36 protein-coding genes and 1 riboswitch are annotated in these 49,633 nt (G+C 28.8%); of the genes, 34 read left to right on the top strand and 2 right to left on the bottom strand.

Features of this window, described 5'->3' with window-relative positions; genetic code table 11:
• The 22 genes from rseP to RYK99_RS03040 all read left to right on the top strand — a co-directional run.
• On the top strand, nucleotides 1–1,200 hold a 1,200-nt coding region (rseP, locus tag RYK99_RS03145), incomplete at its 5' end, for an RIP metalloprotease RseP (RefSeq protein ID WP_314990046.1).
• Nucleotides 1,201–1,503: 303 nt separating this feature from the next.
• Nucleotides 1,504–2,643, top strand: coding sequence for an exonuclease SbcCD subunit D (locus RYK99_RS03140; protein ID WP_314990044.1), 1,140 nt, complete (start codon nucleotides 1,504–1,506; stop codon nucleotides 2,641–2,643).
• Nucleotides 2,630–5,656: an AAA family ATPase gene (locus RYK99_RS03135; protein ID WP_314990042.1), complete on the top strand. Its 3,027-nt coding sequence runs from the start codon at nucleotides 2,630–2,632 to the stop codon at nucleotides 5,654–5,656. Before RYK99_RS03140 ends, RYK99_RS03135 begins: the two co-directional genes overlap by 14 nt.
• Before the next feature lie 28 nt (nucleotides 5,657–5,684).
• The gene (locus RYK99_RS03130) at nucleotides 5,685–9,527 is read left to right on the top strand and encodes a PD-(D/E)XK nuclease family protein (protein WP_314990040.1); all 3,843 of its coding nucleotides are present in this window, start codon (nucleotides 5,685–5,687) and stop codon (nucleotides 9,525–9,527) included.
• Between the two features lie 261 nt (nucleotides 9,528–9,788).
• On the top strand, nucleotides 9,789–11,291 hold the full coding sequence (dltA, locus tag RYK99_RS03125) for a D-alanine--poly(phosphoribitol) ligase subunit DltA (RefSeq protein ID WP_314990038.1): 1,503 nt from the start codon (nucleotides 9,789–9,791) through the stop codon (nucleotides 11,289–11,291).
• A 1-nt stretch (nucleotide 11,292) separates the two neighbouring features.
• Nucleotides 11,293–12,450 (top strand): D-alanyl-lipoteichoic acid biosynthesis protein DltB, encoded by a 1,158-nt coding sequence (dltB, locus tag RYK99_RS03120; RefSeq protein ID WP_314990036.1) that lies wholly within the window; start codon nucleotides 11,293–11,295, stop codon nucleotides 12,448–12,450.
• Nucleotides 12,451–12,471: 21 nt separating this feature from the next.
• Nucleotides 12,472–12,705: a D-alanine--poly(phosphoribitol) ligase subunit DltC gene (gene dltC, locus RYK99_RS03115; protein ID WP_003145008.1), complete on the top strand. Its 234-nt coding sequence runs from the start codon at nucleotides 12,472–12,474 to the stop codon at nucleotides 12,703–12,705.
• Nucleotides 12,706–12,707: 2 nt separating this feature from the next.
• Nucleotides 12,708–13,874, top strand: a complete 1,167-nt coding sequence (gene dltD, locus RYK99_RS03110) for a D-alanyl-lipoteichoic acid biosynthesis protein DltD (protein ID WP_314990034.1) — start codon at nucleotides 12,708–12,710, stop codon at nucleotides 13,872–13,874.
• Nucleotides 13,875–14,222: 348 nt separating this feature from the next.
• A complete protein-coding gene (locus tag RYK99_RS03105; RefSeq protein ID WP_314990032.1) occupies nucleotides 14,223–15,053 on the top strand; it encodes an alpha/beta hydrolase-fold protein in 831 nt (276 codons plus the stop codon).
• 32 nt (nucleotides 15,054–15,085) lie between these two features.
• Entirely contained in the window at nucleotides 15,086–15,826 is a 741-nt protein-coding gene (locus RYK99_RS03100) for an alpha/beta hydrolase-fold protein (protein ID WP_314990031.1), read from the top strand.
• A gap of 25 nt (nucleotides 15,827–15,851) precedes the next feature.
• Nucleotides 15,852–17,015 carry a carbamoyl phosphate synthase large subunit gene (locus RYK99_RS03095; RefSeq protein ID WP_314990029.1) on the top strand — a complete coding sequence of 388 codons (1,164 nt, stop codon included), beginning with the start codon at nucleotides 15,852–15,854 and terminating at the stop codon, nucleotides 17,013–17,015.
• A 162-nt stretch (nucleotides 17,016–17,177) separates the two neighbouring features.
• Nucleotides 17,178–19,121 (top strand): fructose-1,6-bisphosphatase, encoded by a 1,944-nt coding sequence (locus tag RYK99_RS03090; RefSeq protein WP_314990027.1) that lies wholly within the window; start codon nucleotides 17,178–17,180, stop codon nucleotides 19,119–19,121.
• 414 nt (nucleotides 19,122–19,535) lie between these two features.
• Nucleotides 19,536–19,714: riboswitch (Lysine riboswitch) on the top strand.
• Nucleotides 19,715–19,800: 86 nt separating this feature from the next.
• Complete coding sequence (locus RYK99_RS03085; protein WP_314990025.1) at nucleotides 19,801–21,297, top strand: amino acid permease; 1,497 nt, start codon at nucleotides 19,801–19,803, stop codon at nucleotides 21,295–21,297.
• 244 nt (nucleotides 21,298–21,541) lie between these two features.
• A complete protein-coding gene (locus tag RYK99_RS03080; protein WP_314990023.1) occupies nucleotides 21,542–23,719 on the top strand; it encodes a bifunctional (p)ppGpp synthetase/guanosine-3',5'-bis(diphosphate) 3'-pyrophosphohydrolase in 2,178 nt (725 codons plus the stop codon).
• A gap of 8 nt (nucleotides 23,720–23,727) precedes the next feature.
• On the top strand, nucleotides 23,728–24,180 hold the full coding sequence (dtd, locus tag RYK99_RS03075; protein WP_314990021.1) for a D-aminoacyl-tRNA deacylase: 453 nt from the start codon (nucleotides 23,728–23,730) through the stop codon (nucleotides 24,178–24,180).
• Nucleotide 24,181: 1 nt separating this feature from the next.
• Nucleotides 24,182–25,627, top strand: a complete 1,446-nt coding sequence (locus tag RYK99_RS03070; RefSeq protein WP_314990019.1) for an N-acetylmuramoyl-L-alanine amidase — start codon at nucleotides 24,182–24,184, stop codon at nucleotides 25,625–25,627.
• A 159-nt stretch (nucleotides 25,628–25,786) separates the two neighbouring features.
• Nucleotides 25,787–26,251 (top strand): MarR family transcriptional regulator, encoded by a 465-nt coding sequence (locus tag RYK99_RS03065; protein WP_314990017.1) that lies wholly within the window; start codon nucleotides 25,787–25,789, stop codon nucleotides 26,249–26,251.
• Entirely contained in the window at nucleotides 26,238–28,391 is a 2,154-nt protein-coding gene (locus RYK99_RS03060; protein WP_314990015.1) for an ABC transporter ATP-binding protein, read from the top strand. The genes RYK99_RS03065 and RYK99_RS03060 overlap by 14 nt, the downstream gene beginning before the upstream one ends.
• Nucleotides 28,384–30,174 carry an ABC transporter ATP-binding protein gene (locus tag RYK99_RS03055; RefSeq protein ID WP_314990013.1) on the top strand — a complete coding sequence of 597 codons (1,791 nt, stop codon included), beginning with the start codon at nucleotides 28,384–28,386 and terminating at the stop codon, nucleotides 30,172–30,174. The genes RYK99_RS03060 and RYK99_RS03055 overlap by 8 nt, the downstream gene beginning before the upstream one ends.
• A gap of 141 nt (nucleotides 30,175–30,315) precedes the next feature.
• Nucleotides 30,316–30,723 (top strand): MarR family transcriptional regulator, encoded by a 408-nt coding sequence (locus RYK99_RS03050; protein WP_314990011.1) that lies wholly within the window; start codon nucleotides 30,316–30,318, stop codon nucleotides 30,721–30,723.
• A gap of 62 nt (nucleotides 30,724–30,785) precedes the next feature.
• Nucleotides 30,786–31,829 (top strand): LLM class flavin-dependent oxidoreductase, encoded by a 1,044-nt coding sequence (locus tag RYK99_RS03045; RefSeq protein ID WP_314990009.1) that lies wholly within the window; start codon nucleotides 30,786–30,788, stop codon nucleotides 31,827–31,829.
• Between the two features lie 99 nt (nucleotides 31,830–31,928).
• Entirely contained in the window at nucleotides 31,929–32,612 is a 684-nt protein-coding gene (locus RYK99_RS03040) for a YjjG family noncanonical pyrimidine nucleotidase (RefSeq protein WP_314990007.1), read from the top strand.
• 43 nt (nucleotides 32,613–32,655) lie between these two features.
• Here the strand turns inward: RYK99_RS03040 and RYK99_RS03035 are convergent, their stop codons facing one another.
• Nucleotides 32,656–33,561 (bottom strand): cation diffusion facilitator family transporter, encoded by a 906-nt coding sequence (locus RYK99_RS03035; protein WP_314990005.1) that lies wholly within the window; start codon nucleotides 33,559–33,561, stop codon nucleotides 32,656–32,658.
• Between the two features lie 170 nt (nucleotides 33,562–33,731).
• On the opposite strand from RYK99_RS03035, the gene RYK99_RS03030 reads away from it, so the two are divergent.
• The gene (locus RYK99_RS03030; RefSeq protein ID WP_314990003.1) at nucleotides 33,732–34,379 is read left to right on the top strand and encodes a GDSL-type esterase/lipase family protein; all 648 of its coding nucleotides are present in this window, start codon (nucleotides 33,732–33,734) and stop codon (nucleotides 34,377–34,379) included.
• A gap of 1,186 nt (nucleotides 34,380–35,565) precedes the next feature.
• Here RYK99_RS03030 and RYK99_RS03025 read toward each other — a convergent pair.
• Nucleotides 35,566–36,885, bottom strand: a complete 1,320-nt coding sequence (locus tag RYK99_RS03025; RefSeq protein WP_314990001.1) for an amino acid permease — start codon at nucleotides 36,883–36,885, stop codon at nucleotides 35,566–35,568.
• 356 nt (nucleotides 36,886–37,241) lie between these two features.
• Here RYK99_RS03025 and lysS point away from each other — a divergent pair, with 356 nt between their 5' ends.
• The 11 genes from lysS to RYK99_RS02970 all read left to right on the top strand — a co-directional run.
• Nucleotides 37,242–38,741 (top strand): lysine--tRNA ligase, encoded by a 1,500-nt coding sequence (gene lysS / locus RYK99_RS03020; RefSeq protein WP_314989999.1) that lies wholly within the window; start codon nucleotides 37,242–37,244, stop codon nucleotides 38,739–38,741.
• A gap of 307 nt (nucleotides 38,742–39,048) precedes the next feature.
• Nucleotides 39,049–40,113, top strand: coding sequence for a signal recognition particle-docking protein FtsY (ftsY, locus tag RYK99_RS03015; protein ID WP_003146442.1), 1,065 nt, complete (start codon nucleotides 39,049–39,051; stop codon nucleotides 40,111–40,113).
• A gap of 280 nt (nucleotides 40,114–40,393) precedes the next feature.
• Nucleotides 40,394–40,897: a PTS glucose transporter subunit IIA gene (locus RYK99_RS03010; protein WP_314989996.1), complete on the top strand. Its 504-nt coding sequence runs from the start codon at nucleotides 40,394–40,396 to the stop codon at nucleotides 40,895–40,897.
• 39 nt (nucleotides 40,898–40,936) lie between these two features.
• Nucleotides 40,937–42,373 carry a tetratricopeptide repeat protein gene (locus RYK99_RS03005; protein WP_314989994.1) on the top strand — a complete coding sequence of 479 codons (1,437 nt, stop codon included), beginning with the start codon at nucleotides 40,937–40,939 and terminating at the stop codon, nucleotides 42,371–42,373.
• A 10-nt stretch (nucleotides 42,374–42,383) separates the two neighbouring features.
• The gene (locus RYK99_RS03000) at nucleotides 42,384–42,584 is read left to right on the top strand and encodes a YqgQ family protein (protein WP_314989992.1); all 201 of its coding nucleotides are present in this window, start codon (nucleotides 42,384–42,386) and stop codon (nucleotides 42,582–42,584) included.
• Between the two features lie 10 nt (nucleotides 42,585–42,594).
• A complete protein-coding gene (locus tag RYK99_RS02995) occupies nucleotides 42,595–42,879 on the top strand; it encodes a DUF1507 family protein (protein ID WP_003146436.1) in 285 nt (94 codons plus the stop codon).
• Between the two features lies 1 nt (nucleotide 42,880).
• Nucleotides 42,881–44,095 (top strand): FtsW/RodA/SpoVE family cell cycle protein, encoded by a 1,215-nt coding sequence (locus tag RYK99_RS02990; protein WP_314989990.1) that lies wholly within the window; start codon nucleotides 42,881–42,883, stop codon nucleotides 44,093–44,095.
• 165 nt (nucleotides 44,096–44,260) lie between these two features.
• A complete protein-coding gene (queA, locus tag RYK99_RS02985) occupies nucleotides 44,261–45,289 on the top strand; it encodes a tRNA preQ1(34) S-adenosylmethionine ribosyltransferase-isomerase QueA (RefSeq protein ID WP_314989988.1) in 1,029 nt (342 codons plus the stop codon).
• A gap of 21 nt (nucleotides 45,290–45,310) precedes the next feature.
• Complete coding sequence (gene tgt, locus RYK99_RS02980) at nucleotides 45,311–46,465, top strand: tRNA guanosine(34) transglycosylase Tgt (protein WP_003146431.1); 1,155 nt, start codon at nucleotides 45,311–45,313, stop codon at nucleotides 46,463–46,465.
• Nucleotides 46,466–46,554: 89 nt separating this feature from the next.
• Nucleotides 46,555–46,818, top strand: a complete 264-nt coding sequence (gene yajC / locus RYK99_RS02975; RefSeq protein ID WP_003146429.1) for a preprotein translocase subunit YajC — start codon at nucleotides 46,555–46,557, stop codon at nucleotides 46,816–46,818.
• Between the two features lie 377 nt (nucleotides 46,819–47,195).
• A partial coding sequence (locus tag RYK99_RS02970; RefSeq protein WP_314989985.1) for a Rib/alpha-like domain-containing protein occupies nucleotides 47,196–49,633 on the top strand: 2,438 nt, incomplete at its 3' end.

Here is a 49,633-nt window from a genome sequence, read left to right as displayed (position 1 = left end):
TTATGTCAGGAATTCGCAATTGGAATGGGACCAAAAATCTTCCATAAAAAAATAGGAGAAACTAATTTTACTATTAGACTTCTACCTGTCGGTGGATATGTAAAAATGCCTGACAATGTTTTTGATTTCAACAATGATATGTCAGTATATGATCTTAAAAAAGGTATGAAAGTTAGTTTAAAACTAGATGAAAATGATAATGTTGAAAAAATAGTTCTAGATAAAAGTAATGATATGGATTTACTTCCATTAGAATTAAACGAATTTGATTTAACAGAAAAACTTTTTGTTGAAGGATTCGTTGGAGATAAGATAGAACGTTATGAAGTAAGAAAAGATGCATGTGTTGCATTTGGCGGTATGGAAGAACAAATTGCTCCAGTTGAAAGAATGTTTTCTTCACACTCATGGGGGCAAAAATTCTGGACATTATTTGCAGGACCGTTAATGAACTTTATATTAGCTTTAGCAATTTTCTTAGGAATTTCAATTTATAGTGGAGTACCATCTAATACAACGCGTTTAGGTGAACTAGCTTCTAACTATCCAGCTTCTTCAGCAGGATTAAAACAAGGTGATGTAGTTGAGCAGGTAAATGGTAAGAGTGTTACTACATGGAAAGAAATGACAAAAGAAATCGTAGGTTCTAATGGTTCTGAGCTTACATTAAAAGTGTCACGTGATGGTTCACAACAAGAAATTAAAGTTACACCAAAAGAAGAAGTTACCGTGGAAAAGGGTAAAGAAGTTAAAACATATAAACTAGGAATAAACCAAGCTTATGAGAAAGACTTAGCTGGTTCAATTAAGAGTGGGTTTGAACAAACTCTATTCTACGGAACAGCGATTTTCATGGGAATTATTAATCTGTTTGCTTCATTATTTACTGGTGGATTTAGTTTAAATCAACTTGGAGGACCTGTAGCGATTTATGAAATGTCTTCTGCAGCTGCACAGAGTGGTTTAATTACAACATTAAAATGGACAGGAATTTTAAGTGTTAACTTAGGTCTTATGAACCTAATTCCTATTCCAGTTCTTGATGGTGGAAGAATAATTTTTGTAATTTACGAAGCAATATTTAAGAAACCAATTAATAAAAAAGCTCAATATTACTTAACAGTAGCATTTGGTTTATTAATGGTAGCATTAATGTTAGCTGTAACATGGAATGATATCCAAAGATTATTTGGAAAATAGAAAATTATGAAGAGGAGATTAAAATATCTTCTCTTCATTTTTTATTATATTGATAAAAGAGATTTAGTATTAGGAAATCGCTTTTAATTTTAATAAATTTAATATATAATATCGATAGGTATTAAATACCTATTAAACTATTTTTTACAATTTTAAAATACTAAAGAGTCATGCAATAATGCAAGACTCTTTTTTTCATATTAGTTATAGAAGCGTATCTAACAATATTTTATCGTTCTCTGTTATTTTATTTCGTTTTAAGATATAATATAATAGAGATAATTTATAGAAAAAGGTGATTATATGGTTAAATTTTTACATACTGCAGATTGGCATATTGGAAGAAAATTACAAGGGAAAGATTTATTAGAAGATCAACAATATGTAATGAATAATTTGATCAGAAAAATTGATGAGACTAAACCTGACTTTTTAATAATTGCAGGTGATCTATATGATAGAAGTGTGCCTAGTAAAGAGGCTACAACACTTTTACAGGAACTCCTAGTGAAAATTAACATAGAATGTAATATACCAATTTTTGCAATTAGTGGTAATCATGATAGCAGGGAGAGATTAGCTATAGGAGAAGCTTGGTTTAGCAAGCATAAATTTTATCTTCATACAAGATTAAATCAAGCATTTGATAAGATTACCATTGAAGATACGGATATATATTTATTACCATATTTTGAACCTTTTGAAGCAAGAGAATATTTTGAGGATACTACACTTATAACTCATAATTCTGCGACAAAAAGAGTAATTAATGAAATTTATAAAAATATAGATATGAGTAAAACTAATATTTTAGTAGCTCATACTTTTGTATCTGGAGGGCTAGAAACTGATTCTGAAAGAGAAATTTCTGTAGGAACTGTTGAAAATGTAGCAGTTGAAATTTTTGAAAAATTTGATTACGTAGCTTTAGGTCATCTTCATAATCCAAATGCTATAAAAGAAGAACGTATAAAATACAGTGGTAGTCCAATGGCTTATTCATTCTCTGAAGCAACACAGACAAAAGGTATGAGGCTAGTAGAATTAACAAAAGAAATTTATACGGAAGAGTTTATTTCTTTGGAACAAAAACGTAAATTGCATAATATTAGCGCAAGATATGAAGAGGTATTTACCAAAGAATTTCAACAAAATTTTGATTGTAAAAAAGATTATTTCAGTATGGAATTAAGTGGTTTGGAAGGTGTAACAGATCCATTACCAAGAATTAAAGAATATTATCCTAATACTTTGATACTTAAACAAAAAAGTAATAATAATAGTGATAGTGAAATGAAACTCGATAAAGAGATGTTGACTAAAAGTCCACTAGAATTGATAGAAGGATTTTATAGTGAGCAAACAGGTAGTGAGTTAACAGTAGGGCAAAAACAAGTGCTAGTAAATATTATAGATAAGGTGAATCAAGATGAAACCAATTAGATTAGAATTAAAAGAATTTGGCCCATATAAAGATGAAATAATTGAATGGGATAGAATAATAAATGAACCTATATTTTTAATAACAGGAAAAACAGGTTCGGGGAAATCTACACTTTTTGATGCTATTACTTATGCATTATACAATAAAACAACAGGTGGTAAAGATATAGCTTCTTTAAGAACGAAAACAGCTAGTGATAAAGATAAAACACAGGTGAATTTTGACTTTGAATTGAATGGTAAAAGATATAAAATTGAGAGAACCTTGGCTTATTTGAAGACTGGTAATAAAAATTTAACATCTGGAAAAGTTGCTTTAATGCAATACAATAATGAAGAATTAGAAGTTATTGCAACAAAAGAGCAAGAGGTTAAAGAAAAAGTAGAAGAATTAATAGGCTTAGATGACAAACAATTTTGTCAAATTATTATATTACCTCAAGGTAAATTTAAAGAGTTTCTATTATCAAAATCAAGTGAGAAGAAAGAAACTTTAAGGTCGTTATTTAATACTTATTTTTATCAAAAATTTGTAGATCAATTACAAGAACAAGCAAAAAAATTAGATAGTAATAACAAACAAAAAGAAAAAGAATTAATTACAAGATTTGAACAGTTTGATATAGTTGGGGAACTAACAAAGTTTGAATTTTTAAAAGATGAGAATTTTGAGGAAATAAATGAAATAATTTTATCTCAAGAAAACGAGATAGAAACAGAAAAAAAAGAATTAGCTAAATTAGAAAAAAATCTTATTAAATCAAAAGAGAATTTTATAGAATTAAGTAAACTGAACGATAAATTTTTAAATCTTGAAGATAATAAGGTGAAAATTGATGAATTAAATAAAAAAGACAGTTACTTCAATAATCTAAAAATGGAAGTAGAGAAGTTAACGGAGTTACAACAAAGTAGCGATAAAATAACAGAATATGCAAGTTTATTAGATAAACAACTTCAATTAACAAAACAGGGAAAATCTTTGCTAGATGAAAAAGAGCGATATAAGAAAGATTTAGCTATGAATAATGAGCTGGAAACTAAACTTAATTCAATGAAAGAAAAAATTGAATCACTTAGAAAAGAAACAACAGATTTAAAATTCTTTTATAACAATATTGATGAACTGATAGTGGCTAAAAGTGATATAAACATATTTACTAATAAACTTGAAGAACTAAATCTAAAAAAAGAATCAATAAGAGAAATAGAATATAGTTTAAAAATTGAAAAAGAAAACTATTTTGAATCGAATGAAGAAAAGAATATTCTAGATGGTAGTATAGGAAAATTAAAATTAGAGATTTTGAAGAAAGAACAAGAAGTAGAAAAACTAAAAGAGTTTGAAAAAAAATCATCAGAATTAAATGATAAAAAGTTTAATTATGAAGCTTTAAAAAAACATTTAGAAGAGTTGCAGGTAACTAAAGAAGAAACTGAAAGAGACGTGTTATTACTAAAAAGTAATAAAGAACAAGAAGTATTAAATAGTTTTTTAGTGAAATTACATGAGGGTGATGATTGTCCACTTTGTAAACAGAGAATCGAGCATCTTCCAGAGGTAACTACACTTGTAGAAGTAGATGATAATATAGAAAAATCATTACAAGATGTTACTGAAAAAGTAATAAAAATAGAAACCCTTTTACAAAAAGACGAACAAGATATTCAAAATTTAACTACAGAAATAAAAGATTTAGAAGATTCTATTAATCTTAAAGCCGTAGAACAATTATCTCAATTAGAAGATGAATTAAAACATGAAACTACCAATTTAACAGAAGTGGTTGAAGGATTAAAAAAATCAGAAGTTAAAATAGAAAACTTAGAAAAAGAGATAGAAAATTTGTCAGTTTTACTAAAAGATGAGGATCAATTAAGACAAAAACAATTGCAGGCTAAAAACAAAATTGAGCAATTTAAAAATAATGTAAATATAGAGTTAGAAGAATTTAAATATTATTATGAAAATAATATAGTTCAAATTAATGAATTTGATAATAACTATAATAAATTCCAGGAAAATAATAATGAGTTACAAATTAGGAAAACAAAAATAGAAACTGAGCAGAAAAATAATGAAGAGAATTTATTAGAAGTTACAAAAGGGATTGAATTTATAATATCGAATTTTATGAATTCTAAACTTAGTAAATACTATAATTCTTTAGAACAAGCTAAAGAAAGCATTGAGGAATTAGAAAAATTAGAACAATATCAAACTCAAATTGATGAATTTGAAGATACTAAGAAGATAGTTCTAAATTCTCTGAAACAACTTGAAGAAGAATTAACAAATACAGTAAGACCTGATTTAGAAGAAGAACGTGAGAAATTGCAACATATAGAAAATGTGGTTTCTAATTTTATAGAAAAAATGGCAATTCTTACGACAAGATTATCAAATAATAAAAAATTATATGAAAAAATTTATAGTGAGTATCTTAAATTATTAGAAACATCTAAAGATGCACGAGAAATAATAGCTTTAAGTGATGTTGTTAGTGGAAAAACAGAAAATAGAAAGTCTCTAGAAACGTATGTACAAGGATATTATTTAGACTTGATACTTGTTGCAGGAACGAAAAGATTACTACAGATGACAAATGATCGTTACAGATTCATTAGACGTGAAGAAAAATCTAAAGGTGGAGGGCTGCAAGGTCTAGAAATAGAGATACATGATATTTATCTAAATAGTACGCGTATTATAAGTTCTTTATCTGGAGGAGAATTATTCTTAGCTTCGTTAGCGTTGACACTAGGTTTAGCAGAAGTAATACAAAATGAGAGTGGAGGAATTTCTCTAGAGACTATTTTTATAGATGAAGGATTCGGTTCATTGGATGCTGAAACTTTAGATATTGCATTAACAACATTAATAGATCTTCAGTCTTATGGAAGAAATATAGGTATAATATCTCATGTTAGTGAACTTAAAGAACGAATTAGACCGAAAATTGAGGTATATGCTAAAGATAATTATGCAAAAGTAAAAATGACTGGAATATAAATTAAATTAATAAAAGAAAGGAGAAACAATGAATTTAGAATTATTAGTAGGTCCAAGTGGTGTCGGTAAGACTAACTATATACTAGATGATATAGAGTTAAATAGAAAAGATAATAAGATAATAGTGTTGACTCCGGAACAAAACAGTTTTAATTTCGAAAAAATCTTATGTGATAAGTTCGGTGGAACGTTTAATATTGATGTTATGAATTTTTCAAGTTTAACTAGAAGGCTATCTAAACAACTTGGAATCGACAATCTTAAGAGGTTAGGTGACAATATTAAACCATTTTATTTCTATAAAGCTGCAAAAAAATTAGAAAATAGTGAGAATTTTTTAGTAAAACGAATTTTACAAGATGCGAGTTTTATAGAAGTTGTAGAAGAAATTATAAATGAGTTAAAGGAATATACTGTAAGTATAAATACTTTAGAAGAGTATTTAGAAAAAAATAGTAATCTAGAAAAAAGTCATCGTGAAAAACTAGAAGCAATTTTAGAAATATATGTAGAGTACACAAGATTATTAAAAGAACAGAGTACATTTGATAAAGTAGATTATATAACTGAATTGTTATTATATTTAGAATATATTGATTTAAGTGATTATGTATTTTATGTGGATGCTTATTATAATTTTACAGCTCAAGAGTATAATTTTATAGAGAAATTAGCTAAAAAATCTAAAAAATTAATAATAAGTGTAATTAGTGATGCGAATAGATATTTTAACTTCGACCTTTCGCAGTTGATTCAAGGTTATGAATTAGAAAAGATGAAATATAATAGTTTTTATCTTTCAGATTTATTTAGCAAAGAGAAATACAAACTAGATATATTCAGAAAATCTCATGAAATTATTGCCAGTATGAATGAAATTGTGAAAAATAATAAAGATGTTAATTTTTCATTAGTAGCTTTTATTAAAAATGAAGAAGTGCGTGTATTAAAATTTGATATAAAGGACAGTATAGTAGAGAATTACAGTATACTAGAAAACCAAAATGGACGATTCATAGGAATTTCAAATAGTATTCTTGCTGAGAAATATTATAAAAATTTTACTGCACAATATGAGACTGATGATAGCATTGAGATTATTTGTGCTAAGAATAAAGAATTAGAAGTTAAACAAGTAGCACGTGAAATAGTAAAATTAAAAGAGGAAAAAAACATTGATCATAAAGATATAGCTATTCTTTATCGTGATAATACATATGAGAACTATGTGAATATATTTAAAGATTATAATATAGAAGTACATTTAGATAAAAATATAGAGACAAGTAATCATCGTTTAGTTAAATTTATTCAGGAAGTATTAAATTTTAATGATGGAAATTTTAAAATTAGGTTATTAAACCTATTAAAGACTAGGTTAACAAACTTCGAGAATATTTATCGTCAAAAAGTTATTTCTTATATTCTATTAGATGATACAAGCGTTAATGAAAAACAATTAGGAAAGTTAATAGCAGAATTAGATGTGGATACGATTAAAGAAAGAATTTCTAAGAGCAACCTAATTGTATCATCAACTACTAAGTTTAGTTATAATGATTTGTTAGAAAAAGTTAGAGTAATTTCTGTAGATGATGTTGAAAATATATTAAATGAGAAATTAGTAAATTCTTCTAATGATATATTAAAAGATTATTTTGTTGAAAAAACAATTAAATATTCTACAGAACAACTACGAATTTGTAAAGAGGTACTATTAGAATTCTCTGCTAAGGTTTCTGAAGTATCTATGAAAGATAATCTACAAGTTAAACGTTATGTGAAAAAATTAGTTGATGTATTTGACTATTGTAAAATCAGAATGTATCTCGATAAAGAAGATGGAGATTATGATGATATAGATGAGTTGAAAGTGGATAGTATTGATAGACAAGTTTATAAAAAAGTCTTGGAATATATGAATGATATAAATGAGAATTTTGGTAATGATAAGTTTGAATATCAAAAATTTGTAACACTTTTTAATGCTGGATTAACTACTATCAAGTATCGTTCAATACCAGAGATAAACAATTCTATAATTATGTCTACAATGGATTTAGCTAAGGTAGAAAATAAAAAAGTTGTTTTTGTTATTGGATTTAACAAAGATGTATTACCAGTATCGAAGAGTGCAGGATTAATAGACGATAAAGATAAGGAAGAACTAATTTTAAGGGATATCTTCTTATCTCCAACTAAAGAAGCGGCTCTTATTGATGAAGAATTTGTAGCTTATGTGGCTTTAACTCGCGCAAAAGATAAGACATATATATGTTATAGTTTATTAGATAAAAGTTTCAAAGAAAACTTTGCTTCTCCATATTTGAGTACAGTAAAATCATTGTTTTCACAATTAGAAGAAAAACAAACTTCAAAAATATTAGAATTTTCTATTTCAGATTATAGTTATTATTTAGAAAATTTTTCAGAAATTGTTTCTGATAAAGAATTTAACTACTTGTTTTCAAAAGTCTATCGAAGATTTATGGAAGTAAAAGATAGTAAGACGAAAGAAGTAGAAATTTTGGTAGAACTTATGATTAAGTTTTTAGAAAACTATCAGATGTTAATATCTTCGGAGAATATTGAAAGTTATGAAGTACTAGATGAATTAAATGATAGAATATTCTTTTCTAAAGATAATAGTATTAAAAATTATTTATCTAAAATAATTAGAGATTACAAGTTTGAACTTAACGAGAATACAATCAAAGAATTTTTAGAAGTGAAAAAAGATACTTTCTCTAAGTTTAGTATATCTAAAATTTCTGATTTTGAGAGAAATCCATATCAGTTCTTCATTAAACGAGTTCTTGGAATAGTAGAAGAAAGAGATATAGATATTGATAATCTTATTTCAGGAAGATTCTTCCATGCGGTGATGGCAGATGAAAGAATCGTTAGTTTTATTGCTGAATGTGGAAGTAAAATGGATATTGAAGTTCAAGAAGATGAAGATATCGCTAGAAAATTTAAAATAAAAGATATTGTAAGAGATGTTGTTTACAATAGTGATAACAAAGACATATTAGAAACTCTAAAATTAATAGAATTGTTAAATACTCATAAATATATTTTAATTAATATGCTTCAAAGATTAGAGATAGCAATAGCAATTGAAATAAAATATTTTTCTTTAACAAAATTCATGCCGACATTCTTAGAAAAGCCATTTTCTTTAGAGATAGAAGATAATATTATTTCTTGTAAGAATATTGAAACAGGTGAAATTAATAGAAAAGAACTATTGCAACAATATAATATTCCACCTATTAGATTTGTCGGTGTAATAGATAGGGTTGATGTTTTAGATAAAAATATTTCTATTATCGATTATAAGAGTAGTCAGACAGATTTTACGCTAGATAGTATTGAATTAGGATTTATTTCTCAAATTTTAACATACGCGTTAGCGTGCGAATTGATGTTTGATAAGAAATTTGAGGATATTCTTGGAATTTTTTATAGAGAAATTGCCAAGTTAGGAAAAGATTTAAAAACATACAGATTAAGAGGTTTAGCCAATAGTGATTTAATATTAAAAGAAGACTTTTTAGAAATTGCACCAGAAGTTATGTATGTTAGAACCGCGAAGAAAGGTTCTATCCATGGGGCTGATGCACATAAAGCTTATAGTAGTCCAGAATTAGAAAAAATGGTTAATAAAAATCTTCACAATGTGATGTGTTTATTAGAAAAAATATTCTTATTTGATTACTCACTAAACAATTATGAAGTAGATAATCAGTATCTTGCTGAAAAACAAACTTTATTTAATTTTGCATCTAATAATGATACGAAATTAGATTATAAATATAAAGTGGCTCTTAAACCGAAAGAATTAAAAGAAAAGTTGTTGAAAGAATAGATTTTTAATTGATTATTATAATCTTTTAAAGAAAAAAATATAATATTAGAGATAATTCGATAAAATGGTTACTAAAACACACGCATTAATTAGATTATCTCTAATTTTTTTATTTTTTTATTAAATTTTAATCACATTTGATAAGATTTATATTATAATAGTATAAGTGAAATAGTAGCTTCTTTTCACATATGTTTTCGTAGAAGTAATAGATTGTATTAGATAATAAATAATAATGATAAAGGCAAGGATAATATAAATATGAAATTAACTTTTTTTGAAAAACTAGAACAGTATAGAAATAGTTCTAAAAAGGTATATATTAATAATATGTATCAGAATGAAAATTTAACATATAAAAATTTAATAGAGTATTCGGATAGACTTGCGTTTTATCTAGAAGAGAAACTAGGAGAAGACAGGAACCCTATAGTAGTATATGGACATAAACATCCGTTCATGTTAGTGTTCTTTTTAGCGTGTGTGAAATCAGGAAGAGCATTCTGCCCAGTAGATATAAACACACCTAAAGACAGGGTAGGAGAAATCGTAGAAACAGTAGATTCAAAATTAGTGCTTGTTACAGAAAAAATAGAGCTGACTAGAGAAATGCTAGATGTAGAATCTGCTAAAGAAATACTATCAACTACTCAAGGTTCAATATCAAAAGAACACTACGTAAAAGATGAAGATTTGTTCTATATTATATTTACATCAGGAAGCACAGGAAAACCAAAAGGTGTGTGTATTACATATAACAACTTGAATAATTTCTTACATTGGTATACAGGATATTATGATGAAAAAGAAGAACTAGTATTTTTAGGACATCCACCATTCTCATTTGATCTATCGGTAATGTCATTATGGCCAAGTATTTATCTAGGGGCATCTTTAGTACAAATAGATAAAAAACATCAAGAAAACTTCAAATTAATGTTCGAGGAATTGAATAAATCAAATGCTACAATATGGATTTCAACACCATCATTTATTGAAATGTGCTTTATAGATAAAAACTTCAATCAAAGCTTAATGCCAAAAGTAAAACAATTTGTATTTTGTGGAGAAAAACTTTTTAGTACTACTGTAGCCAAAATCCACGAAAACTTTGAAAATGCTCAAGTAATAAATACATATGGACCAACAGAATCTACAGTAATGGTCACATGGGTGAAAATAACAAAAGAATTAAACCAAAAATACCATGAGAACCTACCAGTAGGAGAAGTGAAGTGGGGTACTAAAGTACACCTAGAGAATCCTGATGAAGAAGGAAAAGGTGAGATAGTAATTACAGGAAATACTGTCGCAAAAGGTTATTTCAAAAATGATACTATAACAGGTGAAAGATTTGGTATAGGTGAAGTAGATGGGAAAGAAGAGAGAAGTTACCTGACAGGAGATTTAGGATACTTTAAAGACGGCATGCTGTTTTGTGAAGGACGTATAGACTTCCAAGTAAAACTACACGGACACAGAATAGAGCTAGAAGATATAGATAATAATCTACTTAAAAATAAAAAAATTCGTCAAGCGGCGACAGTTCCAAGTTATGAAGATGGAAAAGTAAAGGCGCTGACATCATTTGTAGTATATAACGAAAAAATAGAAAAGCGTTTTGAAGTAACTAAACAAATAAAACAAGAGCTTAAAAAATTAGTGCCAGAATACATGGTACCTAAAAAAATAGTATTCATAGAAGAAATGTCACTAAACAATAATGGTAAAATAGACAAGAAAAAGTTAAAGGAGTTAGTATAAAATGAGCTATTTTGACGGGAATGAATTTTTCTTTTTCTTAACTATAGCTCTGGTGATAGGTTTTATAATAAATTACCTAGGTAAAAGAATTGAATATTATATATTGGCACTATCATTAATATTTGCTGCATTTATATATGGTAAAAATACAACGATGTTATCTTATCTAGTAGGTTTTATTATCTATGAGTATGTACTAGTGGAAATAGCACAGAATACAGAAAATAAAAAACATCTAAAAATATTAGTAGTATTATCGATATTGCCGCTAGTAATAAATAAAGTATTTGCAATCACGCACTTACATCTATTAGCCTTCATTGGAATATCGTATATGTCATTTAAGACGATACAAATTATGATAGAAATATCAGATGGACTAATAAAAGATAAGATCAATTTAGTAGATTATGTACAATTTTTACTATTTTTCCCAACTGTAAGTGCTGGTCCTATAGATAGAAGTAGACGTTTTATGAGTGAAATTAAAGAAAAAATGTCGAGGACAGAGTACTTAGAATTAGCTGGAGAAGGAATATATAGGCTAATTTTGGGATTATTATATAAAGTAGTATTCTCAACATTAAGTTATCATTATTTAGTAGGGCTTGGGACTCATACATCTTTTATGTACTCTGTGAAATATATGTACTTATACACACTGTATTTATTTTTTGATTTTGCAGGATACAGTTTAATGGCTGTAGGAAGTAGTAATATCTTAGGAATAAGAACACCGATGAACTTCGATAAACCATTCCTAAGTATAGATATAAAAGACTTCTGGAATAGATGGCATATTACTTTATCAACGTGGCTTAGAGACTTTGTATTCTCAAGAGTCTTTATGGAAGCAACAAAGAAAAAAAGATTTAAGAAAAGGCTGAATACAGCGATGTATGCCTACATGATAAACATGGTTCTTATGGGATTTTGGCACGGTTTAACGATAAGCTATATAGCATATGGATTCTACCATGGTTTATTAATGGCAGGATTTGAGTATTATCAAAAGAAAAGTAAATTTTACAAAAAGTATAAAAATGAAACGTGGTACAAAGTACTTAGTTGGTTCGTAACTATCAACTTAGTGATAATAGGTCTATATATTTTCTCAGGAGAACCTTATAAACTATTAAGCCACGCACTTAAAAAATAATATTGAGTTAGGAGAAAAAGCATGATAAAAGAGCAAGTATTAGAAATGTTAGAAGAAATCTGTGAAGACGAAGTAGTAAGAGAAGACTTAGATATAAATATGAAAGAAGAAGGACTTATGGACTCATTAGCATTTGTAGAAATGTTAGTGAAAATAGAAGAAATCTTTGGACTAAGCATAGCGCCTACAGAAGTGACATATGAAGAAATAGATACACCAAATAAAGTAATTTCGTACATAGAAAATAGGAAGTAAAGATGATAAGATTAAAAGCATTTTTAATATCAATAGTATTGGTATTAATTACACTTGTAATTTTAGATAAGACGTATTTAAAAAAGATAGAAGACTATTATAAAGTAAGTGATAATAGTGTTAGGTATAGTACATCATTTGAAAAGTACAAGAGTAAGGATATAATTTTAGAAAACATGACACCTAATACACTTTTACTTTTAGGATCGTCAGAATTAACTACAACAATAAATGAAAACTATCATCCTAAGAAAATATTTAATTATAATGATTTTAATATTATGCAGGTAGGAGTAGGAAACTCTCAAAATATTATACATGCAGCAACGATAGGTTCTATTGGAAATGATGTGATGAATAACCAAATCGTAATGATTCAATCTATTCAATGGTTTGATAATAAAAATGGTATCTTGAAAGATGCATTTTTATCAAGAATATCTAGTGAGCATGTTTATAATACTATGGCTAATGATAGAATTAGTAAAGAAACTAAAGAAAAGTTTATCAATAGAGTTATTGAACTATCAGCTACAAATAAAGAGTTAAATAAAAAGCATAGAAGCTATAAACGATACTTTCTAAGAGAAAAGGGTAATTTCTTCACTGGGACATTTTTGAAGATAGATAATTATGTCTTTAGTCTAAAAAATAAATATAATTTTTATAAAAATAAAGGAAGAGAAAATTATCCTTTAAGCGGAGATATGACGCCAAATTACAATTGGGATGAATTAGATAAAAAAGTAACGGAAGAAGCAAAAGAAAGAACTAATAACAATGATTATCAAATTGATAATACTTATTACGATAAGTATATTAAAACAAAATATGATCAACTGAAAAATAGTTCTAAAAATACAAAATATGATGAGTCTAAGGAATATGATGATTTAGATATACTTTTATCAATAGTAAAAGACTTGAATCTAAATATGAAATTCGCAATACTTCCTGCTAATGGTAAATGGAGTGATTATACAGGAATAGATAGTGAAAAAAGACAGGTTGCATATAATAACTTAAAAGAAATTGCTAAAAAGAATAACATAGAAGTAATGGATTATTCTAGTAAAGAATATGAGGAATATTATATGTACGATGCAATGCATTTAGGTTGGAGAGGATGGATTGATTTTGAAAGAGATCTTTACAAGCTTAAAAAGTAAAATGACGGAAAATCAGAAATTGATGTTATGGATATTTTTCTTTTATATTATAATAATGGGAATAATAATATATTCATTTATCACTGATTTTTCTAATGTTCAAGAATATGTATACAGTGAATTTTAAGGTGAAAATAACGGGTTGTTTTATGCAATCCGTTTTTGTTTTATTTAGCAATTTATAATAAATTTATATTTAAAAATGTACATTGTGTTATGATTTATTATAAAAAAAATATGTTAAAATTAATTTTTCAGAAAAATTACAGAAAATAACACTCAATTAATTGATTTTATGTGAGAAATATTGTAGAATTATAGCTATAATAATTTAAAAGGAAAAAATTAATGAATAGAGATGCGTATTTTTATTTAGAGATGAAAGAGCATGAGTTAAAAGTTCCGTATACAGGGAAGAATCGTCGTATTAGAGTTCTTTTACCAAAAGGATATGCTCAAGATGAACATAAACATTATCCAGTAGTTTATATGAATGATGGTCAAAATGTTTTTTATAGTGGAGAATCTTTTAGCGGACACTCATGGAAAGTAATTCCGGCGATAAAAAGAAACCCAGATATGCCAAAAATGATAATAGTTGGTATAGATAATGATAATGAAGGAAGAATGAATGAATATGCACCTTGGAAATTCTCAAGTTTACCTATATTAAATTTTGGTTTAACATTAGGTGGATTAGGATCTGAGTATGCTGACTTTTTTGTAAATGTTGTTAAACCATTTATCGATAATACATATCGTACAAAACCACAGCGTGAATACACAGCGATGATTGGTAGTTCTTTAGGAGCTAATATTTCACAATATATAGGATTAGAACATAAAGATGTAGTAGGATGTCTAGGAGTATTTTCATCAGCAAATTGGTTAAATAAACCTGAATTTGATAGATATATATCAAAACATAAAGTTTCGGATCAGAGAGTATATATTGAAGTAGGAACAAATGAAGGTGACGATACAGATAAACAATTGGCAAATGGTAATTTAAAACAACTATATATAGATGTAAGTTTAGATTATTATAGACAACTAATTGATGCTGGTTTATCAACTAGTGAGCTTAAGTTAAATGTAGTAGCTAATGGTGAGCATAGCGAAGAATGTTGGGCTAAATATTTACCGGAATGTTTAAGGTTCATTAGTGAAAACTGGTAAGAGTATTTTATAGAAAATGGAGGTTATTTAATTTGAATATAGAGAATTTAAGTCATTATAGTGGAAATTTAGGAAGAGAAATGGTTCTTAATAGATATGGACATGCAGGATTACCGATCGTTGTATTTCCATCATCTGGGGGAACACACAATGAGTATTATGATTTTGGTATGATACATGCCTGTGAAAGATTTATTAATGAAGGGAAAGTACAATTTTTCACATTATCAAGTGTAGATAGTGAATCATGGTTATGCGATTGGAAAAATGGTCATGATAGAGCATTAGCACATACACAATATGAGAAGTATGTAATTGAAGAAGCAATACCATTTATTAAGCATAAAACAGGTTGGTTTGGTCAAATGATGGCTACAGGTTGTAGTATGGGAGGATATCACTCGTTTAATATCTTCTTACAGCACCCGGATGTTTTTGGAAAAGTTATTGCTCTAAGTGGAGTTTATGATGCTAGATTTTTCGTAGGTGAGTATGGTAATGATGAGTTAATCTACAGAAATTCACCTAGTGATAATATTTGGAATCAAAATGATGGATGGTTTATAGATCACTACAGAAATGCAGATATTATAGTTTGTACTGGTTTAGGACCATGGGAACAAGATGGTCTACCATCATTTTACAGTTTGAAAAAGGCATTTGAAGAAAAAAATATTTCAGCATGGTTTGATGTTTGGGGCGACGATGTTGCACACGACTGGCCTTGGTGGAGAATCCAAATGCCATACTTTTTAGATAAATTAAATTTATAATAATTAAGAAGAGGAGAAAGTATTTATGAATTACATAGTTATATCACCATATTACCCACACAATTTTCAAAAATTTTCAATTGAATTAAAAAATCAAGGAATTAATGTATTGGGAATTGGAGAAGAACCATACGAACAACTTGATCAAAGACTTAAAGAAGCTCTTACTGAATATTTCAGAGTTAATAGCCTAGATGATGTTGATGAAGTAAAACGTGCAGTTGCATTCTTATATCACAAACATGGTCATATTGATAGAATTGAATCTCAAAATGAGCACTGGATGGAGCTTGATGCTGCTTTACGTACTCAGTTTAATGTATTTGGTTTAAAAGAACATGATCTTAAGAAAACAAAACATAAATCAGAGATGAAAAAATACTTTGAAAAAGCTGGAGTTCCTGTTGTACCAGGTTTCTTAGTGAAAAAAGATAGTGACATCGAAAAAGGTGTGAAAAAATTAAAACTTCCATTAATTGCTAAGCCTGATAATGGAGTAGGAGCAGCGGCAACTTATAAACTTAAAGATAAGAAAGATGTAGAAAATTTCAAAAAAGAATGGGATGGAACTACGCACTACTTCTTAGAACCTTTCGTTGATAATTCTGACATAGTAACTTTCGATGGATTAGTTGATGCTAAAGGAAATATCGTATTTTATACAAGTATTGTATATTATCACACACCATTAGATTTATTGAATAACAATACTCTAGATTGGGTTTATTACATTGATAAAGATTTAGATCCTAAATTAGTAGAATACGGTAAAAATGCTGTTAAGGCTTTTGGAATGAAAGAACGTTTCTTCCATATTGAATTCTTTAAAACTAAAAATGATTATATAGCGATTGAGTACAATAACCGCCCTGCAGGAGCGTTTGCTGTGGATGTTTATAACTTTGCACATTCAACAGATTATTTCAGAGTTTACGCAGAAGTAGTTAAAGAAACATTCAACGGTTTAAATGTTGATGAGAAATATGGTTTAGCTTCAACAAGACGTGATTATAAAGATTATGTATATTCAGATGAAGAAATCAGAAATAAATATCAAGATAAATTAAAAGCAGTTTTAAGAATGCCAGAAGCTTTCGCTGAACTTCAAGGTAACACGATGTATGTTCTTGTAGCTGATACGCTTGAAGAAATGAAAGAAATGGAAAAATTCGTAGGGAAATTAAAATAATATTATAATAAAATATGAAACTGATGTTTTACATTGGTTTCATATTTTTTATAGTTCAAAATCTAAAGAGTGATTTATCGTTTCTTAACAACGTGTACATTTCTTGAATTACGAATAGAAGTATGTTAAGATTTAATTGAAAAAATTAAGAAGGAGATTACCATGAACATTTCTAGGGAACATTTAGAATTACTATCTCAAAATTTTAAAAATATTGATGAGACAACCAAGGAGATAATAAACTTAGAAGCAATATTAACATTGCCAAAAGGAACAGAACACTTTTTAAGTGATATACACGGAGAATATGAGGCCTTTGATCATATTTTGAGAAACGGCTCAGGTATTATTAAAGAAAAACTTAAAGAAGTGTTTGGAAACAGACTACCTAAAAAAGATTTGAATTTACTGGCTACAGTAATCTATTATCCAGAAGAAAAATTAAATCTTTTAAGAAAAGAATTCGATGTATGTGATTATAAAGAGTTTCAAAAAATAATACTTCTTCGTTTATTAGAAGTAACACAGGTAGCTGCAAGAAAGTATACAAGATCTAAAGTAAGAAAAATCTTGCCAAAAGATTTTAAGTATATTATTGAAGAACTACTTTACAAAATGCAAAGTAGTTATAAAAATGAATACTATGATAAAATACTAGAAAATATAATTGAATTAGGTGCAGGGGATAAGTTCATTATCGAATTATCATTAAGTATTCATAAGTTAATAATAGATCATTTACATATTGTAGGTGATATTTATGATAGAGGTCCGTTTCCTGATAAAATAATGGATAGATTACTGAATTATCATTCGCTTGATATTCAATGGGGAAATCATGATATGCTATGGATAGGTGCTTATCTTGGAGATAGAATATCATTAGCAAATGTTATAAGAATATGTGCAAGATATGATAATTTGGACATTATTGAAGATAGATACGGAATTCCACTTAGAAACCTATTAAATTTTAGTGAAACATATTATAAAGATGATAATTGTAAAGAGTTTCTACCGAAATTATCTAAAAATGATGAGTTAAAATATAGTGAACATGAAATTATGCAAATAGCAAGAATGCATAAAGCTATGGCGATAATTCAATTTAAACTAGAAAAACAAATTATCGACCAACACCCTGAATTTAAATTACAAAGACGCGCATTACTAGATAAGATAAACTTCAAAAAACAAACGGTAAAAATTAATTGTAAAGAATATCCATTAACTTCATGCAATTTCCCAACGGTTGATGAAAAAAATCCTTATCTATTAACTGATGAAGAAGAGAAGATTATTAATAGATTAAAAGAATCATTCATAACAAGTGAAAAGTTGAAAAAACATGTTGAATTATTCATTAACAAAGGTGGTATGTATTGTTGTTATAATGGCAATCTGTTGTTACATGGATGTATGCCTGTTGATGAGAAAGGTAACTTCCAGGAATTTTCTTATGAAGGTCATAAGTATTCTGGAAAAAAATTATTAGACTTTTTCGATAAAAAAATTCGTAGTATATTTTATTGTGATCGTAGAGAGGATAATGGATTATTTTTCTATCTTTGGCAAGGACAATATTCACCACTATTTGGAAAATGTGATATGACAACATTTGAAAGATATTTTATCGAGGATAAAGCTACTCATGAAGAAGTGAAAAATGCTTATTACAAACTTAGAGATAATGAAGAGTTTTGCATTAAGTTACTAAATGAGTTTGGTTTAACTAGCGAGGGTCATATAATAAATGGACATACACCAGTTAAAGAAACAAAAGGAGAAAATCCAATAAAAGCTAATGGTAGAACGATTGTTATTGATGGAGGAATGTCAAGAGCATACCATAAAACAACAGGACACGGCGGATATACGCTAACTTACAACTCTTATGGATTACAGATAATGAGTCACGACATATTCCAAAGTAAAGAAGAAGCAATCAAAAATGAGACGGATATTATCTCAACTAAGAGAGTTGTAGATAAACTTTGTCGTAAAAAAGTTGTTGATACTGATAGTGGAGTTAAGATACTTAAACAAATTGAATTGTTAAAAATCTTGTTAGAAGAATATAGACAAGGTATGATTTGCGAGAGATAAGTTAATATAAATTGATATTTTTAGTTTCTTTGTATATCAAGGGGGGAGAAAGATGATGAAGATTTTATTAAGTATACTAGAGATTATAATACTACTAGGAATAATAACAAACTATAAACTATTGAAAAACGAAAAGAAAAAAAAGAGAAGGATGATTAATTAGTCAATTGTTTATCAAATTGATAAATATAAAAAGATACTTGTGAGTATTGCAAAAATAAGGAGGGTTTTGATCTCCTTATTTTTGATAGAATATTAGATATAAATATAATATTATTACTTTTATTTTTTGAGGAACATAAAATATATTCAATAATTCAATTGAATTTTTAGAAAAATTAAAATTTTTATTGACAACAGTAAAAAAGTATATTATACTAATAAACAGTTAATTGAATATATACCTCACAAAATAAGTGAGGTAGAGGTTGCGATTTTTATTAGTAGAGTAATTGAAAGTGTAGGGCTTGATGAGATTACTTGAAAGGAAACGTCGCCGAAATGATATTAATCCTATGTTAATATTGTTGGGCCTATATTGAACTAAGTATAGGACTGTCATAGTCGTAAGGCTATGTTGCGCTACTAATATCTTGTTTTGGAGAGATAATGTGAAGTATAACTCCGTGCAAATATGGTAGAAGTTATGCTTTTTTATTTTATCAAGGAGGTTTTTATTATGACAAACAACAGCAATAACAATAATGCAACAGAAGTAAAAAGAAATTTACGATCACGTCATATTAGTATGATTGCTATCGGTGGATGTATCGGTAGTGGATTATTCATGACAAGTGGTCAAGCAATTCAGAGTGCCGGACCTGGGGGAGCTATTGTAGCTTATCTATGTATCGGGCTTATGGTGTATTTCTTAATGACATCATTAGGGGAAATGGCAACATATCTTCCTACATCAGGGTCATTTAGTACATATGCAACACGTTATGTGGATCCATCATTAGGATTTGCTTTAGGATGGAACTATTGGTTTAACTGGGTAATTACAGTAGCAGCTGACGTAGAGTTATCTGCATTAGCAATTAGTTATTGGGAGCCTATGCGAGTACTTCCTCACTGGGCTTGGAGTTTATTGTTCCTAGTTATTATTATCGCTTTAAACTCTCTTAGTGTTAAAGTTTATGGTGAAAGTGAATACTGGTTCGCACTTATCAAAGTAGTAGTAGTAATCATCTTCTTAGTAGTTGGATGTTTAACTATCTTCGGTATTTTAGGTGGAGAATACATTGGATTCAAAAATTTAACAATTGGTGATGCACCATTCGTTGGAGAAGATTCTTCTTTATCTGGACAAATTCTTGCAACTCTTGGAGTATTCTTAATCGCTGGATATTCATTCCAAGGTACTGAGTTAATCGGTATTACTGCTGGAGAAAGTGAAAACCCAGAGAAAAGTATTCCAAAAGCAGTAAAACAAGTATTCTGGAGAATATTAATCTTCTACGTACTAGCAATTTTAGTTATCGGATTATTAATCCCTTATACTTCACCAGATTTATTAGGTGCTGCAAGTGCGGAAGAAATTGCTAAATCACCATTTACAATCGTCTTTAAAAATGCTGGATTTGCTTTAGCAGCAAGTGTCATGAATGCAGTAATTCTAACATCAATTCTATCAGCTGGTAACTCAGGTATGTATGCATCAACAAGAATGCTTTATGCAATGAGTAAAGATAAACTTGCGTACCCAATTTTTGGACGTGTTACAAAATATGGAACACCGGTTATTTCATTAATCGCAACAGCTGTAGTAGTATTCTTAATTTTCTTAATCCAACTTACAAGTGCTAATGCGTATACTTATATCGTTGCGGCTAGTGGATTAACTGGATTTATCGCTTGGTTAGGTATTGCATTAAGTCACTATAGATTTAGAAGAGCTTACATTGCTCAAGGTAAAGATTTAAATAATCTAAAATATAGAGCTAAATGGTTCCCAGTTGGTCCAATTATCGCTTTAGTATTATGTATCATCGTTATTATCGGTCAAGATACGGAGCTTATTACTAAAGGTGTTGTAAACTGGAGCGGAATGTTAACAACATATATGGGAGTTCCAATCTTCTTATTCTTCTATCTATATCACAAAATTAGATATAAAACAAAACTAATTCCTTTAGATAAAGTTGATTTATCTCAAGATGTAGACACTAAATAATAAATAAAAAAATTCTATTTCGTGTTGAACTAGATTTTTTTTGTTTATAAAGTAAAAAGATACATTATAATTTTATTGTCGAGAATTTTTATCAATTGAATCACTAATATGGTTTTTAATAGCTAATTAAATAAATCATGAAAATACTATAAAATTGTAATATTTTTAGTTAAATCACGGGAAATTTTCTTTGATTTGTGGTATTATAAAGGGTAGATTAAATTTTGATAGAGGAGGAATTTCTGTGAATCTTGAATATCCATATAGTTATGAAAATGTAGAAGATATGGCGAGTAAATATTTATCAGAAGAGCAAATAAGAATAATAAGAAAAGCTTATGAATTTGCAAAAGTTGCTCATGAAGGACAATTTAGAAAATCAGGGGAACCATACATATTACACCCAGTTCAAGTTGCAGGAATTTTAACTGAGCTTAAATTAGATTATGCAACAATTTGTGCAGGATTTTTACATGATGTTGTGGAAGATACTAAGTATACATTTGATGATATTAAAGAAACATTTGGTGAAGATATAGCTGTAATAGTTGATGGTGTTACAAAATTAGATAAAGTAAAATTCCGCTCTAAAAAACAATCACAAGCAGAAAATCATAGAAAACTATTTGTATCTATAGCAAAGGACTTACGTGTAATTTTCGTTAAGTTAGCAGATAGGCTACATAATATGAGAACTATGAAATATATGAGAGAGGAAAAACAACGCGAAATTTCTAGTGAGACACTTGAGATTTATGCACCTTTAGCTCATAGATTGGGGATAAGTTCAGTAAAATGGGAGCTAGAAGATACTTCACTTAGATATTTACATCCATCTCAGTATTTTTCAATAGTAGGAATGATGAAACAGAAAAGAAGTGCTAGGGAAGAAAGCATAAAAGATGCATGTTCAAGTATTACCTCGATTTTAGCGGAAAACAATATTAAAGCCCAAGTTACTGGTAGACCGAAACATATTTATAGTATTTATAAAAAAATGGTTAAACAAAATAAAACTTTTGACCAAATTTATGATCTGTTAGCTGTTCGTGTATTAGTTGATAGTGTAGCGGATTGTTATGCTACTTTAGGTCTAGTGAATAATCTTTGGGTTCCTATTCCAGGAAGAATCAAGGACTATATTGCTATGCCAAAACCTAATATGTATCAATCATTACATACTACGGTGATAGCACCAGATGGACAAACTCTAGAAGTTCAAATTAGAACTTATGAAATGCATGAGATTGCAGAAAAAGGGATTGCCGCTCACTGGGCTTATAAAGAAGGTAAGAAAGTAAATAAAAATAATAACTTCTATGAAAAATTAAACTGGTTCCAAAAAATTGCGGAAAATGATGAAACTGAAGCAACAGCAGAAAGTTTTATGGAATCATTAAAAGTAGATTTATTAAGTGATAAAATCTATGTATTCACACCAAATAGTGATATTATAGAATTGCCAAAAGGATCATGTATTGTGGACTTTGCCTATGCGATTCACTCGGAAGTAGGTAATAAAATGGTAGGGGCAACAGTAAATGATAAAATAGAACCATTTGATTATGTATTATCTACTGGTGAAATTTGTGATATTCGTACTAGTAAAAATTCTACAGGGCCAAAACGTTCTTGGTTAGAAATTGCTACATCATCACAAACTAAATCCAAAATTAAAGCATTTTTCAAAAAAGCTGCTCGTGAAGAAAACTTAGTTAAAGGTGAAATATTATTAAAAGATGAGATTAAAGCAAATAACTTTGATATTGATGAGGTGTTAACTGATGAAAACATTGCAGTTGCATTAAATAAATATAAATTTGCTAATCTTGAAGAAATGTATGTTGCTATTGGTTATGGTGGTATAACAGCCAATAAAATTTTTGCTAGATTAACAGAGAAAATCAGAAAAGAAAAGATGACTCAAGAAAAAATTGAGAAACTTTTCAATGCAGAAGAAACTAAAAAAATAGTGACTGAAACAGGTGTTTATGTAAAAGGTGTCGATAATATACTTGTTAGATTATCAAAATGTTGTCAGCCTATACCTGGAGATGAAATTGTAGGATTTATTACTAAAGGACGTGGTGTTACTGTTCATAGACACAACTGTCCTAATTTAACAGAAGAGGATAAAGCTAGATTACTTGAAGTTGAGTGGGTAGAAAGCTTAAATGCTCGTCGTTATAGTGTTACATTGCAAATACACGCTTTCGATAGAGATTTATTATTACAAAATGTACTATTAACATTAAGTGAGAGTAGAGTAGAAATAAAAAAATTAAATTCTGAATCCAAAGTTGATAAAACTTGTGTAATAACTATTGGAATATATGTGAAAAATGTTAGTGAATGTGAATTCATGATTAAAAAACTTAGACAAATTCCAGATGTTTATAGTGTAGAAAGAATAGTTAAATAGGTGGAAATATGAAAATTGTATTGCAAAAGGTTAAAAAAGCTAGTGTAAGTGTAGATAATAAAATAGTGGGAAATATCGATAAAGGATACTGTCTTCTAGTAGGAGTACATAAGGAATCTACTGAAGAAGATGCAAAGTATTTAGCTAAGAAAATAGCTCAAGCTCGTTTATTTGAAGATGAAAATGATAAAATTAATCTAAGTCTAAAAGACGTAGGTGGTAGTATATTATCAGTTTCTCAATTTACTTTATATGCCGATACTAAGAAAGGTAATAGACCTAGTTTTACGAGTGCTGCGGGTGCAGAAAAAGCTAATGAATTATATGAAAAATTTAATGAATATCTAAGAGAAGAAGGTGTAAAGGTAGAGACTGGAATTTTTCAAACAATGATGGAAGTGAATATTGTTAATGATGGTCCAGTAACTATTGTTTACGAAAAACTATCAGTAGGAAATTAATATGAGAATAAAAAGAAGAAATAGAAATGGAGTATTATTAGTAATATTTGCACTACTATTATTATTAGTAATAGGAGGGCTTATAAACTTCATTGGAGAAAAGATGAATCCTTCGGCTGATGCTCAGAATAATATTACTATTTCTAAAGAAATAGAGCTGAGAACAGGTCCGGATGATACATATCCAGTATTAAAAAAAGTAACTGCTGGGGATAATGTTGAAATGTTAAGTAAGTCGGATACTTGGTATGAAATCAAAACAAATGATAGTTTTGTTGGATGGGTGCCAGGATGGAGTATTTTGGGAAGTGGACAAAAGAGTCCTGAAGATCAAAATAAAGAAAAGCTAAAATCTTATTCAATATTATTAAATCCAGTAACAAAACAAGATGAGGGTGTTGATTATAAAGGAGTACACTCTAAGTCTTATAATCTAAAAGTAGCTAAACAGCTAAAAGAATTATTAGAAAAAGATGGTATAAAAGTGATTTTAACTAGGGACAATGATGACGTTTCGCCTACAAAGGAAGAAATAACAAAAATTGCCGCAGAAAATTCAGTAGAATTGTTAATGGACATAGATACTATAAACACTACTAATAAAGATAGTTTTGGAGTGAAAATATACTACGGAACTCAACAGTCTGCAATAGTAGCGAGAAGTATCGAGAAAAACCTTTCAGAACACTATTTATCAAAAGTATCGTCTTCTGAAAAACAAGGGAATTTTTCTCAACTTAGTGATAAATTACCACAAGTAAAAGTTATATCAGCAAATTTAGATAAAAAAGTTGATGTTGACCTATTGAATAATGAAACTGTGAATAAGCAGTATATAGATTCATTAAAAGAGGGAATCGAGGGTTACCTATATTATCTAATAAATGTAGATAATTATAATGCTAAGAGAAAAGAACAGCTACTAAACTTACCTCAAAAAGGTCTTTCTGTTCCTATGTATTATATGAAACAAGATGCATATAAAAATATTTCATATGGATTAGATAGTAAGAAAACAATCGAGACTAATGGAGATGCTATTATTTCACTTGCTATGATTGCGAAGTACATAGGTAAAGATGAAGCAACAGTAGAAGAACTTGCGTCTTGGGCAGGAAATAAATACTATATTAAAAATCAAGGAACACAACCTACAATTGTCCCAGCTTTTGCAGATAAGTATAACCTTAAGGTTGAAAGAGTTGAGACGGACAAATTAATTGAAAATATAGAGAGTGCTATAAAAGACAATAAGCCAGTTCTTGTTAGATTAAAATCTGGTGTATTCGGTGATAGAGTAACGTACAAAGTTATTAGAGGCTTTGAAGATGATAAATTCTATATAAATGATCCAAATGATGATGATGTAAAACTTACAAGCTATAACGGTTTCACAGAAAATGATCTGAAAAACAATATTGCTCAAGCATGGGTATTTAGTAAATAAAAATAAAGATTAACTTAGAGAATTTCTAGGTTAATCTTTTTTTGTTGAAATAATTAAATTAGCTATTGACTAAAGATATAAAATAAAATATAATAGTTAATAAAGTTAACTAATTAGTTAACTTTATTAACTAATTTACAAATATAAAGGAGGTAGAAAATGAGTGAAAATGAAATATCATATCATCAGGCAATCGATATGATGGAAGAATTCCGCTTAATTATGAAAAGAATTCATAAAAAAAGTGACACTCCATACAGAAAACCTGAATTTCAGGCAATGTTATTTTTATCATCTAGAGAAAAAATTACTATGCAAGAATTAGGTGAGGAATTATGTGTGACAAAACCTAGAGTTACAGCACTTGTAAGTGAATTACTAGAAAAAGATTTTGTCGTTCAAAGTACAGATGAAAAAGATAAAAGAAAAAAATATCTTAGTTTATCTGAAAAAGGAATCGAATGTATTGAATCGCATAGAAAAGCTTATGAAACTTGGTTCAAGTCTATGTGGGATAAATTTGATGCTAGAGAAAAGGATGCTTTTAATATATTACTAACAAAAACAAATCTAGTATTAAGAGAAGAACTAAAAGATAAGGAGGATAACAATGAAACTAATTAAATATTTAAAAGGTTTCTTAGTGCCGATGATATTTTTAGTTGCAATATTAGGAGTTCGTGTTGTCGCAGAGCTTGCGTTACCAACTTACACAAGTAATATTGTCGATAAAGGTATACAACAAAGCGGTATTCCAGATGCAGTACCTGAGAAAATCAGTGAAAAATCTTTTAACGAGTTACAATTATTTATGACTGATGATGAAATTAAAAAAGTTTCATCTAAATATACAAAAGATGGTGATATTTATAAACTTGATAGTATTAATGAGCAAGAACGTAGTGAATTAAATGATATATTAAAAAATACTATGACTGTAGTATCTGGTGCAAAATCTGAAAAACTAGACTTAGCTAAGGTTGCAGAAGGAGTAAAATTAGGTTTAGTTAAGAAAGATAGCTTAATTGAACAAAAACAAAAATCAATAAGTGATCTAGGAAGTTCAGCAGATATGATTACAAAACAGGCTGGTATTCGTTATGTAAAAGAAGAATATAGAAATAATGTAGGAATTGACACTAATGAGATTAGAAAAAACTACCTTAAAGAAGTAGGTATTATGATGATAATTGTGACATTTATTTCTGGAATTGGAAGTATTATTTCGAATTTCATAGCGAGTAGAATTTCTTCGAAGATAGCTTATAATTTACGTGAAAAACTGTATAATAAGGTATTATCATTTTCTAAACAAGATATTGATAAATTTTCAACTGCTTCATTAATCACAAGAAGTACGAATGATATTCAACAAATTCAGAATGCTTTAAATATGATGTTATTTATTGCAATTTATGCTCCGATGATGGCAGTATACGGGGTCTACAAAGTTACACAAACAGATACTGGAATGACTTGGATAATTGCATTAGGTGTAGGTATTCTAGGTTTAACATTAGGAATAATCTCATTCTTAGTAATGCCGAAATTCAAAATTATGCAGAAGTTAATTGATAGAGTTAACTTAGTAACTCGTGAAGCATTAACTGGTATATCTGTAATTCGTGTTTTCGGTCGTGAAAAATACGAAGAAGAAAGATTTGATAAAGAAAATACTGTTCTTAAAAATGAACAACTTTTTATCAACAGAACATTATCAGCACTTATGCCGATGATTATGTTAATAATGAATGGAATTGCATTATTAATAATTTGGGTTGGTGGAAAAAATATAGATTCAGGTAGTATTCAAGTTGGAGATATGATGGCATTTATAACATATACAATGCAGATAGTAATGTCATTCTTGTTCTTTACATTCTTAATGATGCAACTACCTCGTGCAGAAGTTGCTGCTGGTCGTATTAATGAAGTATTAGCTACTGATGTAACTGTTGTTGATGGTGAAAATATTGATGATAGTAAACTTCAAGATGTAAAAGGTACGCTTAAATTTAACAATGTTAGCTTCACATTTGATGGTGCGGATAGTCCAGTGTTAAGTAATATCAGTTTTGAAGCAGAAGCAGGAAAAACTACAGCTATTATAGGAAGTACAGGTAGTGGTAAATCTACATTGCTTCATTTAATTCCTAGATACTTCGATGCTAGTGAAGGTGAAATTTCAATTGATGGAGTTAATATCAGAGATATAAGCTTAAGTAAATTAAGAGACATATTAGGATTTGTTCCTCAAAAAGGAGTATTATTCAGCGGTAATATTGAATCAAATATTAAATTTGCTGATGAAAATATTTCAGATGAACAAATGAGAAAAGCTGCTGAAATTGCTCAAGCAATAGAATTTATTAATGAAAAAGAAGATAAGTTTAATAGTGAAATTTCACAGGGTGGGTCAAATGTTTCTGGCGGACAAAAACAACGTCTTTCAATCGCTCGTGCGTTAGCGAAAAATCCAAAGATTCTACTTTTTGATGATAGTTTCTCAGCATTAGATTACAAAACAGATGTTAAATTAAGAAAAACTTTAAGAGAAGAAATGGCTGGGATAACTACTATTATAGTAGCTCAACGTATCGCAACAATTCTAAATGCTGATAAGATTATCGTAATGAATGAAGGTAAGATTGTAGGAATTGGAAAACACCAAGAACTTCTAGAAAGTTGTCCAACGTATTTAGAAATTGCAGAAAGTCAACTTAGTGAAGAAGAATTAAAAAAAGGAGGTAAACATCATGGATAGAGATACAAAAATCGAAAAAGCAACTAATTTTTCTGGAACATTAAAAAGAATTATCAAATTGATGTTTACACAGTATAAACTCTCAAGCATATTGATAGTATTCTTTGCATTAGCTAGTACTGTATTTGGTATAGTAGGACCTAAGATTATGGGGAAAGCAACTACAGAACTTTTTGAAGGATTAGTAGCTAAGATTAGTAATGAAGGTAGTATTAACTTTGAGAAAATAGCTGGAATATTGCTTACTGTATTAGGTTTATATATACTTTCATCATTATTTATGTTTATTCAAGGTTGGTTAATGAGTAATATTTCTCAACAAATGACTTATGATATTCGTAAAGATATTAGTAAGAAAATAAATACTTTACCTGTTGGATACTTTGAACAACGTACAGTAGGTGAAACTTTATCACGTGTAACAAACGACGTTGATACTTTAGGACAATCGCTAAACCAAAGTTTTACACAAATTATTTCTAATACGGCGACTGTATTAGGTGTTCTTGTAATGATGTTTACAATAAGTCCTCTAATGACATTAATTGCGTTAGCTTTAATTCCAGTTTCGGGGATATTATTAGGTGCTATAACAAAATGGAGTCAGAAATATTTTAGAAGTCAACAAAAAATGCTTTCTGATGTGAATGGGCAAGTAGAAGAAAGTTTCTCAGGCCAAAATATTATTGCAGCATTCAACTATAAAGAAAAAAGTGTAAAAGAGTTTAACGACAAAAATAAACAATTATATACATCATCTTGGAAAGCAAACTTTTTCTCAGGATTAATGTTTCCTGTGATTAACTTTGTTGGGAACCTTGGTTATGTTGGTATTGTATTCTCTGGTGGATTATTAGTTTCTAAAGGAACAATTGGTGTAGGGGATATTCAAGCTTTTATTCAATATATAAGAAACTTCACTCAACCAATTGGTCAAATAGCACAGTCTATGTCAGAAATTCAAAAGATGGCTGCGGCTGGAGAAAGAGTATTTGAGTTTTTAGATGCTAAAGATGAAGAAGATGCAGAAGTACTTGAAACAGTTACTAATAAAGAGGGTAATGTTGTATTTGATAAAGTTAAATTCGGCTATGTAGAAGATCAGATTATTATTAAAAACTTTACTAGTGATGTTAAAAAAGGTGAGATGGTTGCTATAGTTGGTCCTACAGGTGCTGGGAAGACAACAATGGTTAAACTACTTATGAGATTCTATGATATCAATGGTGGAAATATCTTTATTGATGGAAAAGATATATCTAAATTAGATAGAGCTGAGCTTCGTTCTTACTTTACGATGGTACTACAAGATACATGGTTATTTAAAGGAACAATAATGGAAAACCTTCGCTATGGTCGTTTGGATGCTACTGACGAAGAGGTTATAGAAGCGGCTAAAGCAGCTCACATTCATCACTTTATTAAAACTTTACCGGGTGGATATGATATGGAATTAAATGAAGATGCTTCAAATATCTCGCAAGGACAGAAACAATTATTAACAATCGCTCGTGCAATACTTGCTGATAAGCCTATATTAATTCTTGATGAAGCAACTTCAAGTGTAGATACACGTACAGAAGTATTAATTCAAAAAGCTATGAATAAACTTATGGAAGGTCGTACTACATTCGTTATAGCTCACCGTTTATCAACAATTAGAAATGCAGATAAGATTCTTGTGTTAAAAGATGGGGATATTATCGAACAAGGAAACCATGATGAGTTATTAGAACAAAAAGGTTTCTATTCAGAATTATATCAAAGTCAATTTGCAGAATAATCAAGAAAGACATTTAGAGAATTATCTCTAGATGTCTTTTAATGTTATTTCTTTGACAATATATAGTTAATAAAGTACAATTATCTCATATTCGAGATAATTGTCAAAAGAAATATTTATAGTAAAAACAGGAGAATACTTATGAATAATGAGTTTAAAGCCGTTATCGGAATAATGAGAGCAAGCAATTTATTAGTAGATGATTTAAAGAAAACTTTAAAGAATTATCCAATTAATGCGACTGAATTTTCTGTTATGGAATTTTTATATAGTAAAGGTGAGAAGAGTATTCAAGAAATACGAGATAGAATATTGCTTGCTAGTGGTAGTGCAACTTATGTTGTTGATAGTCTTGAAAAAAAAGGATATGTTATTAGAAAAATTTGCCAAAAGGATAAAAGAGTAACTTATATAAGGTTGACTGAAGAAGGAATGAAATTAATCGATGATATTTTTCCAATTCATAAAAAAAATACTAAGAGAATTTTTGAAAAAATAAATGACAAAGAGTTAGTAATATTAAAAGAAATCTTAAAAAAAATAAACTAGAGGCTTATACCTTTTTTAATAAATAAATATCTTGAAATTGAGATAATATAGGAGGACATAAAATGATAGAGTTAGGAATTAGTACATTTGGTGAAACTACAGAAATTGAAGGTACAGGAATAACACCTGCACATGATGAACGTATTAGAAATATGATTGAGGAAATGAAACTTGCTGATGAAGTTGGTTTAGATCTTTACGCAATTGGTGAGCATCATAGAGAAGATTTTGCAGTATCAGCACCTGAGATATTACTTGCAGCTGGCGCAGCTGTTACTAAGAATATAAAATTAAGTTCAGCGGTAACAGTATTATCATCATCAGACCCAGTAAGGGTGTATCAACAATATGCAACTATTGATGCAATATCTAATGGTAGAGCAGAAGTAATGGTAGGTCGTGGATCATTTACAGAATCATTTCCGTTGTTCGGTTATGATTTAGGTGATTATGAAGAACTGTTCGATGAAAAATTAGCGATGTTAGAGAAAATTAAAGCTAATGAAATGTTAACATGGAAAGGAAAACATACTCAAAGCGTTAATAATAAAGGAGTATATCCAAGAAGTGTTCAAGAAGATTTTCCTATTTGGGTAGCGACAGGAGGTAATACAGAGTCAACTATTAAAATTGCTCAAAAAGGATTACCAATAGCATATGCTATAATTGGAGGGCAATACAAAGCTTTCAAAGGTTTAATAGATTATTATAGAGCTATAGGACGTAATGCAGGTCATAGTGAAGATAGATTAAAAGTTGCTTCACATTCTTGGGGATTCGTAGCTGAAACGGATGAAGAAGCGATTAAAAAATATTTCCATCCTACAAAACAGGTTGTTGATGCAATTTCGAAAGATAGACCATTTTGGAGACCTCTTACTTTCGAACAATATTTAAATAGCGTAGGGCCAGATGGATCTATGTTAGTAGGTAGTCCAGAAACAGTTGCAAATAAACTTATTGATATGATAGAAACATTAGGATTAGATAGATTTATGCTACACCTACCTCTTGGGTCTATGCCACATGAAGATATAATGAAAGCTATAAAACTATTTGGAGAAGAAGTAGCTCCACGAGTTCGTGAATATTTTAAAAATAAATAAGTAATTGAAATACAATTTCTAATTCAAGTAAAGCTATTTTTTCTAAAAAATCATACTCTATGTTATAATAAATAGATAATAAAAAGATGGAGAGTACAGATGATTTTAGATAAGTATAAATATTTATTATTTGATTTAGATGATACCTTATTAGATTTCGGTAAAGCACAAGTTTTAGCTTTTAAAAAATTATTGGAAGATGAAAATATTGAGTATAATGATGAGTTGTTTGAAAAATATGAAACGATAAATAAATCTTTATGGAGAAGTTTCGAACGTGGAGAAATATCGAATAAAGAAGTTACTAGTGAAAGATTTATAAGATTTTTTAAGTTGTTTGATAGAGAAGTTGATGGTGGTGAAGTAGATAATAGATATAGAGGATATCTTGCTGAAGGAAATCAACTTTTTGATGGAATAATTGAGATGTTAGAGAAATTAACAACAACTCATAAATTATATGTAGCTTCTAATGGAATAGGTGTTACTCAACATACAAGATTAAAAAATAATAATCTTAATAAATACTTTGAGAAGATTTTTATTTCCGAAGAAATTGGAAGTAAAAAGCCAGATAAAGAATTTTTTAATATTATTTTAAAAGAAATCTGTGTTGAAAATAAGGATGAAGTTTTAATGATAGGAGATACTCTTACATCGGATATATTAGGTGCTAATAATGCAGGGATTGATAGTTGTTTAGTAGATATTCATAAAATCTCTAATCCAGAGGTAGTACCTACGTATAAAATTGAGAAGACGATAGATTTATTGGAATTATAAAAAGGAATCTAAGTTGAAAAAATATCAACTTAGACTCCTTTTTTTATAAACTATGATCGTTGTATTTAATATTTTCTAGTGCGATAAAGCAATGTTCAATATTATATTCTTCTTTGAGAAGTATTTTTACATTTTCTACTATTGTGTAATCTTTAACTGTATTATACTCATTTAAAAGAATGTGCATTGCTGCGTTGATTTCATTTGTATCAGTGTGCCAAATGTGAAATTCATGAATATCAGAAATACCTTCTATTTCTTTGATTTTATTGTAAATTCCTTCAGTATCTAGAGTAGTAGCTTCCATTAAAATTACAAATGATGATTTAGTAATTTTATATCCACCTTTAAATAATATTATACTGATAATAATACTCATAATAACGTCAACGATTTGATAGTTTGTAAAGTAAATAATTGTTGAAGAAATTATAATTCCAATTGAACTGATTAAATCACCAAGGAAATGCCATAAAGCACTTTGGATATTAAGATTATCTTCTTCTTTTAAACTTTTTGTTAAAATTATTGTTACTACAATATTGAAGATTAATCCTATTGACGATATTATAAGCATTGATTTGAAATCAATGTCTTTAGGATTGAAGAATCTCATAAACCCTTCGAAAATTAAATAAATAGAAATACCAACTAGCATTAAACCGTTAATAAAGGCAGCTAATACTTCTAGTCTCACAAAACCAAAAGTGTATTTTTTATTTGGCTTTTTTGAACTGAATATCAAAGCAATTAAACTAAAACCTAATGCGATAACATCAGAGAACATATGGAATGAGTCACCTAATAATGCTAATGAATTAGAAAGAAGCCCTCCGATATATTCTAATAATGCAAAACTTATTGTTAAAATTAATGTTGTATAAAGTACTTTTTTTGAATATGATTGAATTTTATAATGTTTTTTATGATGGAAATTTGTTTGTATCATTTTATCCTCCTTAATTTATAATATTGTTATTATAAATCATGAAGTAGAACTTTACAAAAATACTGCACTGATAACAATTATTAGTACTTTTATCATCTGGCTCTATTGCTTTTTTTATATTAGTTTGATAAAATTAAGAAGAATTTAGATGAAAAAAGGTGGAGAAAATTATGCGTATTTTATGTATTGGGGATAGTAACACTTGGGGATATGTTCCAGGTGAGGATGGAGTAAGAACTGATAAACGTTGGACTAAATTACTAGCAGAATTTCGTTCTAATGATACTATTATAGAAGAAGCTCTTTGTGGAAGAACAGTTACTGCAAAAGATACGATTGTACCTGTTAGATGTGGTATTGATACACTACCAATTTTAATGTTAAGTCACGTACCTGTAGATTTAGTAATAATTATGTTAGGGACTAATGATTTGAAAAAACAATTTAATCCGAGTGCGAAACATATTGCTAGAGGGATTGAAGAATATATTAAATATATAAGAAATCCTCATTTAATCGCTGGATATAAAATTCCGAAGATTCTTGTTGTTTCACCTGTTCCATTACGTGATGAAATAGTAGAAAGACAAAGCTTATTTGGGGAATTTGACGAAAATAGTTTAAAACAATCAAAATTCTTAGCTCAAACATTTAAAGAGGTTAGTGATAAATATGAAGTAGACTTTTTAAATGCGGGGCGTGTAGCAGAGGCTTCATTAATCGATTGTATTCACTTAGATGAAAAAAATCATGAAAAATTAGCGAAGTATATTGCTAGTAAGGTGTCTGAAGTGTTAGATTACGAAGAAGCAAGATAAGAAGAATCCGATGATAAACTTTCTAAATATGAAAGATTATCATCGGGTTTGTTTTTTATATTGTTTAAAAGATAGTTTACTTATATATATTGTTAAAATAGCTAGAAGTATATATATCAAATTGAATTCTGAAATAATAAATTGATTAATAAAAGTTATACTAAATATTGTAAAATATATTCCGATTATGTATGTATTACCAGATTGCTTAGTTAAAGTTCGATCGATAGTTTTGAAAATTCTATAATAGATACTTAGTAAAATAATAAAAATAATACTAATTAACCAATATCTATTCACAGGGATATTAAGTTTTAAATCACTTAGTGCTAGAGAAAAAGTAACAAAGTTAGTCATAATAAATAAATGACTAGTTAAATGATTAAAATTAATATCTCTTACATGTATACTTCTAGATATGAAACTAGGGAATAGCTGACTTATCGTAAAAGAAAGAAATATAAACCAATAACAATAATCAATAAATATTAAACCTAAAAAGAGGGTTAATGTTCGTCCAGTGTGAATGTAACTAAACGGTTCTGTTAATTTTTTTATCATTAATTGTTTATTATCTGTAAGGATGTACTCCACAATGTGTTGAACACTCAATATCACAGATAAAAGCACTAATGTTGCAAGAATGAATTTAATATCAAATGTATTTCTTATTAATAAATTTAAGATAACAAAAGTTTGAAAAATTAAAAAGAAATAATTTAGAAAACTATCTTTACCATATCTGTTTAAGTGAACTACTTCCAGTAACCAACTATTAAAGAAAATTATAGAAAGTAGTATAAAATGAATGAATCCATATATTGACTTATTCATATATAAGTATTCTATTGAGAATCTATTTATTAATAAAGACAATGAAATTGTGTATAAAGTTGTAAGTATAGTTTCTTTTTTTAAAATAAATTTTAACACAAAAACTTCCTCCTTATTTACATTTTACCTCGCATGATTTTACAAAAAAATATTGAAGTTATCCGTAGCAAAATGCTAGGGGGATAACTTCAACCTTCTTTACAAAATGAAAGAAGTTATAATCATATTTTATCAAAAAAAAAATTGAATATCAATAAAATGAATGGCCCTAAATAGTCATTCGTTATTAACGAAAGAATATTAAGATCCATTTTTTATTTGAGTTTTAAATTTATATAATTTATTTAAATAGTTATTTTTTGAATTTTTTATGAGTTTCGGTGTAAAATACTAAACCAAGTAATGTAATAATAACACCACTTATAGCTAATGTAAATTGAGTAATAATAGCAGCGAGTACTATGTAAGCTCCACCTATGATAGAAATCCAAGGAATTATAGGGTAAAATGGAACTTTATATGGGCGTGGCATATCAGGTTCTCTTTTTCTAAGGACAAATACAGCGAAAAATGTTGCTATAAAGAAAATCCAAATTGTAAATAAAAGAAAATCTGTAAGAGTATCAAATTCTCCTGTAAACATCATCGCAATAGTTAAAACTAAAGTTACTAAAGCTGAGAAATATGGAATTGAGAATCTATTTAGTTTGATCCAAAAGTTTTTAAATGGAATCTGATCTTTCATTGCCATTGCATAAGGAATGCGAATAGCTGTCATAGTAAAACCATTCATAGTTCCGTAAACACTAATCATAATACCAATAGTTATTATTTTACCACCATTTGGTCCAAATAACTTAGTAGCTACGTCATTAGGAACATTACCGTTACCTGCTATTTGTTCCATAGGCATAGTAAGTAGATACGCTACATTTATTAGTAGATAAATAGCTGTTATTACAAGCAAACCATATAAAATTGCGCGTGGTAAATCTTTTTTCGGATTTTTCATTTCACCAGCAATAGTTCCAACATTACTCCATCCGTCATAACCATACATGGCAGCTAACATTGCAGCACCAAGAGCAGCTAGAGGTGTAGAACTAGTTGATGATGATGAACTACTAGGGAAAAGTTCAATTGTCGTAGGATTAGGTTGTAATAATCCGAAAACAATAATTGCAATAATAGGTATTAGTTTACAAATAGTAGCAACAGTTTGAATGCGACCACTTGCCTTACTACCAAGTAAGTTTAAACCCGTTACCGTAGTAGCGGCACATGCTCCTACAAGTATTGAATATTTCTTATCAACACCAAAAAGATTTAGAAATTGTGTTGAGAAAATAGCGGCGGCGGCAGCTATACTGGCAGGATAATATATTACAGCCTGAGCCCAACCAAGTAAGTATGATATTGTTTTTCCATAAGCTTTTTCAACCCAAACTATCATACCCCCGGTTTCCGGTATGGCAGCAGCAAGTTCAGCAGTAGTTAATCCTGCACAAATACTTATTATTCCTGCAAGAATCCAGGCAAGTAATCCAAGGGTGACATTTCCTGTAGTCTTATATATAACGGCTGCTTTGAAAAATACCCCAGATCCAATAACTACACCAACTACTGTAGAGAATGCTCCAAAAAATCCAATCTCTTTTTTTAAGTTTTCCAAAAGAATCCCCCCTTATAATATGGAATATTTTTAATAATATTTAATTTTTAAAATTTTTATGGTTGTTTTTTCTATTTATTTCTAAGCGTACTTATTATATCTTATTTTTTATAGCTAAACAATAGTTTCAGAAGAAAAATTTAACAAATTATGTTAGAAAATTTAACAATATATTTATTTATGAGATTATGTTAAATAAAAGATTGAAATTAGAATATTTCAATTAATAGTATAAAGATTAAATGTTAAAAAATTTAGTAAAATTCTTCTTAAAGATTTAACAAAACGGATGAAAATGTGTTATAATAGGGAGTATCTGAATAAAATTACTAGATTATACTAGAAAGGAATTTAACATGACAGAAGAAATTAAAGTAGATGTACAAGATTTAAATGATCAAATGCTTGTTCGTCGTGAAAAAATGGAAGCTATGAGAGAAAGTGGTTTAGATCCTTTTGGAACTAAATTTGAAAGAACACATCTTTCAGATCAAATAGTAGCAGAATATGATAAATTTAGTAAAGAAGAATTAGAAGAAAAAAATATTTCTGTAACAATTGCAGGACGTATTATGACAAAACGTGGTAAAGGTAAAGCTGGATTTGCTCACGTTCAAGATTTAGGTGGTCAAGTTCAAATTTACGTTCGTCAAGATAGAGTAGGAGATTCTTACGAGTACTTTAAAACTCTTGACCTTGGGGATATTGTAGGTGTAACTGGAGTACTATTCAAAACTAACGTAGGTGAATTATCTGTTAAAGCTGATAAATTTGAAATTTTAACAAAAGCACTACGTCCATTACCAGACAAATTCCATGGACTTAAAGATGTTGAAGAACGTTACAGAAGAAGATATGTCGACTTAATTATGAATGAAGAAAGTAAAGAAACATTTATTTTACGTTCTAAAATTATTCAAATTATGCGTAGCTACTTAAATGAACGAGGATACTTAGAAGTAGAAACTCCTATGATGCACTCAGTTGCCGGTGGAGCTGCTGCTCGTCCATTCGTAACTCACCACAATGCACTAGATATGCAATTATTCATGCGTATTGCACTTGAATTACCTTTAAAACGTTTAATCGTTGGTGGATTAGAAAAAGTATACGAAATAGGTCGTGCATTCCGAAATGAAGGTGTATCAACAAGACATAACCCTGAATTCACAATGATTGAATTATATGAAGCTTATGCTGATTACAATGATATTATGGATTTAACTGAGTCTATGATTGCATACATCTGTAATGAAATTCACGGTACTACAAAAATTATGTATGGTGAAGATGAAATTGATTTAACTCCAAAATGGCGTCGTGTACACATGGTAGATGCTATTAAAGAAGTAACTGGAGTTGATTTCTGGCCAGAAATGACTGATGAACAAGCGCACGCATTAGCTAAAGAACACAATGTTCCGGTTAGAAAAGATATGAAAGTTGGACACATTATTAATGAATTCTTCGAAACATTTGTAGAAGAAACATTAGTTCAACCAACATTTGTTTACGGTCACCCAGTAGAAGTATCTCCATTAGCAAAAACTAATGCAGAAGACACAAGATTTACTGATCGTTTCGAATTATTCATCGTTAGACGTGAACATGCTAATGCATTTAGTGAGTTAAACGATCCAATCGATCAAAAAGAGAGATTCTTAGCTCAAATGGATGAAAAAGATGCTGGTAATGAAGAAGTTTATGAAATGGATGAAGACTTCGTAGAAGCATTAGAATACGGTATGCCACCAACAGGTGGATTAGGAATCGGAATTGATAGATTAGTTATGTTATTAACTAACTCAGCTTCAATCCGTGACGTATTACTGTTCCCGTACATGAAACATAAATAAGTCGATATTGATTTATTAAAATCTGATTATAAGAATATTATTTGAAATAATAAAAATTAAAACTCCCTAAAATATAGGAAGCTTTAATAGAAATTAAAGGACTAATCCAAAAGTCCTAAAATTTTAACAAAGTTCATATGAGAACTCATAGACGCAGTGGTTTATTGATATCTAAATTCGCTTTATAAAAGCTATTTAGATATCTAATAAACTGTGCGGGGGTGACTCGACAAAATCGATTTCTTTGAAATCGCGATTTTTGAGTCACTCCCTTTATCATATAAAAAAGAAATATAAGGAGTATCCAATGGCAAGCTTTTTTGAAAAATTAAAAGAAAAATTTTCTGCTAAAGAAGAATTAAATGAAGAACTGATTTCGCTTGATGAATATGAAGAGTTCGTCGAGAGTCAGTTTGTAACTGAAAAATTTAAAAAAGGACTAAAAAAATCACGTGATAACTTCTCTAATGCACTTAATAACTTAATTAGTTCATATAGAGAAATTAACGAAGAGTTTTTTGAAGATTTAGAGGAATTACTTATTCAATCAGATGTTAGTTACAATACTGTATTAGAATTAGTTGATTATCTAAAAGTTGAATCACAAAGACAGAATCTAAAAGAACCAAGTGAGCTTCAAAGTATGATCATTGAGAAGTTAGTCGATGTGTACATGGAAGGAACTGTAAAATCTGAATTAAACTATGCTCCGGAGAAAGAACTTTCAGTATTCTTATTTGTAGGGGTTAATGGAGTAGGTAAAACAACATCTATCGGTAAATTAGCTCATAATCTTAAAAAAGAAGGAAAAAAAGTACTTATAGCTGCTGGAGATACATTTAGAGCAGGAGCTATTGATCAACTTGATGTTTGGGCAAAACGTAGTGGTGCAGATATTGTAAAATCACATGAGGGAGCTGATTCAGCAGCGATTATCTTTGATGCTATTCAATCTGCTAAAGCAAAAGGTTATGATGTATTACTTTGTGATACTGCGGGTCGTCTACAAAACAAAGATCATCTTATGAAAGAGCTTGAAAAAATTGTCCGTGTAATTAAAAAAGAAGTTCCAGAAGGGCCACATGAAGTACTTTTAACAATAGATGCGACAACAGGTCAAAACGGTATACTACAAGCGAAAACATTTAAAGAAGTAAGTGATGTAACAGGTGTTATTCTTACTAAACTTGATGGAACAGCTAAAGGTGGTATAGTCATCGCTATTAAGAAAGAACTAGGTATTCCAGTTAAACTTGTAGGTTTAGGGGAAAATATTGATGATTTAGAAGTATTTGATCCTGAACAATATATTTATGGACTATTTTATCAAGAAAACTCTGATAAAACTGAAGAACAATCAGAAGCAGAATAGCAATGTAGATATAGTTCAATTTATAAACTTAAAAATACTAAAAAGTTATAAAATTTTTTAAAATTTGAAGTTTTAATAAATATTTAAGTGAGATTTTTCATAAATTTGATTTTCAAAATCATATTTGGAAAATCTCTCTTTTTTGTATTATTTTAAAATCAATAATTAAATAGAAATATTTTAGTATTAAATTTGAAATTATTTCCGAAAATTAATTGAAAAAATTGTAATAAAAGTATATAATATATATTAAGAAGGTAAATATATATGGAGGATTAAGATGGGATTTTTATCTAAATTATTCGGAAAAAAAGAAGAGCAAGTAAATGAGGTTGTCTTAAGCTCATACATGAAAGGTAAAGTAGTAGATATTACAGAAGTACCGGACCCAGTATTTGCTCAAAAAATGATGGGAGATGGATTTGCTATTATTCCTGAAGAAGGGAAACTTATTTCACCAGTAGCTGGAGAAATTATCCAAGTATTCCCAACAAAACATGCTTTTGGAATTAAATCAGGAGATGTAGAAATTCTTATTCACGTTGGATTAGAAACAGTTGCTATGAAAGGTGAAGGTTTCGATGTAGCAGTATCTGCAGGAGATAGAGTTGAAGTAGGTCAAACTTTATTAACTTATGACTTAGAGTTAGTTAAAGAAAAAGCTAAAGACATTATTACTCCTTGTGTTATTACAAACATGGATGCAGTGGAAAATATCGAAGTATTAAAATTAAATGAAACTGTTGATTTCTCACAAGAAGTAGCAAAAGTAAAACTTAAATAGACCTAGGTCTATTTAAGTTTTACTATTAGTGACGAAATTATGAATGATAAAAAATTTTGGAAGATTATATACCTATACATAACGAAATATAATTATAGTATATTATATTATCGTCCAGAAAAAAAAGATGTATGGCTTATTAATGAAGATAATGAATTAATAAGATTTATATACGGAGATAGTTTTAAATCAACAGAAATCGACAGCATTGTTTCTAATGTTATTAGAAATGAAATTAGACTGAAAAAAATGTTTAAACTGAGTAGTTTAAAAATGAAAATCCTTTATGTTTCTCCTGAATTTGATGATATTATAGAAGATTACAAAAAGTATAGAATATCAAATAGCATAATTATTGAACGTATTTTATATAATGAGAAGAACAGTAAATTATTTTTAAAAGAAAAAGATAAGAGTTTTATTGAAGGAACACCTGACACTTTAAGATATAAAAATAGAGTTGTTGAATTATATAAGAGACAGGCATTAGATAGAAATGTATTTAATGCAAAATATAATATATTATCAGGTCTTTATTTAATTTTATTCTTAATAAATTATTTTATAATTTATTTATCGAATAGAAATAGTTCTGCATATCAATATATCGAGTATAGCTATCAAAAAATTATAAGTGGTCAATTTTATAGAGTATTTACTAGTGTTTTTACAGTAGATAACTCTATGAAATTGTTGGTAATATTGGCAACAATTGGTGTTAGCTCAGTACTCTTTAATAAATCACTTAATGTATTGAAGAGTCTGGGGTTATTATTTATAGTTTCTTTAGTGTTTAATCTCTTGTTGATATTTGGATATTCAGGGACGCTAGATATTGCCTTGGTTTCAAATATTGCGCTTTTAGGTTCTATTTTTATGGGGCAGCTTAGTAAAAAGAATGATAATTTGAAATTCATGTATTCTGGTGCAATCTCAATTGTCTATCTAGCCTTGGTTTCAATATTATTTGATACTTCTATAGTTTTATATATTTTTTCTTTTGTATTAGGAGTATTTATAGAACTATTTTTAGTTAAGAAAAGAGTTTATATAGCACTAATTTGTATGATAGTTTTTTGTCTGCTTGGAGAAACATTATTATTCTCAGGTGTTAATACGAAAGGTACAATTAACAGATTTAGAGTTTCGAGAGTTGATAGTAGATTATTAAAAACATATAATGATGAAGATATATTCAATTTAGAAACAGAATTAAACTCTAAGAATAAATCAGCTTTAACTTATTATGAGTTAGGTATGGTTAAGATGACTACAGCAACAAAACAAGATGCTAAGAAAGTTTTTCTTGATGGAATAAATTTTGATGATTCTTTTGCACCGCTGTATTATAATTTAGCAATAATTGAACGCCAAGAAGGTAACTATTCAAAAGCAAAAGAGTATGCAAAAAGAGCTTATGAATTAGATGGTAGAGAAACTAATAAAAACCTAGTTGATGAATTGAGTAATTTTTAAGGTGATATAAATGAAAAATTTTTATGATTTACAACAATTTTTGAAATCATTTGGTATAATTATATATATGAAGAATAGGAAACATACATTAAGTATGGTAGAATATGAAGTGAGAGAATTAAGACGATTAGAATTAATTTCAAAAGAAGATTTTATAAGAGCGATTGCTATAATAAGACATGAAGTTAATTATGAATTATCAAAAGGATAGGTGATAAGAAATGGAAAATAACCTAATATTTATTAAGGTTCGTAGAAGAATAGAAGAAGATGTTGTGAAGATTGAAGAGATGATTAATGCTTGTGTATCGGTAAAAGGTCAGCGAAAATGTCCACTTTATCAAGATGTTATCGATACTCAAATCTATGGTCTTACTAAAGAAATAAACTTAGCAGTAGAGATAGGTTGTATTTCACAAGAAGCAGGTCGCATAATTCTAGCTGATTTAGAAAATAAAGCTAGCGAAATGTACTCTAATTTAGCAGAAGAAAGTAAAGCAAACTAATATGAATTTTGTAAGAAGAATACATAGATCAATTAAGCATGAACGTAGACATGTGAGATTAGATTGGGTAGTGGCATTAACACTTCTAGTATTGTTAGTCTTAAGTTGCATGATGGTCTATAGTGCTAGTATGATTGGTAATAAGTATGGGACTTTCACATCAGGTATTCCAGTAAGTGAAACATACTTCTTACAAAGACAGGCAATGTGGGTAGTACTCGCTTATATAGCGTTCCTAGTATTCTCTGTTGCAATACCCTTTGAAGTTTTTAAAAATAAAAGCTTTTTAATGAATGGATATCTAGTAATAGCGTTTCTACTATTTGTACCTTTATTTATGCCATCAATTAATGGTGCTAGATCTTGGATAAGAATAGGTGCGTTCAGTTTTCAACCATCAACTTTAGCACAGTTATTTATCATTATGTATATGGCATATATATTAGAAACTAGAAAAGTGAAATTAAGACAAATTTGTACGAGTTCAGAATTACTGAAAATATTCGGTATACCTTTAGGATTGGTTACTATAATAGCACTACAAAATGATACTGGAATGATACTTATCACGTTGTCGGTTATGGGTATTATGACTTTATGCTCTAATATGCATTCGCAAAACATAAAAAAAATATTATCACTAGCGATAATAGCAGGTGCTGCAGTGTTAATGCTATTTATGTTAAAAAGTGCATTATTCAGTAGTGGAACTTCATATAGAACAAATCGTCTAAAAGTATTTTTAAATCCATTTTCTGAGGATTTAGCAGCTGCAGCCGATCAGGTAATAAATTCATATGTTGCATTTGGTAATGGAGGATTATTTGGTAGAGGATTAGGAAATTCTATTCAAAAATTAGGTTACTTACCAGAAGCGCATACAGACTTCATACTTGCTATTATAGCTGAGGAGTTAGGTTTTATAGGTGTTTTATTCGTAGTAACTTTATTATTAATTATCATTGGAAAAGTAATATTTTCTGGTACAAAATCAAGAAATACTTTTTCAGCGATGTACTCATTAGGATTCGCAAGTCTATTAGTAGTACAGGGAGTAGTTAATATTGGTGGAGTTACGGCTTCTATCCCGATGACCGGAGTTCCATTACCATTTATAAGTAATGGTGGTAGTTCAATTCTTGTATTAAGTATAGGATTAGGAATAGCTACTAATATCTTGGCTCATGTTAAATATTTAAGAAGTAACAAAAAATAAAATGGAAATTCGAATTGATATTATTTATAGTATTGATTCGAATTTTTATTTATTATATTTTAGTATTGCTAGAAATTGAAAAAATTACAATTTATTATGATGATACTTGCTAACTTAAGCTAATCAAGCTATAATAGTAAAGGTAACTTTTAAAGGAGATTATAGATGAAATTAGAACAATTTGATTTTTATTTACCAGAGGAACTTATTGCACAAACTCCTCTTTTAAAAAGAGATACTAGTAAATTACTATGTGTAGATAGAAAAAACAATACACATGAACATAAAGTTTTTTCAGATATTATAGACTATTTTAATCCTGGAGATACTTTGGTATTAAATAATACTAGGGTTATGCCAGCTCGTTTATATGGTGCTAAAAAGGATACTGGAGCTGCAATAGAAGTATTATTATTAAAAAACCTAGGACATAATGATTGGGAATGTCTAGTTAAACCAGCAAAAAGAATAAAAGAGGGAAGTATTGTATCATTTGGTGATGGTATTATGGAAGCTGTGTGTATTAAAGTTCTTGATGATGGATTTAGACATTTTGAATTTGTATATGAAGGAATATTCCAGGAGAGATTAGATGAGCTTGGAACTATGCCACTTCCTCCATATATTAAAGAGCGTTTAAGCGATAAAGAAAGATATCAAACAGTTTATTCAAAAGAGGTAGGAAGTTCGGCTGCACCAACTGCTGGTCTTCACTTTACAAATGAACTATTAGATAGAATAAAAGAAAAAGGAGTAAATATAGCATATTTAACTCTTCATGTTGGACTGGGAACGTTTAGACCTGTTGCTGTAGAAAATATTGAAGATCATGATATGCATTCAGAATATTATACACTAGATGAAAAAACAGCGGAACTTATTAATAAAACAAAAGAAAATGGTGGAAGAGTATTTTCTGTAGGTACTACTTCAACAAGAACTTTAGAAACGATTGCTCGAGATAATAATGGAAAAATAGTTGCAGCTTCGGGTTGGACAAATATTTTCATCTATCCGGGATTTGAATTTAAATGTGTTGATGGTTTAATTACTAACTTCCATTTGCCGAAATCATCATTAATAATGCTTGTAAGTGCATTTTATGATAGAGAAAAAGTTATTGAATTATATAATATAGCAGTTGAAAATAAATATCGTTTCTTCAGTTTTGGGGATGCGATGATAATAATATAATTATTGAAAGGAAATTTTTATATGAGAGATGTTAAAGAAAATGCAGTTTGGTATGAACATATAAAAACATGTAAACAGTCTGGTGCGAGATTAGGTATTGTTCATACACCACACGGTAGTTTTGAAACACCGGTATTCATGCCGGTTGGAACGCAAGCTACAGTAAAAGCAATGTCACCAGAAGAAGTAAAAGGTATGGGTGCTGATATTATTTTATCAAACACATATCACCTTTGGTTACGCCCTGGTGAGGAAATTGTTGAAAAAGCAGGTGGACTTCACAAATTTATGAATTGGGATGGAAGTATTCTAACAGATTCAGGAGGATTCCAAGTATTTTCTCTTAGTGAAATGAGAAAGATTGAGGAAGAGGGAGTTCACTTTAAAAATCACTTGTCAGGAGAAAAATTATTCTTATCACCTGAAAAAGCAATGCATATTCAAAATGCTCTAGGTTCAGATATAATGATGGCTTTTGATGAATGTCCTGACTATAATCATGATTATAAATATATCCGTCAATCAGTGGAAAGAACTAGTCGTTGGGCAGAAAGATGTTTAGCAGCACATAAAAATCCAAAAACTCAAAGTATCTTTGGTATAGTTCAAGGTGCAGGATTTAATGACCTTCGTGAACAAAGTGCTAAGGATCTAGTAAGTATGGATTTTCCAGGATATGCTATCGGAGGTTTATCAGTTGGTGAACCAAAACATGAAATGTATAGAGTTTTAGAACATGTTACACCTTTATTACCAGCTAATAAAGCAAGATATTTAATGGGAGTAGGATCTCCTGATGCATTATTTGAAGGAGTACTTAGAGGAGTAGATATGTTTGACTGTGTGTTACCTACGCGTATTGCACGTAATGGAACATGTATGACATCTGCTGGACGTGTAGTAGTGAAAAATGCTAAGTATGCAGAGGACTTTACACCACTTGATCCAGAATGTTCATGCTACTGCTGTAAAAATTATACAAAAGCATATCTTCGTCATTTATTTAAAGCTGATGAAATTTTTGGAGCAAGATTAGCAACAACACACAATATTCATTTCTTAATTAATATGATGAAAGATATTAGACAAGCTATTAGAGAAGATAGATTACTAGATTTCAAAGAAGAATTCTTTGAAAAATATGGATTAAACCAAGAAAATCCTAAGAATTTCTAATAATTTAGTAAAAAAAGAATAGAAAAGGTTTATTTTTTACTTAGTATATAGTAGAATAAACATATATTATAAATAAACGGAGGTAAAACATGCAAGGTTCATATATTAATATTATTATGATAGTATTTCTTTTTGGATTCATGTACTTCATGATTATTAGACCACAATCTAAAAGAAATAAAGAATTAAAACTTCTACAAGATTCATTAAAAGAAGGAGATAGAATCGTAACTTTCGCTGGAATTTACGGAGATATCGTTGAAGTAGGGACAGTAACAGTAAAAGTAAGAATTGCACCAAAGGTTGAAATTGAAATAGATCGTAACGCTATTCGTAGTTTAGTTGCAAAATAATAAATATTTAAGCGGATTATATTAGTAATCTGCTTATTTTTTTTGAAAATTTTTATTAAATACTAGGAGTTAAGTTAAGTATATAGTATACTAATAATTTTGAAATATTATAATTTATGGAATTTCGGATTTCACTATAATAAGCTGATATTAGAAGTAAAAGTTACTAATTAAATAAATAGTGTAATAAATAAATTAGATACGTAAGAAACATCTTTCATTCTTAAAACTACTAAATATAAAAATAACTCAAAATTTAAGTTTGTTATATTTGTTATTTTCGTGTATACTTAATCAATGTAGAATGATTAGTTAACTAAAAATGATGTTAATTAAAATTTAATTACATATATTTAAGATGGAATCTTGGAGGAAATATGTTTAAAAATAATATTGAAAGAAAATTAGTGAAATATGGAATAAAGAAACTTAGTTTTGGTATTGCTTCAGTTGCTATTGGAGCATTTATATTTTTAGGAAGTGATGCGAGTGCTCATGAAATTGGAAACACAAACGTAACAAGTACAAATATAGAAAATAGAGTAACAACTTCTAATGCACAGAATAATAATGATATAAATAATAGAGAGACTAGAGTAGTTGCTGCAGCTGAAAATAGAAACAATTCAACTCAAAATACAGAGGCTATAAATTCATCTACTAGATCAACAGGAAGTGTAACTACTTCTACAGCCGAAAATAATACTGTTAATCAAGCTGATTCTAACAGTAACCAATCTTCAAACAGTAATTTAAACGTTTTGGATAGACGAACTGATGATAGTCAAAATATTGCAACTTTACTAACGAATATAATTAATAAAAATACAGAAAGTAATACTGTATCTAGTTCTTCATCTCAGGATGTGGAAGCTCCTGTAGAAAAGGGTACAAAAATTATTTCTCGTTTAACCGCTAAATATGCACAAGATATAGCCAAAGGTTATATTGGATTAGAAGGTGGAAAATACGATAGTTTAATCTATAAAAAAGCTGTACTTAATCCTGATGGAGATGATGATGGTGATGGTATTGCGAATAAAGACGAATTGTATATCTATAAAAAAGATGGAAGAACATATTTAGGATATGATATTCATCCAAGACTTGCAGATACAGATGGTGATGGTCTTAATGATAAAGAAGATAGAGACAAATTAATTTGGAATATTTCAGCAAGAGATATGGCTATGTTTATGAATCTAGCATATGAATCAGATGAAAGTGTAAAAAATATCTTATCTAATAAATTGCCAGTTGGTGTAGAAAAAGATAAAATAAAAAGACTTACTCATAGTGAATTATCTCCATATTGGACTGTGAAGCAAACATTTCATCAGAATAATGGATTAGATGCGGTATTGTTTGAAACAAAAAATAATTTCCCATTTTTAAAAGGTGAGAAAATTCAGGTTCTTGCATTCGCAGGAACTAATATGGGACAAGGTGGAGACTTGAAAGCCGACATAGCATTAGCTTTCGGGAATGAATCAAATCAAAGTGAGGCTGCTAAAGAGTTAATAAATAGCTTTAGAAATAATAAAGAATTTACAAATCTATATATTACAGGTCATTCTTTAGGTGGATATTTAGCTTTAAGAGCTAGTGTGTTAGCTGAGAAAAATAAATATAATTACTATAGAGAAACATACACTTTTAACGCACCTAGAATAAAAACTGGTGGTTGGTTTTGGGGAGTTCCAGAGGAAGAAGAAAATATTTCTAATGATTTGATGCAAATCGGTAAAATTAAAAATTATTTTACTGATAACGACAATATCATACCTGGTAACTTGAGACCAAAATATGTTAAAAATGTAGGAAGTAGCCAAGGGAAGCATTCTTCAACATCTTATTTTGAAAGTAGAATGAATAGTAATAAAGATTTTAATTTTGGTACAAGAAAAAATATCGATGGAAAAGTTGTAAAAGTAAATAATATCAATAATTTAAAAATTGTAAAGCCTGAAAAGGGAACATTAAATAAAACATTCTTACCGAAACTAGTAGATAAAAATCCAGTTTCTGTAATTATTGGAGATATATTAAAAGATAACGATATTATAAATAAAGTAAATAAGAGTATATTACCTGTAAATACTAAGTTAACGGTTGTTAAAAAAGATGGAATGACTTCTTTAGGTACAAAACATGCAAAAGTAAAAATACTTTATCTTGATGATAATACTAGTAATGAAATTGATGTACCTATCTTAGTTAATGAGGCTAATAAACAAGAATTAAATTCTGTAGTGAATGCTGCACATAAGTTAATAGATACTATTGTAGATTTATCAGATAAAACGTCGAATTCTGTAAGTAATTATTCTCTTGCTAAAGCAAATTTATCAACTAAATTAGGTGAAGCTTCATCAGCTCTTGCTAATACTCTATCTACACAGCTGGTTATTAATAATATGACTAGGGAATTAGCAAGACTAGGAATGGATGTTATTAATAAACGTACAGCACTAGAATTAACTGAAGCGGGAAAATATTCACCAAAATTAATTAATGATAATAAAGTTCTATTACGTCAAGGCAACAGTATCAATCTTGACAGTGTTGTTAAGAAAATTGCGAAAGATGGAATCCCGAAAAATATTAATTACGAATTATTAACTAGTACAAATATGAATGAAATTGGGGATACCAATGTTACTATTAAAGCTAAGTATAGTGATAGTTCTTTTGATTTAATAAATATTCCTATTCGTATTTATACAGATTCTAAAGGTGAATCACTAAGAGAAGAAGCCCTACCGGAATTAGTAGTAAGTGAGAAAGGTGAGGCGTTAAGAGAAGAAGTCTTACC

Origin of the sequence: uncultured Gemella sp. (assembly GCF_963537375.1) — a bacterium.
In the GTDB taxonomy this organism is placed as follows: domain Bacteria; phylum Bacillota; class Bacilli; order Staphylococcales; family Gemellaceae; genus Gemella.
The sequence above is the reverse complement of the archived record's forward strand: the minus strand, read 5'-3'. Positions and strand labels throughout refer to the sequence as shown.

Bases quoted from the DNA above. Each gene is read 5' to 3' on its own strand.
- RYK99_RS03055 (WP_314990013.1), top strand. From the start codon at position 28,384: ATGGATAGAGATACAAAAATCGAAAAAGCAACTAATTTTTCTGGAACA.
- RYK99_RS03140 (WP_314990044.1), top strand. From the start codon at position 1,504: ATGGTTAAATTTTTACATACTGCAGATTGGCATATTGGAAGAAAATTA.
- RYK99_RS03050 (WP_314990011.1), top strand. From the start codon at position 30,316: ATGAATAATGAGTTTAAAGCCGTTATCGGAATAATGAGAGCAAGCAAT.
- RYK99_RS03005 (WP_314989994.1), top strand. From the start codon at position 40,937: ATGAATGATAAAAAATTTTGGAAGATTATATACCTATACATAACGAAA.
- RYK99_RS03030 (WP_314990003.1), top strand. From the start codon at position 33,732: ATGCGTATTTTATGTATTGGGGATAGTAACACTTGGGGATATGTTCCA.
- dtd (WP_314990021.1), top strand. From the start codon at position 23,728: ATGAAAATTGTATTGCAAAAGGTTAAAAAAGCTAGTGTAAGTGTAGAT.
- tgt (WP_003146431.1), top strand. From the start codon at position 45,311: ATGAGAGATGTTAAAGAAAATGCAGTTTGGTATGAACATATAAAAACA.
- yajC (WP_003146429.1), top strand. From the start codon at position 46,555: ATGCAAGGTTCATATATTAATATTATTATGATAGTATTTCTTTTTGGA.
- ftsY (WP_003146442.1), top strand. From the start codon at position 39,049: ATGGCAAGCTTTTTTGAAAAATTAAAAGAAAAATTTTCTGCTAAAGAA.
- RYK99_RS02995 (WP_003146436.1), top strand. From the start codon at position 42,595: ATGGAAAATAACCTAATATTTATTAAGGTTCGTAGAAGAATAGAAGAA.
- RYK99_RS03135 (WP_314990042.1), top strand. From the start codon at position 2,630: ATGAAACCAATTAGATTAGAATTAAAAGAATTTGGCCCATATAAAGAT.
- RYK99_RS03040 (WP_314990007.1), top strand. From the start codon at position 31,929: ATGATTTTAGATAAGTATAAATATTTATTATTTGATTTAGATGATACC.
- lysS (WP_314989999.1), top strand. From the start codon at position 37,242: ATGACAGAAGAAATTAAAGTAGATGTACAAGATTTAAATGATCAAATG.
- dltD (WP_314990034.1), top strand. From the start codon at position 12,708: ATGATAAGATTAAAAGCATTTTTAATATCAATAGTATTGGTATTAATT.
- queA (WP_314989988.1), top strand. From the start codon at position 44,261: ATGAAATTAGAACAATTTGATTTTTATTTACCAGAGGAACTTATTGCA.
- RYK99_RS03065 (WP_314990017.1), top strand. From the start codon at position 25,787: ATGAGTGAAAATGAAATATCATATCATCAGGCAATCGATATGATGGAA.
- RYK99_RS03070 (WP_314990019.1), top strand. From the start codon at position 24,182: ATGAGAATAAAAAGAAGAAATAGAAATGGAGTATTATTAGTAATATTT.
- RYK99_RS03035 (WP_314990005.1), bottom strand. From the start codon at position 33,561: ATGATACAAACAAATTTCCATCATAAAAAACATTATAAAATTCAATCA.
- dltB (WP_314990036.1), top strand. From the start codon at position 11,293: ATGAGCTATTTTGACGGGAATGAATTTTTCTTTTTCTTAACTATAGCT.
- RYK99_RS03000 (WP_314989992.1), top strand. From the start codon at position 42,384: ATGAAAAATTTTTATGATTTACAACAATTTTTGAAATCATTTGGTATA.
- RYK99_RS03085 (WP_314990025.1), top strand. From the start codon at position 19,801: ATGACAAACAACAGCAATAACAATAATGCAACAGAAGTAAAAAGAAAT.
- RYK99_RS03090 (WP_314990027.1), top strand. From the start codon at position 17,178: ATGAACATTTCTAGGGAACATTTAGAATTACTATCTCAAAATTTTAAA.
- RYK99_RS03105 (WP_314990032.1), top strand. From the start codon at position 14,223: ATGAATAGAGATGCGTATTTTTATTTAGAGATGAAAGAGCATGAGTTA.
- RYK99_RS03010 (WP_314989996.1), top strand. From the start codon at position 40,394: ATGGGATTTTTATCTAAATTATTCGGAAAAAAAGAAGAGCAAGTAAAT.
- RYK99_RS03045 (WP_314990009.1), top strand. From the start codon at position 30,786: ATGATAGAGTTAGGAATTAGTACATTTGGTGAAACTACAGAAATTGAA.
- dltC (WP_003145008.1), top strand. From the start codon at position 12,472: ATGATAAAAGAGCAAGTATTAGAAATGTTAGAAGAAATCTGTGAAGAC.
- RYK99_RS03095 (WP_314990029.1), top strand. From the start codon at position 15,852: ATGAATTACATAGTTATATCACCATATTACCCACACAATTTTCAAAAA.
- dltA (WP_314990038.1), top strand. From the start codon at position 9,789: ATGAAATTAACTTTTTTTGAAAAACTAGAACAGTATAGAAATAGTTCT.
- RYK99_RS02990 (WP_314989990.1), top strand. From the start codon at position 42,881: ATGAATTTTGTAAGAAGAATACATAGATCAATTAAGCATGAACGTAGA.
- RYK99_RS03130 (WP_314990040.1), top strand. From the start codon at position 5,685: ATGAATTTAGAATTATTAGTAGGTCCAAGTGGTGTCGGTAAGACTAAC.
- RYK99_RS03060 (WP_314990015.1), top strand. From the start codon at position 26,238: ATGAAACTAATTAAATATTTAAAAGGTTTCTTAGTGCCGATGATATTT.